A 56165-nucleotide genomic window follows, 5' to 3' on the forward strand; every position below is an offset into this window, starting at 1 on the left:
TACCCTAGCCCGGATAGTCCCACTTTGTTTCCAACTTGATTGCCTATCAGGCAAGTCCTTTTGTCAATAGGGTTTGAGACGCGCTAACCCTGTTGATATAACGAGGATGGCAAGGATATGGTTCTAGCTAGGTTCTCAAGTGGCGAATATGGACTCGAACCGTTTCTATATTTTTACTGATATATCTGAGCATAGTTCCGAAAATCAGCAATTTGACATTGTAGCTAGCTCTATTCATGGCAAGTTCAAATTATCATACTTTTATTCGTTAATACTTAATATATGCAACTGAGGTTATTTGCTGACATATTACCAGGGGTAGCAACAGCTTACGTGATTTCAGTTTTAGCCTTGGCAGTTGCCACCACAAGCAACCAGCCGAGTTATGCTAGAAATAACAAATTCTTTTGCACGCAGGAACGCGGTGTACCAGTTACTAAAGTACGCACCTCACGGGGAAATGAGACATTCATCCGTTGGGTAGTTAAAGATTTTAAAAAATTTCCACCCTCAGAACGTTGTAACATTGTATCCACAAGGCTGCAACGCTATTACGATAATGGTTCACTTTTCATCAGGAGTGAATTTAACTTCAAGAACTATCCAGTTTTGTGCATCGCCAATCGTAAAGGCATACCTTGTACTTCAGATAATGTACTAGTCACCCTCAAGCCAGGAACTGATTTAGGAAGAGTCTACCAGCAGATAATTGCTTTTCGCCGTGGTGTTGCAGGTAAACCTTTGGATTTAAGTGGCAAATGTCGCCCTTATACTGAGTATGACGGTGATTTGTATCTTGATGTTAAGCAATTAGTAGATGACAAGCAGTGTGGTCAATAGACTTTTGCGTTTAACAATCTCAAAATAGAGTCTGTATAATCTTCTTTCTAGTTGGCAGTTCTTTGCGGAGTTTACATTAACATGATCTGGCAATGGCTCAAAAACGGACTTGCGTACACAGTCTGCTTGCTAGTTTGTCTTGCTGGTATTTCCTTAGCATTGCCAAAACAGCAAAGCATTTCTAGTGATGTTACTAAACTTTATCGGACATCAACTCCCCTTTCACCAGAGCAATTACAACAATTGGCAAAGACAATCACTGTCAAAATATCTGCAAAAGAGTTACTTGGTTCAGGAACTTTGCTGCAAAAAAAAGGACAAGTTTATACAGTAATAACTAATGCCCATGTCTTAAGAACAGCTAAACCTCCCTATCAAATTCAAACACCAGATGGGCGTGTCTTTAACGCTTCTGTGTTGCAAATGCCAGAATTTAAGAACGAAGATTTGGCTGTATTGCAGTTTCGTAGCCCAGATGTAGTTTATACAGTTACTAATATTAAAGATGCATCTAGCTTGCAAATTGGCGATGAGGTTTTTGTTGGTGGATTTATATCAAATTTAACTAATCAACATCTGTCTCCCCAAGCAGCAAAAATCTTTAATAATCAGTTTTTCTTTACCTCTGGTAAAGTCACTTTATTGTTAAAAAAAGCTTTAGAGCAAGGCTACCAGATTGGGTATACAAATGATGTTCGTAAAGGGATGAGTGGTGCACCATTATTAAATGTATATGGTGAAGTTGTGGGTATCAATAGCTTACATAAAGACCCACTTTGGGATACTCCAGAAGTTTATCAGGATGGTTCCCAACCGGATAAATCATTACAAGAAATAATTACACGTTCTAGTATGGCTGTACCTATTAGAAAAGAAATATTAGAAAATCGTTGGGAGAAGAAATCATGAGGTTTGCTGGTGGACTTCGGGCAGTATTATTTGGTACAGCAATTGTCATTGTGCAGCTGCAAATTGCCACGGCGTTGAAACCCACAGAAGTTAGTCCGATAGCTCAACAAATTACAGTCCGTATTGATGGAGCAGGTACAGGTTCTGGCGTAATTATTGAACGCCAAGGCAATACTTACACCATTCTCACAAATTGGCATGTGGTGCAATTTGAAGGTAGCTACACAGTCCAAACACCAGATGGTAAACAATACACCTTTAACAGTAGCCAAGTGCAACCATTACTAGGTGTTGATTTGGCGACATTTCAGTTTACTAGTAACCAAAATTATAGTGTTGCAGAAAAAGGAAATTCTGAAAACTTACCATTGGGGGCAACTATTCATGTAGCAGGTTATCCTCAAGACTCATCAAACCTCAGCTTTCTAAGTGGTCAAATTTCTAGTCTTGTAACAAAACCAAAAGATGGTTACGCTTTTACTTATACAGTGAATGCTTTTCCAGATATGAGTGGGGGACCGATACTGGACGAGCAAGGTAAATTAGTAGGAATTCACGGGCGTTCTATAACTCGTCCAGATACTAGTGCTGTTACTGCACTTGGGATTCCCTTGAAAACTTATTTAAGTTTTTCGGTATTTACACAACTTTTGGCAAATATATCGAGTCTAAAACCACAAAATACTCTGATATTTTCTACAAAACCAGCTGCTTCACCACCTGTAAATATACCCTTAAAGTTGACATTAAATCTATTTACTTTAGGGATGACCATGACTGGACATTCCAAAACACTGCTTAAAAACGGCTTCATAGAAGGAAGCGTCTATTCAGTCGCCATAAGCCCAGATGGCAAAACTTTAGCCAGTGGTAGTGGTGACAAAACTATTAAAATATGGAACCTTTCCACTGGGAAAGTAATCAATACCCTCAAAGGTCATTCTTCTTGGATTAAGTCAGTCGCCATCAGCCCAGATGGCAGAACTTTAGCTAGTGGTAGTGGTGACAAAACTATCAAAATATGGAACCTTTCTACAGGGAAATTAATTAATACTCTCAAAGGTCATTCTGATTCGATTAAGTCAGTCGCCATCAGCCCAGATGGCAAAATTTTAGCTAGTGGTAGTGATGACAAAACTATCAAAATATGGAACCTTTCTACAGGAAAATTAATTAATACTCTCAAAGGTCATTCTGATTCGATTGATTCAGTCGCCATCAGCCCAGATGGCAAAATTTTAGCTAGTGGTAGTTGGGAGACAATCAAAATCTGGAACTTCACCACTGGGCAAAAAATTCGTACCCTCAAAAGTTATTCTGGTTCAGTTTTTTCATTAGCCTTTAGCCCAGATAGCAGAACTTTAGCTAGTACTGGAGGATCTTTGTTATCCTTGCCACTGTTGAGCAAAGATTCATCACTGTTCAAGGACGACAATATAATTAAAATCTGGAATATCGCTTCTGGACAAGAAATTGTTACACTCAAAGGTCATTCTGATTGGGTTAGGTCAGTTGCTTTTAGCCCAGATGGCAGAACCTTGGCTAGTGGTAGTGATGACAAAACTATCAAGATTTGGTATGTCCCTACTTGGAAAGAAAATATACTTGATAGCCCTCTCAAAGGTCATTCTGGTTTAGTTTATTCAGTAGTCTTTAGCCGAGATGGCAAAACTTTAGCTAGTAGTAGTAGTGACGCTACTATCAAAATCTGGCGGTTATCTAAGCTATCATTCTAAATATTAGATTTTAAATTTTGCTTTGCTTAACTCTATTACGAAGTGAATTAGTTTATTTCAACAGATATAGGTTGAATAGAAATAATTCCTATCATTTCCAGCAGAGAAACTGTATAAGCGGAAAGCTCTAAAAAATCAAACACCAGGAAAATCAACAAAATCTCAAGTTTTTTGCCCTAACACTAATATTCAAAAGTTAACTGAGAAAGTAACACACTCTATTTCTAATTCCTAATTATTTGCTGTAATTTTAAATGATTCAATCATCGCTTCAACAGGAGGTAAATACTGAGAATATTTTGCCGACTCTGCTGTATAAGTGATAAAGTAAACCTTGCCGTTTCTCACCGTGCCAATTTCCATAACCTGGAGTTTACATTGTCCTTCTTGCCGATAATAAGTTAATTTATAAGCGTTAAAGTTTGATAGCGTTGTCGATGATGTAGTCTCATCATTAATTTGTGTATTTGGATTAATATTTTTAATCTTGCTGATTGCAAAATGTTTAGATTCTTCTACAGATAACAATTGTGGAGATAAGTCATTGATATTAGTCGTTATTTCTAAAATACAAGAGTCAACCTGCTTGTAATTTTCAGGTATAAATTTAATTACCTGACCGCCAAAATCACCGCCTGGTTCCACAAAATCACCACTTGGTTCTATTGGTTTCCAGTCGTCTGGATATTTAATTGCAATGCCATTACGCTCTTCAGAACGTGAAAGAATAGGTGTGGAATTAATGGTATATAAAATTAATAAAACTATAAAAGTAATTACTGCGAATACACCTACAGTTAGTAAAACTTTCCACGGTCGAGATTTAACAGAACCGCTATCTGAAAGATTACTTTGTTGTGGGCTTAACTTTGTCCCCGCCCCTGAGGACGACGGTAGTCAGTTAAATGTCACTGGGGCGTTAAATATAGTGCCTTGGAAAACATTCTTCATCTCATCTGCCAACTTCTGATAGTTAATGACATTTGGCTGTTGCGGCTGAGACTTTAGGTTATCGGCTTGTTGCTGTATCAATTGAATAAAATTAGGATTGGGTTCAGCTTTAGCTGCTGTTGCTACTTGTTGTGCAGCTTGAGCCAGTTCAGGATTAGCTTTGGCAGCAGATTCTACCTCTAGTAAAGCTTTGCCATAATCGAGAGGTTGTTCTGGCATTTGTTCAATAGCAACTACAGTATGGGGAGACTGTTTTTTGAGGGTGACGAGAAACTTGCCAGCCCGATCCCATAAAGCTTCACCTACCTTTTCGCCTGTCTTTTCTAAGGCTTTGATGGCAATTACAGAGCTAAGAGCGATCGCCGCAGTAGTTAAAGGTTCCATATGCTATTTAAATGACTTCAATGAAGTACATACAATAATTCGTAGGGTAGCACAGCTGTGCTACCCTACTAACCTGAACACTCACTACTTACAATTGTTGCGGTGATTTCATTCAACGACTGTTACCGAAGCCCCTTCGTTTGATGGAGGGATACCGGGTAATTCAAGACAGTATCCAGCACCATACACTGTCTTGATATAGCGGGGATGGCGAGGATCTGGTTCTAGCTTGGTTCTCAAGTGGCGAATATGGACTCGAATCGTTTCTATGTCATCATCAGGATCGTAGCCCCAAACTTCTCTGAGGATTTCGCTAGGAGAAACCGTTTGACCGTGGCGTTGCAGCAAGCAGTGAAGTAGCTCAAATTCCAAGTGAGTCAATTTCACTGTCTCATTGAACCATATCGCCTCAAATCTTTCGGGAACCAGGGTTAATGAGCCATAGTTGAGAATCTCACTGTGCTTTGCGGCTTGGGGAATCCGGTCAGTACGCCGCAAAAGTGCCCGCACCCGCGCCAGCAGTTCTTCAACTTCAAAAGGTTTGGTGAGGTAGTCATCTGCGCCAGCATTGAAGCCTTCCACCTTGTCCTGAGTTTGGCTCAAAGCCGTCAACATTAACACGGGAATCTCAGAGGTGCGATCATCTCGGCGCAGGCGTTGGCAAACGGTAAACCCATCTACCCTAGGCAACATCAAATCGAGCATGATCAAGTCTGGTTGTAGCTGGAGAGCCAGCGCTTGACCTTTGATGCCGTCTTCAGCTTGACTAACATCGTAGCCAGCCATTTCCAAGTTGACGGCAACTAGTTCTGAAATTGCTGGGTCATCGTCTATGACAAGAATCCTCGGCATTCTTAAAAAATTATTACTACTTATTAAGGATAATTAACAACCTTTGATAGATACAAAGATTTTTAAATCGATTCTAAAAAAGATTTTAAATCTTACATAAATATTAAGATTAAATGACTGTGAAATCAAGACTCAACTAAACGAAATCTTATAGTCTATGATGTGTTATACTCCTCCCTACAATCCGTCTTGGTTTTTACAAAACGGTGTAATTATGACTGTACACACCGCTTTGTGGGGAAGCCGTTACTGGGAAAGTACTAATCAAAACCCAGAACCGTCTTATCACGAAAAAATATTTATAGGTGGGCAAGGTGTGCCAATTTTTGGCTTGGTTGCCATCCCTGAAAATGCTCATAGCACAATTATTGCTACTTATGGTATTACTGGAGAGTTAAAGACAGAATGGTCTTTGCGAGTGCTAGGACGTAAAGCCTACGCTCAAGGCTACGCTGTAGTGTTATTTGATTGGCGTGCCCACGGTAAAACCGCCGACTTGTCTCCAACTCTGACTTCCGATGGTCTGTATGAGGGAGAAGATTTTATTCGCATCGCCGCCGCTGCTAAGGCAATGGGATGTCCAGGAAAATTTTGGTTTACAGCATTTTCTTTAGGAGGGCAGTTGGTGCTATGGGCGCTGAAAGTCGCTAGTGAAGTGATTAGAGAGCATGAGGATTTAGGACTAGAAGATAGCGACATTGGCGGTGGTATGGTGATTTGTCCCAGTTTGGATTCTGAGCGATCGCTATCTTATCTAGTCACAAAGCCCTTCGGCAGATATTTGGAAACCCAGATTGCCCGGAATTTAAAAAAACTGGCATGGCGAATACATGATGCCCATCCTGGAAGCATTGATCCAGCAGCGATTGAACGGGCAAATAGTATCTGGGGTTTTGACAATGAACTGGTAATTAACCGACTAGGTTTTCCTTCTGTGGAAGCATATTACCAAGCCAGCAGCGCTCTACAAATATTGCCGCAAATATCAAAACCGACTCTGATTATCTACGCTGCTGACGATCCACTTTTTGACCCAGCCATCATACCTGAATTGCAAGATGCCTGCGATCGCAATCCCGTAATAAATTTGTTGCTCACCCGTTACGGTGGCCATGTTGGCTATATGAGTAGCAAAAATTGCCAGCGCCAATTACGAGACCCTGACCCTTGGTGGGCATGGAATCGGGTTTTACAATGGTTGGAGCAACAGCGTAATTCGTAATTTATTTTGGTTTCAGAATGAATATATTGTCGCCAGTCTATAATTACTAATTTTTCATAGAAAAGGTAATAATTAAGATTATAACTTTCAGAGAGAGCTTTTCCAGATACCGTGAAAAGTCAGAATCAAATCGGATTATTATATAATACAAATTGTTAGTTATTCTGTCTATCAACATCTTTTAATTATGTTGATTTCTAATTTTTTTACGCCAAGCAATTAGTGGGCTTTCAAAACAGAAAAACCCTATTGCTGAAAGAAATGTAGAAAATAATAGCATTATCAAAATACATTTTAAGTTCCAGTGTATCCCTAATTTCTCAAACTCAAAAACAACCAAATAATGAGATAAAAATAATCCGTAAGATAGATTTCCTAATAACTCATCTAAATATGTTTTTTTTATTTTTATTAATAAAGGTATAATTATAATTCCTAATATTAATCCTATTAATACTTCTCGATTGTAGGGCAATATCAAACGAGGAAATAAAAAAGTTGCTGCCAATAATAAACATGAAAAAATTAATGTGTACTTTACTGGCTGATTTGTAATAATATTGTTATTCTTGTGTAAAAAACTACCACAAAGAAATATAAATATTGTTCCAAATATTAATCTATAACCAAAATAATCTGTGTTAATAATTCCTAAATAAGCCATCAAGAAAATTATATATGATAATAAAAAAAATACTTTTTGTAATTTATATATTAATAAAAATGGAATTAAAATATAAAAACATCCTTCCAGACCCAGCGACCATGCAGGTGGAATAATCATAAATTTGTCTCCTACCCAAGGAGTCATATAAAATCCCATAGGTATTATCAAAAGATTTTGTAATAATCCAATTTCTGTAGGTTTACTAAGAAAAGGTGAGTTTAATCCAAAGATAGAATAAATAATTAAAACTGCTATTATGTTAAATAAATACTGCGGATAAATTCTCAAAATTCTATCGAGATAGAACCAAACAATTTTTTTAGTATCCAAATAATTTTTAGATATCAAGGCTGTCATTACATATCCACTTATAAGTAAGAATGATATTACTGCTATCACTCCAGGGTTTAAGCTGTTTATAAGTACTCCTGCATGACTTATAGCAACAAAGATTGATAACAAAAAACGATAGATTCCCATTAGACATCTCTAAAAATAAAATTACCTAGTGTTATTTTAGTATAATTAAGTAATAAATTATTTTTAGAACATGAGTAAATTATTTAAATATATGGAAAAATATCCAAAATCCGGCAAGTTTTTGATCTAGCGTGAGGATAAAGATTTTAAACAATTATTAACTCAACGTGATGCACTATATGAGTAAAAAGAATTACATAAAAAACTCCAAATTATAATGTCAACATCAATAAAAACCTAATCAAAGTTAATCTAAAACCAAATTATAAATTATGAACTACAAATTATTATGACTGCTATTCATCATCTCTGGCTACCTACACCAACAAATTTAACTTTGCTACCGAATGAAATTCATATCTGGCGCATAGACCTTGAGCAACCAGAAACACAACTGCAAAATTTAGCAGCAATTCTTTCCAGTGACGAAACAGCTCGTGCTGAACGGTTCTATTTTCAGGAACATCGGCAGCGTTTCATTGCTGGTCGTGGTATTTTGCGAACTATATTAGGTCGCTATTTGGATATCCAGCCGTTACAAGTGCAGTTTAATTATCAACACCGTGGCAAACCAGTATTAGCAGATACATTTGCCGATAGTGGACTGGCGTTTAACTTGTCTCATTCTCAAGGGTTGGGTTTGTGTGCGGTGAATTGTACCCGCCCAATTGGTATAGACCTAGAATATATTCGCCCGATGTCTGATTTAGAGGCTCTTGCCAAACGGTTCTTTTTACCGAGAGAATATGAGATGTTGCGATCGCTATCTCCCAACCAACAGCAAGAGGTATTTTTTCGTTACTGGACTTGTAAGGAAGCTTATTTAAAGGCAACTGGAGACGGACTATCCCAGTTAGAGCAAGTTGAAGTATCGCTGACTCCCACAGAACCAGCCAAGTTACAGATAACTGAAGACTGGAGTCTTTTTGAACTAGTGCCTGCTAACAATTATGTTGCTGCTGTTGCTGTAGAGAATTTTGGCTGGCATTTAAAGTGCTGGCAGTATTGATATTGATTAAGCTCATCTATTGGCTGAAACAAGAGAGATTTTGCGGACAAATGACCAATGACCAATGACAAATGACAAATGACAAATGACAATCTACTTATTTTCCTGCATATTTCTCACGATTTTTGTCACAATTTTTCTAGGTACAAACCTGACGCTTTTTGCAAGTAGTTTATTGATAAAACCAGGAATGACAATGGTTTTGCCTTTCATTAAGGCGTGAAAACCAATTTCGGCTACTGTTTTTGCATCCATCATCTTTTTGCCCTTGAGCAACTTAGAGTCAGCCATTCCCGTTCTTTCATGAAAGCCAGATTCTGTTGAACCTGGGCAAAGAACTGTCACAGTGACACCTGTGCCTTCTAATTCATTAGCGATCGCTTCTGAAAAAGATAAGATATAAGCTTTAGTCGCAAAATAAACTGCCATCAAAGGTCCTGGTTGAAAAGCAGCGGCTGAGGCAACGTTTAATATTTTACCCTCACCTTGCTTTACCATACCCTTCACGAATAGCTTAGTTAAATGGGTGAGACACACCAAATTTACCTGTAGCATTTCCAGTTCAGTAGCTAGGTCAGTTTCATGAAATAATCCATAAATTCCAAATCCGGCATTATTTACCAGCACATCAACATTTATATCGGCTTTTTGCAACTCTGTAAAAATTTCTTCAGGAGCCGTTGATATAGATAGATCCTTAACAATAGATTTGACAAAAATTCCAAATTCTTCTTGGAATTTAACAGCAATTTCTACTAGCTTTGGTTCATTTCTGTCTACTAAGACCAGATTATAATCATGAGCGGCAAAAATACACGCTAATTGGTAGCCAATTCCACCAGCTGACCCAGTAATAAGAGCAGTTTGTCTGCTCTGTCCTTGATGTGTTTTGTTCATGTAAGAATGTTGGTGAATTCAATTTGATGAAGCTGCATTGCATTTACAGTCGTTCTCGTTCTACAATTAAGTGCGCGTAATATTTGACCTGACAAGAAATATATTAAGTTATTCCCCTTGCAAATACTTGTGTGATGCTTTAGATAGATGTACCAGTCCAAACGCAAATTTAGGACTTATGCATCGAATAAATTGGGCATTAAAGAAGTTCGGTTATTTCAAACTATTAGCGTCTGGCTTTTGATTACTCACAAAAGCCAGCAGGTAAAATCAAACTTTTATGCCCGATACTAACCATTCTATCCTCAATTGCTTCTGTCAAGAGTTGAATCCTGAAAATTTACATTATTGGGCATAAAAAAACAGGGCAATTATATTGCCGCTGTTAGTCTATAAGTTGTTGCTGGCATCTAAAAGATTGGCTATTCAGTAGTGCTGAGTTTTAAAAAATCGACTAAATAAAATTATTTTGTAGTGGAGCCAGGGCGTTGTAAAGGTTCCCGACGCTCGATAGCGTAGCGTTAGCAACGTAGGAGCGTCTGACTCGCTCTAAGCGAAGCCATGCCGCAGGCTTTACGCTGCGCTATCCCTTGTCACAACTGGCGTTGTGTTACAGCTTCTGTAACGCACCGAAAATATCTGGGACGGTGCGTTAAGTTACTAACACATCCTACGCAATTTTTGAGTTTCTAAGCGATATTTAAGAAGCCACTTTGAATCAAGTAGGCGGTGTAAGTCATAAACAATTGAGAGTCAATTGGAGGACAAGCAATAGAACTACCTGCTAGTGCACGAAGAGTATCTTGGCAGCTAATATGAGGTCTTCTAGCTTGCAAATACAAATCAGGAATAGTCAATTGCTCATCAGACCAACGCTCTAGTAAAAATGGTCGCAGAGTATACAAAGGATTGTCTACAGAAGACACATTATTGATTAACTCTGATTGCCATTTTTCGTAAGGAATCATCTCAACTGAATAACCAAAAGAGCGTATCCACTCAACTAATATTTTTAAAGAGACAGGTTGAGGATGTTGTAAATTGAAAGCCTTACCTATAGATTCTTTTTGCCGTGATAGATAAACAATGGCTTTACTTACATAGTTCACAGGTGACATATCCAACATATAATCTACATCAGGAAAACTTCCCATTTGTAGACAGCCCTTGGTCATCAGATTGATAAAGTCATGTGTGTTACAAATGCCTGTTTTGCTATCACCTGAAATTAGTGGTGGTCTATGGATAGTTACAGGAAGTCCACGGTCACGAGCAATTTTGACTAACTTTTCAGCTACCCATTTAGTTTGAGAGTAACCAAGATAAATACCTTCCCAATGATTGAATTCATCCTGTTCTTTAACAACCTTGCCAGCATAGGCAGTCGATTCAAAAACAGCCACACTAGAAACATAATGTACAGGCTTGACTTTAATTTGACAAGCCAATCTCAAAACTTCTTGAGTTCCTAAAACATTGGCTGCTTTCAGTGCTGAGTAGGGAAAAACATAATTCAACAAAGCACCGCTATGATAGATAGTATCAATATTGGTAGCTAAAATTTGAAACTGTTCAGAGCCAACACCTAATAACGGCAGAGATAAATCACCGACAATCGGAATAATTCTGGACTTAAATTCTTCCTGCCAAATTGCATACTGTTGCAGATTCTTTTGGAGTTTGCTTTTGCCTTCATCGGCATTAGCAGCACGCACTAAGCAATAGATATCGGCATTAGTTTCTTGTAGCAATTCCCGAATGATAAAAGCTCCTAAAAAGCCTGTTCCTCCAGTTAAAAAGATGTTCTTGGGTTCACCCACAAGCACATTAGATGCAGCACCAGGATGGATGGTAGGGTCAAGAACAGCCTCAGCACCTAAATCTAGAACAGAGGGTGCAGTGTGGGCATTAGAGGTTGTCACTCCTGTATCTTGAATCGGTGAATCTTCTTGCACTTCTTCAGCTAAACGCTGTGAAAGAGCTTCAATATTTGGATAATGCCACAGAAGCAATGGAGAGGGTTGAAATCCGAGCAACTTTTCTAAGTTACTGACTAGAATCATTGCTTGGGCTGAATCCAAACCATAGTTTTCTAAATGTTCTTTGACATCTATTTCATCAGTTGCTACTCCTAGCAACTTAGCTAAGTTAGATACCAAAAATATTTGAATATCGTCTGCTGTGAAAGACTGTTTTATAGTCATTTTTAAATCTCCAACAATGATGTAGAACGAACAGGGTGATATTGACTGTAATAATCGGAAGTTTGCAGTCCTTGAATTTTCAAATTTTGGACGCGATACAAAAAGGCTGCACCAGTCATAATTTGATTAGCAACATCAACTACACCACGATTATTGGGTTCAGACAGATAGGAACCGCGTACCCAGTCATTGAAACCGCCCATTGCCGGGCCACACCAAATTTGATAATCGACTTCTCTACCTTTTTCACCAGAACTAGACCAGCGAGAAGATAATCCTAGATACCAGCGGAAAATCAACGCCATTTTCAGTTTAGGATTATTGACTGCTTTCCCTAGTTTCTCAGGATTCTTTTGGGACAAATAAGCCGCAGTTGCTTCCCATACTTCAGCAATAGTTTTGCGAAAAACTTGTTTTTCTAATTTCTCTCTTTCTGCCAACGGAATCTCTTCAATCGAATTATAAGCGCGGTAGAGTTCAAATAATTTCTGCGCTCGCATGGGGAACATTGTACCCCGTTTGAGAACTTGCAATTTGACTCCCATTTCAAACATATCTGCTGCTGGAGCCATTATCATATCAGCCATTTCTGCTTGGGCTAACAACTTTTTGGTATGTTCACAAGCCCCAGATTCAACGCATGACTGATTAATAGAACCGGTCATTATATAAGCAGCGCCCATCATAAAAGCAGCTAATGTTGATTGTGGTGTTCCAATTCCCCCTGCTACTCCAATTCTAATCGGTGTTTGGTAATGATATTGTGCTTGAATTTCATCCCGCAAGGCAATAATAGAAGGTAACACACAAACCAGAGGACGGTTATCTGTATGACCTCCAGAATCAGCCTCGACGGTAATATCATCAGCCATCGGAACTTTGGCTGCAAGAGTTGCTTGTAACTCAGTAATTAATCCTTTTTCCAGGAGTTCTTTGAGTATTCTGGCTGGTGCTGGTTGCAGAAATTTAGTAGCAACTTCTCGACGAGAAATTTTGGCAATGACTTTATTTTTGATTTCAATTTGATTGGCGTTATTCAACCCCAATCCAGCAACACGGTAATAAACAATGTTGGGGGTCAAGTCGAGAAATGCAGATGCTTCTACTGTTCTCACTTGATATTTGAGGTATAAATCCACAGCCCGACGTTCAATCGCAGGTTCATTAGGGCTGTGAATTAAATTAAATGCATAAGGCCCTTGAGGTAAAGCTTGTTGAATGCGATTTATGGCTGCTTCCAAACGTTCTGGAGTTAAACCACCTGCACCAAAGGAACTCAAAATTTGCTCTTTTCCGAGTGCAATAACCATTTCTTCGGAAGCAATTCCGCCAGCCATTGCGCCAGTAACGTAGGCATATTTCACTCCATGATAGGAGAGAAAATTAGGATCTCCAAATTGTTGAATGCGGATTGGTGCTGCAAATGTTAACAGTTCTACTTGTGCTGTTGTGCCATTATCACCAGGGGATAAATAACCCTCATTAGTGACACCGATTTTTCCGGCAACTTTCACGATGTAGCAGGGTTTATTTAATACCATCAATTTATCTTTGATGGTTTGTTTCTCAAAAGATACAGTTTCTAAAGAGCCTTTCCAAACCTGGTTTTTGTTATAAGACCAGGAAGAGAAATTAAGGCCATTATCGTGTTTACTTAGTACCGTATCTACGGTTGTCACGGCAGTTATCCCTCGGATTACAAGCAATGGATGATAAAAGTGAAGGGTGTAGACTTTTTAAAGGGGTCTACGTTTTTTTAGGAACCGCAGAGGCGCAGAGAGCGCAGAGGAAGGAAGATGCACTTAATAATTAGTAAATGAACTCAAAACGAATTCCTAACATAGAAATCTTCTCTATTTCTCTTCTCTCTGTGTTCTCTGCGCCTCCGTGGTTCGTTTATTTTTCCTATAAATCTCTTATCAGGATTCGTCGTTAAGCAAGTTTTGGGCGCAAGCTAGTTGCAATTGAATGATTTCGCTCATTTGCTGACTATAATCTTGTCTAGCTTGTAAAAAAGCTGTGTGCGCTTTAGTTATTTTTGAATTATTAGCATTGAGCTTTTGATACTGAGTCTTATTTAAATCGAACATACTGATGATGCTACTAATTCTTTTAGTTTTGACGGGTGGGGAAAAAACAGGAATTGGCTGTTGAATTGCGTTTGACTCAGAAGATTGTAATTGTTCTCTCGGTTCAAAAACGTTATCAATGATATTTTTCTGTTTGAGTTCTTCTGGCTGAGTAGGGAATGGCAAGATGCTAGGGGAGTAATTTTTTTCTTGGGTTATTTGGTTGGAAGTATTAAGAGAATCTGTGATTTCAGATTGTTGGAGATTAGGTATGTTTGGATGCTGTTTTTTAAAGCGATCGCTCCTAAGATCCCCAGCGAAATCTTCAACAAGTTTACAATTTTCTTCGCTAAAAATTGTAGCAGCAATTGCTTTTCCACCCAAGGTAACTGTTCTTAATATTGCTTGATTTTGATGAGTTGTTTCTTGAGCTTTGTTGTACAGTGGTGATAAATCTACGTTCACCTGATGACTGAGTAATTTTGCTAATGCTTTGACCATTGCAGCATGATCATCCATTCCTCTACGATTCAGAGAAACTGTGATATGTTCTTTGTTGCCGAGAATTTTATCAATCCATCGCGAACAGACATTACCTGCGCCTGCTTCTAAAAATATTCGGACTCCATCGCCGTAGACACGATTCACTAATTGCGGAAAATCAAGTTCTTGGCACAATCCTTTGGCGATGTTGTGCGCGATCGCATCACTTTCAAGTACAATTGGCTGATAATCGGCGGCAGAATAAAACACAATACCAGGAAGATTCTGTGATGGTAAGCTGTTTACCTTCTTGATTTCCTCTAACTGCGATCGCATCGCTTCACAATGTATCACATGGTCGAAGGGAGCGGGGAAAGAATTACAACCTAAAGTTTGGATGACTCGTTTACAGGCTGAATCATCACCAGCAATTAATACTTCTTCTGGTGTGTTGATTTGAGTTAAGTAGACGCGATTCTCATGTTTCAGGCATTCTCTTACTTGAGATGGAGTAGCCATGAGAACATAGGTATTCCAAAAATTGTTGTTTGGTGAATCTGTTAATCCCCAATATTCACGTACAGCATTTTTCGGGCCAGATAACTTATCGCCAAATAGAGGTGATGAATTTAAGGTATTACTTCCACCCTCCAAATCGCTCCAAACTCCTTGGGCAACCATCATGCTAGTTTCACCCAAGCTATACCCAAAAACACATTGCGGCTTGACTTGAAAATCATCTCTAAAAATTGCTGTCATGTATCTAGCAAAAGCGATTTCACTTTCAAACATTGCCAGTGAATCATCTAACAATTGCTTTTCGAGAGTTTCTAGTTGCCTGGTTGTTAATTTAGGTAAACTTCTGGGATAAACTAGTTTTTCAACATCGGCTGCTCGATTGTAGAGGTTGTTGCTTTTTAAGTCCTCGAATACTTTCGGGAATAAACGGAATACACTACGACCAATACCAATATAAGAATTGACAGCTGCGGGGTAAACATAAGCAACTGCTCCGCTTTTACCCAATGGTTTCGCGGTGAAATAACTTCCTAAAGGCGTTTGCCAATCTGTGCCGTTATCAAAAGCATTATTTATACCTTTGCGGGCAGATTCAATTTCTTTGAGTAAATCTTTTGTGTTACGTCCTGTGATTGATAAGACGTATTTTGGATTAGAATGCTGTTCAAAGGTAGCGAATGTTTTACTGGCGGTAGCTGATAAAGAAGAACTAGTTTCTATGGTATTTTGGAGATTGTTGAGAAGATCGGGGATAGTGGAGCGATCGCTAACTGCGATGGGAAACAGATGAAAAGGCATTTGTTGCAAATATCTGTTGTCCCGCTCTTCTTGGCTGGGTTCCTCCGATAGGATTAAATGGGCGTAACTCCCATCTATACCCATACTATTAATTGCTGCTATTCTGCGTGTACCGCCTTTATCGACAAACCAAGGTCTTGATTCCATTGCCACATAGAAGGGACTACCTTCCCATACTTGCGGTGTTTTGACACCAGACCATTTGGGTGTGGCGGGAATATACCTGTAATAAAGACAGAGAGCGGTTTTGATTAAGCTAGCAATTCCCGATGCTGTATAGGTGTGGCCGATATTGGCTTTGATGCTACCTAATGCACAGTGCAAACCATTGCCCACTTTCGGATAAGCTTGCAGTAAACCTGTGATTTCCGCTTCATCCTCCTGGGGAATGCCACTACCGAAGACTTCCACATAGTTAACCTCTGTGGGTTGAATCTCCGCCATCTGGAAGGCTTGTTTGCAGACATTGCTGATGGCTGAAGCATCAGGTTTGACCTGAGTGTTACCCAAAGTAGAATTACCTTGTGCAAAACTCATGGCATCAATTACTGCATAGATGCGTTCATTGTCTTCCTTTGCAGCTTCGTAGCGTTTGAGGACGACAGCACCCGCGCCTTCACCAACCGTCCAACCGTTGGCTTGTTGGTCAAAACTCAACGTATTGACACCCGTGTTGATTGGTGCAAATTGGTTGCGGAACAAAACATTTTCCACACCACCGGCTAAATCCACTGCACCCACAACGACTGCATCGACTTCTCCAGTTGCGAGTAGCATTTGTGCAACTTCCAACGCTTTCAGGGCAGAATTTTCGCCAGCGCTGACGGTGAATGCAGGGCCAGTGAAATTCCACAAAGCAGAAATCCGACTCGCCATGATGTTGGCGATGTGACTTACATATTCGCCGATTTCTACTGGTTGGTGAATGCTATCTTTGACAATGGTTTCCAGTTGGGAAAGCTGTTCAGCAGGTAGAGAAATTCCTTGGTTGAGTAAGCCATCCTTAACTTGCCAAGATAGATTCCATCTTTGCTGTAGCTGATGCACAGAGAATTCTGTCTCGGCGGCGACAATCACTGCGACATTACCACCCTCCTTTAGTTTCGCATCTTTCACGGCGCGATCGCTAACCTTGAGGAGCAACAATTGTTGTGGATTTAACTTCTCTATTTCATTCGGTGGAATTTTACACGATAAAGTATCGATTTCAAAATCTTTGATGTATGCCCCTACTGGTGCTTTTCCCTCTACTAAACCGTACTCTTTCAGGATACTTTCTTGATTTTCTATACCATGCCATCTTTGAGGCGGTAGAGAAGTAAAATGCTGTGTTCCATCATAAATACTGCGTTCAAAGGCATCTAAACCATTACAGTTACCAAAAAAGGCATCCATGCCGACAATGGCAACTTTCACAGGTGCAAGAGGTGCTGTTAATTCAACTGGTTGTGTTGTAGTTCCTTGTTCTAAAATTAGATGAGAATTAGTGCCACCAAAACCAAAAGCACTAATAGCAGCCCGTTTAATCGGTGCGTTATTATTGGGCCATGCTGTAGCTGTTCTAACAATTTTATCGGCGGAAATTGTACTTTTTTCTGATGTTAAAGGGTCAGAAACATTCATGGTTGGTGGAATTACACCATGAGACATACTCAAAATCACCTTAGTCAAGCCAACCATGCCCGCAGCAGTTAACAAATGACCAGTATTTGCCTTAGCAGAACCCACCAGAGGCGCAGCTTTATTTTGACTAAAGAATGTTTCGATGGAATTGAATTCGGTTGTATCTCCTAGCAATGTGCCGGTGGCGTGACATTCTAGATAATCGATAGTTTTTGGGCTAACTTTTGCCTCGTTATAGGCTCGTTCAAAAGCTAAGACTTGCCCTTTAGGATTCGGACTTAGTAAATGTTTACCTTTGCCATCATTCGAGAGTCCATTACCGCAGATAGTAGCGATAATATTATCACCATCTCTAACGGCATCAGAATATCTCTTCAGCATCACCATCCCAACACCATCGGCGGGAATTAGCCCTCTAGAAGATTTATCTAAGGGGCGACTGATGCCGTTTTCTGCATACCCTTGAACACCAGAAAATAACATCCGCACGAATAGCGAATCTGCACAACTGATGGCTCCAGCTAACATGACATCAGCTTTGTGCGACCATAAGTAATGAGATGCTAGTTTAATAGCATAAAATGATGATGAACAAGCAGCATCCAGACATAAATTAATCTGGGAGAGTGAGAAGGCTTGAGCAACGATTGATGCTGGCAAACCAGATATCATCGCGTTGTATAAAGATGCTTTAGTTGCACTTGGGAGAGTAGCTAAATCAAAGTCTTCATACTGCAAAAGTTTTCTGACAGCAGGGTTAATAGCTTTCTGGTAAATTGGAGATAATAATTGATTAGATAATTTTGTCGGGAATGACAAATTACCTAAAATTACGCCGCATTTTGCCAGGACATTTTGATTACCCCAATAACCACTTTGTACTATTGCTTGTTTAGCGGCATACAATGACCATTTGAAGGTGTTATCTAAACCAGCAACAAATTCTGATGGTAGATTGTATTCGGAAGGATTAAATTCAAAGTTGTGGATGTATCCGCCTTTGAGGGAATAGGTTTTGTCTGGTGTACCTTTAACTGGATTGTGAAATATTGTCGGATCTACTCCGATTTCTTCGACGGTTGCAGAGGATGTTGAATCTTTTTGAGCAATAATATTTTGCCAGAATTCTTCAGGGTTTTTGGCATCGGGGAATAGGCATGATAAAGCGATGATGGCTATTTTTTCCACGATTTATATGCTCCGAGTTTGGGTATTTAGCAAGAGATAATTAAAAGGCAGGATTTACGCTGTTCCCCAAACTTTGAAGTGGCAAGTTATAGCAATCCTAGTTGAATTGTGAAAATTGGTTTTTAACGAACCGCAGAGGCGCAGAGAGCGCAGAGAGAAGAATCAACATAAATTTTCACAGATGATTTAGGATTGCTCTAAATGTGAGTTTTAAACTAGCTTCGGAGTAATTTCATTGACCAAATGATGGCGTGGGCACCGAGCATTCTTGAGTATATTTTTCCTTGGCGGTTGTGTATGATGAAGTTTGCGATCGCACTACTTGGTGTCTTAGATATTACTTCACAAGAAACGTAAAATGTTTCGTTATGTGGTATCATCTCAAACTGTTCAAACTTTTCTACTTTTCCTGGTAAACAACCTTCTTGATGAAAGTGTTGTGTCCAAACCCATAAGGCGTGCATACTCAAGTCAGTGGTGTAAGGATTTACCCATTGGACGGGGAATTGTCCTTGTTGCTGTGCGGTGAGTTCTGGCCAAAGACATTCTGTGGTGATTTTTTCAGGAGTGATGTTTAAAACTCTTTTGATTTCTTGAAAAGCGGGACCGTGAAATAATGTAGCTCCACCATTTTGGTAAAAAGCTTTTCCTATCACAGTGATGATATTATCTTGTTCGAGATTGAGAGATTCATAGATGGGTGCAGATGGGATTTCACGCTGGAGATTGAGTTGAGCGCTAAAATGAAAATGGGTTTTTCCTTCTGGGTTTTTACTCGAAATTTTTGCTTTAAGTTCGATTTTTTCAAGATTAACCTTGGAAACTTCTTCTATTTCTAAAATATGTTCCTTCGCTAATGTTTCATTGAAAGTAATCCCCTTCAAAACTTTGAAATCTTGGTAATAAAACAACCGATAACCTGGATATAATTGTTCACAAGCATTGATAATCCAGGTCATTGCACAAGTTGCTGGTAAAACTGGAGAACCAGCAATAGTATGATCGTGTAAAAATGGATTAGCCTCCAATGTCATTTGGCGACGAATACGATAGGTTCGTAGTTCTGAATCTAACTCTGTAGCCATTGGAACTAGTGGGCTACCAATAACAACTTGTGCGGTTGCATGATTGGTATTATCCATTTCTTTGACAAGCATTTGTGCCCCAACTGTAATGGGAATTATTTCAATTTTCCGCTCTTGAAAAATCTTCTTTAATTCTGCTGTCACCATCCCACTATCCCAAGCGCCCCAGTTGATAGCAACTACATGACATGAGGGATAACTTTGCTTAAATATATGGGCTGATTTGTTCAGAATTTCATTTGCGATCGCATAATCAGATTGTCCAGGATTTCCGTAAAAGCCTGTTACTGAAGAGAACAAAACTAAATGCTGAAGCAAATTAGGATTAACGCAAGCAAGTAGATTTTCTAAGCCTTGAACTTTCGCGGTGTAAACTTTTTCAAAATCCTCTTCTGTTTTCTTTTCAATTAACTTATCGGCTAAGTTTCCAGCACCGTGAATGATGCCGGTAATTGGGCCAAGATGTTGTACAGCAGTGGCAAGTTTTTCTTGTAAAGCTTGCGTATCTGTGACATCGACGCTGATATATTCTGCTTTAGCTCCGGTTTTTTCAATTGCTGCTAGAGTCTTTTTAATTTCGCGGCTGGAGGTAATTTTATTATATATTTTTTGCACATTCATGGGTGTGGGCTTCTCTCCTTGAGAAAGAAGATTTTCCATGATGCATTTTTTCAATGCGGAGTCATCAGAATTTTGAGCAAAATCTGGCTCGGTTTCTAATAGTTCAGAGCGACCGAGGAGGATAAATTTGCAGGGTTGCTGTTGGGCTAATCTGATAGTACACTCAGCCGTAATCCCTTTTGCACCGCCGCTCACGACAAAGACAGATGATGGACTAAGCTGGGCTGTTTGTGTCATAAATCCTCGTGAATACCTGCATAATTTTGGTTTTTTCTTCCTCTGTGTCCTCTGCGGTTTTTTTTAAACGAACCACAGAGACGCAGAGAGCACAGAGAGAAGAGATTTTTAATCGGCGATAATGGTAACTCGTCCTTGTGAGCCGTAGCCAACTTCACTAATATAAAGATTGGGGTCGTGAAGCTCGGCGATGATGTTTTGTACTGACTGTTTAGCATCAAGTCTGGGGCTTAGGTCGATCGCACGGGTGAAAACTTTTGACCATTCCCATCTCAGAGTTTTGGTTAATCCGAACAAACCAGCGCCGATCGCACCAAAGTTAACTTTGTACTCTAAGCCAAAGGCTCCATCAAGATGAGCAACTGTGCAGAAGCAACTACGTCCATGACGCGCGGCTTCGTTGAGAGCGGGTTTGAGGTGTTTCGCCATCAAAAATACGTGCTTGACGATCGCCTTTTCTTGTTCGTTATAAGAAATACTCCCGGTGTGATTTCCTACAAACATTGGGTGTAAATGGATGAAGGCCCCAATCACTCCGCAGTGAGATGCGATCGCTTGCAATTGTTGTTGAAGATGTTCTTCACTCAAGTTTGCTAAGGTAACGCGGGTTACTCCTGTAGGTAAGGGCGCTTGTTGGGCGATCAGCGATTGGGGAAAGCTGATAACTACTACTTTCCAGCCTTTCTCGATTAGGGATTCGGTTAATTTATAAGTGGTGAGGGAACCATCATCGGTGATTAAACCGATGTGTCCCTCTGGTAACGTAAAATCCAAATAATCCGGCTGTGCTAGACTTCTGAGTTTGACGAGATGGCGCTGAATATTATGCTCTAATTCGGGTGGCTGTTGTTGGACAAACTCAGGCTCAGACTTTTTTTTTTCACCTCCAGCTAACTGCTGTAGGTAATCGACTATTTGACCAATGGTGCGGAGGTCTCCGAGTTCTTCAATATTTGGTTTGGGTAAGTTAGGGTACATTTCTTGCATCGCCCCTAAGATTTCCACCCGTTTAATCGAATCAATCCCTAAGTCGGCTTCCATGTCCATTTCCAGTTCCAGCATCTCGACTGGATAACCAGTTTTATCGCTGGTGATGGCTAACAGGGTTTCACCTAAGTCTGCAAATTCATCACTTGTAGCGGGTTCGGGTTCTGGGGTAAATGCGACAACTACACTTGGTTCCGGTGCGGTGACTACCTCAACTACTGGTGCAGCCTCTACTGAAATCTCAGTTGCTTGTTGTACTTCGTGAACTGCAATTTCTACAGTAATACTTTTGGAAGCGTGGGATTGCAGATACTCTACAACTTGACCAATAGTGCGTTTTTCTGACAGTTCTTCTAAATTGGGTTTGGGTAGGTTGGGGTACATCTCTTGTAGCGCCCCTAAAATTTCCACCCGTTTGATGGAATCAATCCCTAAATCAGCCTCCATATCCATGTCCATTTCCAGCATCTCGACTGGATAACCAGTTTTATCGCTGGTGATGGCTAAGAGATTTTTATCCAAATCAACAATATCAATGGTTGCACCAGATACAGGTGCAGCAGTTGTGGGTGATGGTTCTGGGGTGAATGCAACAACTTCGTTGACTGGAGGTGAGCTAATTTTGACTACAACCTCGGCTTGAGGTTCTATAACTGGTACAGGTGGCGCGACTACAGGCTCTACTGTCTCGACAGTGGCGAAGTGGGGAGTGGGAAGTAGAGACGCGGGGGATACAGGAGTTTCAACTACAGGCTCTACAGCAGCCGGGAGAGGTTCTTGGGTAACATTTTTAGCGATAGCCTCAGTTACAGGCAAAGGCTGGCTTTCTACTATCTTGGTATTAGGAGGTACTGGTGCATCAGTAACAGTTGTTTCTGTGGTGAACGGAGTGAAATTGCTGAGTTTCTCTGTTAGTTGGGTTGCTCCCTCACCAGAGATGATTTGAGAATACTCTTGCTGTATGAGTTGGAAAAAGTTTTTGGTATATTCCAACTGCTCTTGAAGATATTGTTCATGGATGCGTAGGGTTTCACCTTGTTGGGAGTGAAACTGCATCATGCTGCGCTCTAAGCTTTCCATGACAACTAGCTTCATTTTGGCAGTTTCGGCTGTTGATTTACTTTCACTCAACAAAGAATTCTGCTGCTGCATCAGTTGGAAAAACGCTTTAGCGTATTCCATTTGATGGTTGAGATAAGTACCGTGAACTTGTAAATTCTCAGCTTGATTTTCCTGGAACTGTGTCAGAAGGTATTCTAAACTTGCTAAAAGTTGTTCGTAATTTGTAAGTTTTTCTGGCGTTGGTTGCATCTTAGATTCCTGGGCTGGCTGTGACAGGGTAACAGGATTCATCTGTTGCTCTGGCTGGGTGATGATATTAGATGTCACACCGTTCATGGCTGGGGTGGATTTTTTATGTCCGTTAGTCTCGATCGCAGCCAGAGGTGGAGTCACACCTGGGCTGCTAAACAAAGGAGCCGCATCAGAATATTCGGGGGTGGGTAATGTGACTTTATGCCCATCCTGCAAAGCTAAAGCGAAGGCATTTTTCGTTTTTTCGGATCTGTAGTTTATCCCGTTTAAACGGACATTTAATGTCTTCTTCGTCTCAATTGGGGGGATAGTTTGGGGAAGTTGGTAAGGATCGAGGTTATTCAAAGCCAAACCAATTACTCGCAACTGCACAACTGCTTCTCGTAAGGAGCGATCGCTATTCTTTTGAGTGCTGGGGTTCAAAGATACGGTAATATGAGGGCGATCGCCAAGGATATCTTTGACTAAGTTGGTCAGAATTCTTCTCGGCCCAAATTCCACAAAGCAAGTACCACCCGCCGCATAGATATTTTCAATTTCCTGTTTAAACAGCACTGAATTAGAAAGGTGCGTTTCCAGGATTTTTTGAATACCTTGGGGTTCCTTGGGATACTGCTTACTGGTAACGTTGCTGTAAACAGGAATTTTCGGACTTTGGAACTTGACTGACTTAGTAGCGATCGCAAAGGATTTCTGAGCAAAGGCGATTAGCGGTGTATGGAAAGCTGCTGAAACAGGTAATAATACAGCTGTATATCCTTTCTCGTGTAAAGCCTCTCTGACTCTCGCTATTTCTCCGGTAGGCCCAGCCAAGACAAATTGAGTTGGAGAATTTTGATTAGCGATCGCAACTTGCGGAAAATGTCTGATTACTGCTTCCACTTTGCTGATGTCTTCTTTGACAGCCAGCATACTACCTGCATCATGATCCGGGTCTTCGGGAGCCGCCATTGCTTGACCCCTAGCTTTCACTAAGAACAGGTAATCTTCGGTACTCAAAACTCCCGCAGCCCATAGCGCTGTGAGTTCACCAAAACTATGTCCCGCCACAAAATCTGACTTGAACCCAGCTTGTTGCAGGATGCTGTACATCCCTGCACTCAACACCCCGATGGCTGGTTGAGCGTATTCTGTGCGTTGTAAGGCAGCAATTTGGACATTTTTTTCCGTCTCTGTAAACACAGGATGAGGAAAAACGATTTCTGACAACGGCTGCAAATTATCTTTGAGCAACAGGCTATCCATATAACCATGAAGACGGCGCATCAAAGGGAAATTCATCACCAGTTCCCGCCCCATCTCCAAGTATTGCGAACCTTGACCAGAAAATAGAGAGACAACTTTTCCACCTAATTCCATACCAGAGGAACGGTAATAAATCCCTTGGGGATGCTCCCAAGATGCTGCTGTTCCTTTGTGTTTCAGCCAGTCAATGCTAGTTTGCAGCAACTTGCAAGCTTCTTCAAGATTCTCAGCTACAAACCCAAATCTGGCAGCAGAGAGGGGAATCTGTTGTGATTTGCACTCATTGACTAATTGCGCGTAGTGTGTAAGCGCATCTGGCGATACTCCTGCGGAGTCACTTCGTGAACGCAACTTACCTAAAATCTCTTCCGATTTGCTCAACAATTGCTCTACCGTCGGAGCAAACAACAGCACTTCACTAGCACCAGTGTGTAAGCGGTAAGCGTCGTTTTGGTCGGCTTCATATTCTTCCAAAACAACGTGATAGTTAGTACCACCAAAGCCAAAAGAACTTACACCTGCGCGTCTGGGTGCTTCCCCTTCTGGACGAATCCAAGGTCTGGTTTCGGTATTCAAATAAAAGGATGAATTTTTAATGTTGAGTTTGGGGTTTGGCTCGGTAATGTTAATTGTCGGCGGTAATACTTTGTGATGTAGCGCCAAAGCAGTTTTAATCAAACTCGCCGCACCCGCAGCCGCTTTTGTGTGTCCAATTTGCGATTTCACACTACCTAAAGCGATGTGCTGCTTTTTGTCATCATGCACATCAAAGAAGTCTTTTAAAGAACCGAATTCTGTCGGATCTCCAGCCATTGTACCAGTACCATGTGCTTCCATCAAACCAACAGTAGCGGGAGAGAAGCCGGCATCTTCATAAGCACGTTCTAAGGCTTTAACTTGACCTTCTTTGCGAGGAGCATAAATGCTCTTATAACGCCCATCGCTGGAAGTACCAATACCTTTAATTACGGCATAAATTTTATCGTTGTCGCGTTCAGCGTCTTCTAAACGTTTGAGGACAATCATCCCGATACCTTCACCTAGCATCATCCCATCAGATTTAGCATCGAAAGGTTTGACATTTTCACTAGGAGAAACAGCTGGTGTTTTGCTGAAGGATATGAAAGCCATGATGGTGTTATCGGTATCAACTCCACCAGTCAGCATCATATCAGAACGATGCTCAATTAGCTCACTAATCGCCATTTTTAAAGCACCAAAGGAACTAGCGCAAGCAGCATCAACTACGCAATTCATCCCGCCAAAATTTAGGCGATTGGCAATTCGTCCAGCGACTACGTTAGCTAACATTCCAGGGAAAGCGTTTTCATCCCATTTCACATAAGCGCTTTTGATTTTATCAACGATTTTTTGGGTATCTTCGTCAGATAAACCACTGCTTTTGAGTGCTTTTTCCCAAATTGGATATTCCAACCTTGCAGAAAGTGGCATTCCTAATTGCTTGGCCATAGCCACGCCTAAGATGACACCAACCATCTCGCGGTTAAACTCACGTTTTTCGCCATAGCCTGCATCTTCCATCGCCTCTTTCGCAACCAATAAACTTAATAGTTGCGATACATCTGTGACTTCCAAAATGCTGGGTGGTATGCCGAATTCCATCGGGTTAAAATCAACCTCTGGAAGAAATCCACCTCTTTTACAGTAGGTTTTATCTTCCGTAGTTCTGGGATTCGGATCGTAATAATCTTCAACACTCCAGTGGGTAGAAGGAACATCAGTAATACAGTCAATTTTGTTTACTATATTTTGCCAGTATTCCCGCAAATTCCTGGCTTGAGGCAATAGAGAAGCCATCCCAACAATGGCGATAGGATTATGTTGTAATTGTCTGTTAATTCTGGAGATTGACACTGATTTATCTGATTTGTCTGATTTCATGTTTTTTTCCTCTATAGACTTCATTACAGCCTTTTCACAATTATTGATAAGGCTCTCTAACTCCGCTAAGGCAGTATCAATTGAATAAGCAGACATAGGGCATAGTTAGTACTGTGGATTGTGTAGCTACAGTAATTTCTGTTGCCTACTAAATAATGAAAATCTCTCATCTTGTAAAGCAGCTAGCTATCCTATCTGTGCTAAATGCTTTTCTCCAAATCGACACCACACGACACATACTGCCCTGACAAAGCCTTAAATTTATAGGCGATTTTGGCACACTGCGATCGCGAAAAAATGTTATCCAACGCTAGACTCTTGAAATTGTGGCAATAGGTCAAAAACGTTGTTAAAACTGGTAAAATAGTCTTGGAGTGTAATAGCTGCTTGACCAGTGAATTCAATCCATTTGTAATAGTAGAGATTTTGAGTAATGGTATCCTACTGGAGCGATGGAAACTGAGGAGTAGCTAAGGGAACAGAAACGCTTTTTTCACCCGAAACCCTTTGATTATCTAGCCTAACCACAGCAACATAGCTATTGTTAATGACAACATTCTGTATCTGGCTCAATGTCATAGCCAATTTCAACGTTCGGGATAATGTATTTTATGCTAATCGAACCAGCAAAGTTGACAACTTCGTTACACAAAAGACACCACCTTTAATCCGATTTTATGCAAGTTGAAAAAGTGATAGAACGAGCAGAAAGTGATGGGAAAGCAGTTATTTTTAGTTATTTATAATTTCAAAATTTCAATTAAATAACTAGTTTGTTTAACCACTTTAAAGCATTGAATTAATAAAAATACTAACATACTTTACAGAAACTAAATCATTTCTTTAAAGTTAATTTATAAATAAACATCCCCAATTACTGATGTTAATTTGAATAAAATTAGGCAGGAAAGTATAATTTGTAACTCTATAAAGGTGTCGGATATTTTGCGATCTATGCATTAACCATAAATTTGTGCTGAATTAAGTTAACAATGCAAATCTGTTGTCTAGTAAGTAACAATTCAATGAATACATAGATAAACAGAACAACCATAAGTATGTTTTCTCAGAGAAGCATCATAATTGAGTCAAAGTTTTGGGTTATTTTTCAATATAAGTTAAGTTAAAAAGCAAAGTGGTTATTTATAAAGCAAATGTTAATTTTTAGTATGTTGCGTGATAAACATAATCACGATCGCATTAGTAGGATTTTCATCTGGCGTGTAGGCGCAGCCCGCCACAGGCATCGCAATAGAGTCAATCACTATAGAACCCAAAAGTCAAGATATAGGACTCATATTTGATTTTTGAAAAAAACTCAGTACACCTTTATTCCTTCTTAAGAGTCCCCAGTCCCCAGTTCCCAGTCCCTACAAGTAATTCACACCCATCAAATCGGATTGCTATTAACATCCCTCAATTTATTTTCTAGTGAGACATCTGCTGATGAGGATTCATCTGTGTTCCAGGTTGCATCTGCTCCATCTGTGTTGGATTGAGTTGCATCAAGCTCATATTAACTTTCCCAAAACCGATCAGTCCCATTGCCACTGCTCCGGCACTGAATAACCCCATTGAAACAAATCCAATGGAAACCACACCCATTGGTACTAATCCAATGGAAATTAATCCGTGGGGAATAGCACCAATAGAAATTAATCCATGAGGAGAGACACCAATGGAGAATAAAGCATTATGCGGTGCGATACCGATGGATAGCAGCTTTAATTTCTTTTGCTTATTCTGTACGTCAGTCATACAACCTAAATTCAAACTAGAGGAATTTTAGGATGCTAAACAATTTTATTCGTATGTGTCAAAAGACAAACCGTCATACTTTACCCAAAAAACCTTAAAAATCGGGGTTTTCAATCTTTTCAAAACGGAAGTGATAAAAGCAACAGAATATAGTTAGTAACGAATAAAATTATTCAGTCTCTAATCTTACTGTCATGAAATATTTTAGTGAGAGAATCAAGACTTATCCCAATTAAACCAGTTGACAAAAATAAATTTTTACGCCATACTTAATAACAAGTTTATTCAATTTTTGATTTCATTTTTATAGCGCTTCGTTGTTCTTAAAAGTTAAGTTTTCTGACTAGCGCTATTGTATTTTACGCTACGGGATTAGATGACAAAATAGGATATAACTTAGGAAGCTTTGAAGTAATACGCCATTAATTTTCACGCCACAATAGTAAGTTTGGGCGGTAAAAGCGTACAACAATTCATATAAAACCAATTTAGACCCATCCATTTGATTTAAGGTAGAAAGCCTAGATAAAAAGCTTTCTTGGTAATTTGCGGATGAGTCTATTGTAATCGACTAAATATAACCAGGCTAACTCCTAAAAAAGCAGAATTGGAATGAAAATATGGCAGTAAATAAAGAAAGTCGATTATTCACAAAACCCGTAGGCCGATCGCAAGTAATTTTAGCAGCTTCTCTAACTTTAGCGGCCGGATTAATAGCTTTCTATAGTTTAGTACCATCTTGGTCTAAACCTAAAGTTGTGACACCGCAAGCGTTTCCTCCAAAAGCTGCGACTCCTGCGAAACTTGCTGTAACTGCCTTGGGACGTTTGGAGCCAGAAGGCGAAGTTACTTCTTTGACTGCTCCCGCTTCTAATAATGGGGTACGAGTAGACAGACTGTTGGTGAAAGAAGGAGATACGGTTAAAGCAGGGCAATTATTGGCGTATCTCGAAAATTATGGTCGTTCTAGAACAGCTTTACAACAGGCTTTAGATCAACTGCAAGTTGCCAAAGCTAAACTAGCGCAGGTGAAATCTGGAGCTAAAACGGGAGATGTCGATGCTCAAAAGGCAGCGATCGCCCGTTTAGAGCCACAATATAAAGGAGACGTTGCAACGCAAGAGGCGGCAATAGCTCGCATCCAGGCGGAAGTAGACAACGCTCAAGCTGAGAACGATCGCTATCAGCAATTATATAAAAAAGGTGCGATCGCGGCTTCTGTAGCAGATACCAAAGCTTTACAACTAAAGACTACACAACAGCAGTTAACAGAAGCCCAAGCCACCCTCAAGCGGACTCAAGACACATTCCAAGAACAACGCAAGCAAGCACAAGCACAACTCACCAGTATTAGCGAAGTGCGTAGCGTAGATGTTCAGGTAGCACAAACCGAAGTTAACAGTGCAACAACTTCTGTTCAACAAGCAAAAGCCGACTTGGATTTAAGTTATATTAAATCTCCCATAAATGGCAAAATTTTAAAAATCCATGCCAAAACCGGAGAAGTCATCAGCACCAGCAAAGGATTTGCTGAGATAGGTAAAACATCTCAAATGTATGTGATTGCAGAGGTGTATCAAACCGATGTTCAAAAAGTGCGTGTAAGACAAAAAGCCACAATTACCAGCACTGCATTTACTGGAACAATAAAAGGAACTGTAAAAGAGATTGGTTGGCAAGTTGACAAGCAAAACATCTTTAGCCTAAACCCTGGTTCAGATACAGACCGCAGAATAGTTGAAGTTAAAATCTCCATCGATAATCCCGCAGATAGTGAAAAGGTCGCTCGTTTAACTAACTTACAAGTGGATGTCGCCATTCATATTTAGTCATAGGGCAGATGTCATTCACAAATAACAAATAACAAATGACAAATAATAAATAAATCCATGATTTTCAAAATTCCTTTAGCATGGCTACAGCTAGCCCAGCAAAAAGTTCGTTTATTAGTAGCTGTAGCCGGTATTGGTTTTATTGTGTTGCTAATGTTTGTGCAACTTGGTTTTCAAGATGCCCTCTATTCCAGTGCAACCGCAGTCCATCAGAATCTCAAAGGAGATTTATTTTTAGTTAGTTCGCAATATAAATCTTTGACCTCAAATCAAAGTTTTTCGCGGACTCGTTTATACCAATCTCTGGGGTTTGATGGTGTAGAGTCAGTTAGCCCCATGTATTTACAATTTGCCAAACTGAAAAATCCAGCAACTAGTGAGAAATATTCAATATATGTTATTGGTTTCGATCCAGGTAGACCTGTGATGAACATCCCAGAAGTTGAGAAAAATTTAGATAAACTCAAAACTCCCGATGTTGTGCTTTTTGACCGGGGTTCTCGCCCAGAGTTTGGCCCAATAGCTGAAAAATTTAATGCGGGAGATACTGCACAGACAATTGAAATATTTCCCTTCAATTCATTAATTGGTTATAGAGTAAGAATTGGTGGCTTATTCACGTTAGGGCCTTCATTTGGGGTAGATGGTAATTTACTTGTTAGTGACTCAACTTTCTTGAGGATAAATCCTAATACTCGTCCAGCAGATATGATAGATATTGGTTTGATTTCCCTCAAACCTGGTACTAATGCAGAAATAGTACTGAAAAGTTTACAAGCAAGTTTGCCTAATGATGTCCAAGTTTTTACTCGTCAAGGCTTCATTGATTTTGAAAAAAAATATTGGGCTGTCAGAACACCCATTGGTTTTATTCTTAACTTGATGTTAACAATGGCTGCGGTTGTTGGTGTAGTTATTGTTTATCAAATTCTTTACAGCAATATTGCTACACAGTTCGTTGCTTACGCCACTTTAAAAGCCATAGGTTATGCCAATAGCTATTTATTAAATGTGGTATTTCAGCAAGCTTTGATTTTGGCAATCTTAGGTTATATCCCAGGATTTATTACTTCTGTCTTGTTATATAGTTTTGCAGCGGAAGCAACTAAGCTGCCAATAATTATGACCACTAATAATGCGGTAATTGTTTTAACTTCAACAGTTTTAATGTGCATAACATCAGGAGCGCTTGCTATCAATAAACTCCGCTCCGCAGATCCAGGAGATATTTTCTAAATGATTACTAGCAGTATAATCAATTTATTTTGCCACTATATAGATTGATAGCTAAGTATTAGTGCAGCTCTTTACAGAAAATTTCTTCTTATACCAATTTTAGATTTGAGATTAAAAGTATTTACCAAAACTCCAATTTGGTGTTACTTCAAGTCTTTTATCTAAAAAGTCAAATTCACCTATTTAACAATAATTTCGATTTTATGAACCTCAAAGACAAAACTATCCTAATTACTGGTATTAATGAATTTGTCGGTTTGCGTACAGCCGAGTTAGCCATAGCGCAAGGGATGAAGGTTCGCGGACTACAAAGTTCTACAGCACAGAACAAACAATTACAGAATTTAGGTGTAGAGGTAATTATTGGTAGTATCACCGATTCTATTATTGCTCAAAAGGCTTGTCAGGGAGTAGATATCGTTTTACATACAGAGCAAATTGCCGAAGAAGCTGGTGCAATTAACCATTTTCGTGATGTGAATGTTGGCGGTACTGTCAATATGGCTAAAGCTGCTAAACAGGCTGATGTCAAAACATTTGTGCATCTATCCAGTGTAATGGTTTATGGTTTCAATTATCCTGATGGTGTTACAGAATCTGGACCACTTTCTGGCGAAAATAATCCCTACTGTCAAACGAAAATAGAAGCTGAAACAGCACTTTTAGAACTGAATAATCTCTCAGATTTTGGCATCATTATTATTCGAGCCGGAGATGTTTACGGACCAGGAAGTATTCCCTGGATAGTCAGACCAATTCTGATGATGCGACAAAAATTATTTGCTTGCGCCAATGATGCTAAAGGAGTAATCAATCATGTATATATAGATAACCTGATTGATGGCATCTTTCTCGCAATAGAAAAAGAAATCTACGGTGAAATATTTAATATCACCGATGGACAAGAAACTTCGTGGAAAGAGTATTTTATGCGTTTAGCAGCAATGGAAGGTTTACAAGCACCCCTTTCATTATCAAAAGATGAAATCAAATTGTTCCTAAAGCTACGCGTTCAAGGACAAAAACTTTTTCGGAAAAAAGTTGATATTCTACCAGAGTCTATAGATTTTATGACTCGTCCTTACGCTTGTTCCATTGCCAAAGCCCAAAATCTGTTAAATTACAAACCAGCAGTTGACCTAGAATTAGGTATGCAGCAAACACATGAATGGCTACAAAAAACAGATATTCAAAGCTTGATGAAATAGTTCTTTGGGAGTAGGAAGTTATAAAAATTAGAATAGTAGGTTGGATTGAGTGACAGTGAAATCTAACAAAACCTTGATAATGTTGGGTTTCGTTCCTCAAACGCCACTTGCTTCTTTCAAGGGGAGACGCTGCGCGTAGCTTGCTTCCCCGGAGGGGTACAAGCCGGGAAACCCGTCCAACGCAGTGGCTCCCCAACCTACTAAATTCTGACTTTTTACGTTGCGTCTACCTAATTCCTATTAAGCAGAAAATAATCCACAGATTTTCCGAATACTTGTTTTCTATGAGTAGCAATCAACCACGATTGAGCATCGGATTACCTGTATACAATGGGGAAAAATTTATCAAAGAAGCCATAGATTCACTTTTGGCTCAAACCTTTGAAGATTTTGAACTAATTATTTCAGATAATGCATCTACAGATAAAACTGAGGAAATTTGTAGAGCTTATGCCGAGCAAGACCAGCGTATTTGTTACTACCGCAATGACAATAACATCGGTTGTGCTGGTAACTTTGATCGCGTTTTGAAACTGTCTTCGGGTGAGTATTTTAAATGGGCAGCCTATGACGATCTACATTCTCCAGATTTTATCAAGAAGTGTGTTGACGTACTTGACCAAGATCCTACCATAATCTTGTGTCACTCCCAGGCATATTTCATTGATGAACAGGGGAATTTTATCCAAAATTACGATATTAAAGTCAAGGCAGATGCACTAAAACCACACGAGCGTTTTCACGAATTGCTGACCAAGCACTTATGTTATCAATGTTACGGGGTAATTCGTGCTAGTGCTTTGAAAAAGATACCGCCTATGGGTGGTTATGGTAATGCAGATGGAATTCTCTTGTTAAGACTTGGTATTCTCGGTAGGTTTTATGAAATTCCTGAATACCTATTTTTTTTCAGAAGTCATCCGCAACAATCAATGAGTATGTTTTTTCCCAATTATTTGTTGTTAACAAATACAAATCAAAAAGCATTCTTGAGTATGCTGCCTGATTTTTATGCATATACAGTGTGGTTTGATTCAGCAAAGAAAGGAAAAATTTTATTGCCACATTGGAGAATGATTTGGGAGTATATACTCTCCATCTGGTGTTGTCCCCTGAGTTTATATGAGCGGCTGTGTTGTCATATAAGTCTATATCAGCAGTTAAAAGGGACAGAATATCTTTTGCTGAAAGATTTGCTAAATGTGCTGCAAGTACTTTGGAAACGTTGGCAACCAGCATCAATTAAAGAACAGCAAATCACGCTTTGAACGAATTAGTTCAGAAATAAAAGCTGACTAACGCAGCTTTCTATCAACCCCAAAATCACCTATTCTGACACAAAATCTATGCTGAAACTATCTCAACTATCTCATGTTTTGCTTGCTACTTTAGTAAGCATCAGCTTTGCTAAAACAGCGAACGCAGAGCCAACTGCAACACTTAACGTTGTAGTAAATGGAATACATCACAAAAAAGGTGAGATTTGCTTCCGAGTTTATGCAAATGAAAAAGGATTTCCAATGAGTAGTACTAGTGAAGCTCAAAGTGGCTGCGCTAAGATTAATGGCAGTTCTGTAAAAAAAGAATTCTCCGGTTTGAAACCTGGAACTTATGCTGTCGCTGTGGTTGACGATCAAAATGGCGATCGCAAACTCAATAAAGACTTTTTCGGTATTCCCAAAGAAGGTTTTGGAATTTCTAAAAATCCAACTGTGTCCATACAAACAGGTACACCAAAGTTTCGTGATGCCAGTTTTGTTGTAAACAAAAATACAACAGTTAATATCATCATGAAATATTCGCTTGATTCGTAAAGGTGACTGGGGATTGGGGACTGGGGACTGGGGACTGGGGACTGGGGACTGGCTCTCTAGAAGATATTTCTGATTCACAATCTCCAATCGCTAATTCCTAATCCCCAATCCCCAATCCCCAATCGCTAATTCCTAATTCCTAATCCCTAATCCCCAATCGCTAAATTCCTAATCCCTAATCCCCAATCGCTAATTCCTAATCCCTAATCCCAATCCCCAATCCCCAATCCCCAGTCCCCAATCCCTTATCATACCGGAGACTAAAAATTTAATGGAAGATTTGGCAATATTTCTGTCTAAGTCTTTGATGGGTTGGCTGGTTATTCAGGTGTGTTTCACGCTTGTCTTTATATGGTATCTGCGCTCGTCTAAAAAAAACTTATTACCAGATGACCAGTTGCCCAAAACAGCAGTAATTCTTTGCTTACGCGGAGCCGATCCGTTTTTGCCGAGATGTTTGCGATCGCTCCTAAATCAAAACTATCCACAGTATGATTTAAAATTAATTGTTGATAGTCACGAAGATCCCGCTTGGAAAATTGCTAGTGAAACCATCACTGAGCAAGAAGCAACTAATGTTCAAATCAGCCCTTTGAGAATAGTACGCAACAGTTGTAGTCTCAAATGCAGTTCTTTAATCCAAGCTATCCGTGAGTTGGACGATTCTTATAAGGTGGTTGCTTTAGTAGATGCTGATACTATAGTTCATTTGAATTGGCTGCGAGAATTAGTCAGTCCTCTAGGCGATGCGAAAGTCGGCGCAACAACCGGCAATCGTTGGTACGTACCAACTGGTAAGTATTGGGGTTCTTTAGTGCGGTACGTCGGCAATGTATCCACAGTAGTGCAAATGTTTATCTTCCAGATTCCTTGGGGTGGAACTTTGGCTGTGAAAACAGAAGTACTTCGCCAAACAGAACTGCTAGATAAGTGGGGACAAGCTTTAGGCGAAGATTTTATGATGCACGATATCCTCAAAAAACATGATTTTCAGGTAAAGTTTGTGCCTTCGCTGCTAATAGTCAATCGTGAAGAGACTGATTTATTCAACTTAATAGACTATCTCAAGCGCCTTATCCTTTATTCTCGACTGTATCATCCCCGCTGGTTGGCTCTGGTTAGTGAAGCTGTTTCTAGCATTTTGTTTCCGACTCTACTAAGCGTGTTAGTTCTAGAGTCGTTGTTAGAGGCAAAATGGGAAGTTGCGGCTCTGTTGTTAGTCTGCTATGGAGTCTACACTGTCGGATTACTCTTGCTAATGCTGGTGTTGGAATTGGAGATCCAGCGAATGGTTCGCTCTAATAACCAAGCGATCGCCAAATTATCAGCTGCTACAATCATTAAAATGTTGATTGGAATTCCGCTGACACAGTGGGTTTATGGGTTAGCGATGCTATCATCCCTGTGGACATCAACAGTCACCTGGCGCGGTGTCAGCTATCGCATTAAAGGGCCTTGGAATGTCCGCTTAGTGGAATATCGCCCTTATCAATGGTTGGATCAGCCTATTAATAACAAAGTTTCTCTTTGAATTAAATCGCTAAATATCAACTAGGGCATGAAAGTTATTACACCAAACATTCCCTAGTCTTCAAATTGTATTATCTTATATTTAGTAGAACTATGTTAGCTATAACCCTTGTCAAAAGATACGTTTTTACTTGTTGAATACCAAAATGGATTTGCATTAATGGCAAGGGTTTAGGCAAATGTATTAAGGGGAATTTTGACTTAGCATTTTGGATGTTTTGATAGTTTCAATCCAGGTTTATAAACATCCGCTTCAAAATCGACAATTTCGGCTATTTGACAATGCGTAAATCCTTAGTATAACTGTATTAACGGGAATTTCTAAGCCAAATAATCAGGATGTTCATCAAACATTTGCTGCGTAAATCCTAAGTTAACAACCAGCAATTTTGTGAAATATTCCCCTTTATTATGACTAAGCAAAAACTTCGCATTGCACTGTTTACAGGGTTGTACGCTCCTTTCTTGACTGGTGTTTCCGTTGCAGTTCACCAACGAGTTCGTTGGTTGCTAGAACAGGGACATGAGGTTTTTTTAATCCATCCCCAAATCAACGATCGCTACCCCAAAAATGTTGGCGATCGCCCCATGCCAGGTTTAGAGGAAATTCAATCTTTCCCCAATTTTTCTGCTTACGCATTCCCTACAGAACCACTGATATTCTACAAGTCTCTTCCTCAACCGTTGAACTATCGACATTGGAGCGATACCAAGTTGCTGGAGAAATTCAAGCCCGATATTATCGTGGTTGAAGAAGCAGCCCAAATGAGAGGTTTATACTCATTTTTCTTGCAAGGTTATGGTCGCCCTATCGGCACTCAATACGCAAAACGAACAGGCACACCAATAATATCACTCTTCCATACAGATATCGTTGCGTATATCAAATATTACTTCGGAGATCGGTTCTTCAGTTTGGTTCGTCCCATTATTCCTGTTTTAGTCAAGCAATTTACTGAGTTTTATGATTTCAATTACTTCTCTTCTAAAGAACAACTGACTAAATACGAAGAACTCAAATGCCAACGTGCTGAATACGTCGCTTATCAAGGTATCGATTGCGAAAAATTTCATCCGCGAAACATCTGTTACGATCCAATTCCCAATGATAACCGACCAACTCTTTTGTTTGTCGGACGCATTACCCCCGAAAAGAATGTCAACCAATTACTTGATATCTTTCCAGTCATAGCTGCCAAAATTCCTGATGTCCATCTGGTGATTGTTGGTAGTGGCCCGTTAGATAAAGAGATCCGCGAGCGTGCTAAAAAGTTTGGATCGGGTATTACTGTATGGGGTGAGTCTCACGGTACAGAACTTCTGGGTTGGTTTGCTAGAGCAGATATTTTTGTCAATCCCTCCGTCACCGAGAACTTCTGCACGACAAATAACGAAGCGCTAGCGTCTGGAACCCCTCTGGTTGCTGTTGTTGCACCGTCAACCTCAGAACAGGTATTTCCTGGTCGTAACGGTTTCCTTGCCCAACCTAACAATCCTACAGATTTCGCCCAAAAGGTAATTGCGATTCTGGAAAATCCCGGTTTGAAAGCAGATATGACTAGACACGCTCGCCCTTCCATACTTGACTTTGATTGGTCAGCGTGTATGCAGAAATTTGAACACAAACTTTACCAAATCGTTGAAGGAGCGCAGAAGGTGAAAGTAGGTACAACCAGTATAAGACCACAGCGATAAGAAATAAATATGGCGATCGCTAGTATTTACAGTACTAGCGATCGCTAATTAGTGGCTTTAACAAGGCTGTTAGTTAAAGGGTGCGTAGGCATAGCCCGTCGTAGACATCGCATTAAAATAAAACCAGAGCTCAACAGTTAAGATAATAATGGAAGTTTTTCAACTTACGACAATTGTTGATGCATCAGGGCATTTGCATCTTGACATCCCAACACAGCTAGCGCCTGGGGAGGTGAATGTCGTGGTTGTTCTGAATCCAGTTGCATCAAATAGCACACAAAAATCTGATTATGATTTTTCCGATCTTGCGGGTAAATTAGTCTGGGAGGGAGATGCATTAGCGATGCAAAAGGTGTTACGGGATGAGTGGTAGTCGCTATTTGTTGGATACAAATGCGATCGTAGCACTGCTACAAGGGAATTTACAGCTGCTGCAACTGTTGCAAAATGCTGATTGGATAGGAATTTCGATTATTAGTAAAATTGAATTTCTAGCATTTTCTGGGTTAAGTCAGGGAGATCGCCAACTCTTTGAGCAATTTATCCAACGAATTGAAGTTGTTAGTTTAATGGCTGATGATACGGTGTTAATTGAGCAAATTATCCAACTTCGCCAGCAATATCGGCTGAGACTACCCGATGCAATCATCGCAGCGATGGCGCTTCAGACAACTGCGAATCTAGTAACAGCGGATCGGGAATTTGCAAAAGTATCAACATTAGCAGTTATTGGCTGGTAGCGATCGCTCTTTTATCTTCTTCACCACCTTAGCTAACGTTAACGTAAGCTAAAACAGAGGTGGGGTGCTTTTATTATCCTCTTGCATTTTTATATTTGCATCGCTGTGCTATTTAAACGTAACCTGCTGCAATGCGATTGTTTCAGCTTACAATGCGATTGTTTCGGCTTACAATGCCATTGCATCGACTTACAATGCGATTGTTTCAGCTTACAATGCCATTGCATCGACTTACAATGCGATTGTTTCAACTTACAATGCCATTGCATCGACTTACAAAAATTAATCCACTCTATAAAGTTGCGCGATAAAATTTACAATTGGGTCAAGCTAGTTTTAGCATCCTGCCACCCGTGCAAGATTGGCATAGTAAACAATCCCCACGCCAAACCTGTAATTAACCCAAAAGGCGTAACCAGATAGTTATTAAAACTCCACAAACCAAAAATCTGTGCTGCCAATTCCAAAGGATAAGCCATCATCAGCACACTAGCTAAAGCCACACCACTCCAGCCATACTGACTTAACCAGTAAAATCCTTTACCACCAGTTATCCCATACAGCAGGCGAGTAATCAGCAAACCCGTCACAGTGCCATAGCAGCGCATACACACAGCCATAATAAACGGTGGTGCTAAATCTAACCCCATATCTGGTTGCGGACAAACATGATTACCCATGAAATAAATGATGTCCGCAATTCCAGGAAGCAAAGACACTCCAGACGCAGCCAAAAAGGGAGCGATAGGCGGCCCAAAAACCATACCCACCAGCATGAAATCAGCAATCAAACTGATCCAATTAACCTGCAACTCTTCACTCAAAGCTACTCTTACCATCTCCCTCTCTCTGCGTCCTCTGCGCCTCTGCGGTTTATTTTCTTAACCTACCTTATTTACATAAGGACTTGTTAACTTATCCAACTGCTGAATCAACAGACTGAGAAACAAACCCACATCTGTCACCACACCTACCGATTCTACAGAACCGCGATCGCTCAGTTTAGTCACCACAGCTGGATTAATATCTACACATACCATTTTCACACCAGCCGGGGTCATATTTCCCACCCCAATAGAGTGCAGCATCGATGACAGCATCAAAATCATCTCTGCACCTTCTAAATGTTTGGCATATTGCTCCTGTGCTTGAATCAAATCCATTTGGGTATCAGGTAAAGGTCCGTCATCCCGAATCGAACCCGCAAGCACAAAAGGTATATTATTGTGGACACACTCATACATCACGCCACTTTTAATTGCTCCCGCCTCCACAGCTTTGGGAATGCTGCCATAACGGCGGATACTATTAATTACCTTCAGGTGATGGCGGTGTCCACCATGCACGGCAACACCCCGCTTCATATCTACACCCAAAGAAGTGCCCATGATATTTTGCTCGATGTCATGAACTGCGATCGCATTCCCAGCCAGCAACGCCTGTACATATCCTTCCCGAACCAGTTGCGCCAAGTGTTCGCCGCCACCAGTGTGAATCACCACAGGCCCAGCCGTGACAACTACCTTACCACCAGCATCGCGGATTTTACGTAATTCCCAAGCCACTTGCTCAACGACTAATTCCACACGCCGTTCGCTGGAAACTCCTGCCGACATAAAGCTGAATTCTTGGGTGCTGCGGAGTTCCCGCGATTCAGTTTTGCGAATGGTGCGGATACCTAACACATCTACAATTACCTGTTCGCCAACTTTTAAATCCCGTAGTATTTTACACCGAGCAACTAAACCTGTGGGAGTTTGAGTAATGGCGATCGCGCCATCCATCCGTTGATTTTCTACCTTCACCCACTGACCATTAATTCGCACTTCCGTGGGATAAATTGTACTGACGTAGAAATCATCGGGCGCAACGCCATCTTGAATTACAGGCTCTAGTTTGGCATCTCGCTCATCATGGGGTAAATCTACAGCACCCAATTCAATCAACCGGGAAATAATTTCTTCCATCACCTCATGGGACGGTGCTGATACCCTTACCTCGGCGGCTGAGGTACTTTGGCGCTGTTCTCCCAAGTTGAAATTCAGGACTTTGAAACTTCCCCCAGCATCTATAATCAAATCCAAAGCGCGGTTAATTAAGCCAGCATCTAACAAGTGTCCTTCCATGCGAACGACGCGGCTTTCTACCGAGACAGTGGCATGAATTTCATCTCTAACTGGTTCTGTAACCCGCAGAGTTAAGCATTTAGCCGCCCCACCAGCTTTGAGAAATTCCGTAAGTGGCGTTTCCAAAACTTGGAAACCTGCATCCCCAAGCCGGGTTTTCAAAGCATCACTCGCCTTGTTCATGATGACGATGCTATCAACATTCACCGTATTACAAGCAAAGTTAAGTGCATCGGCTTCTTCAATTGCGATCCGCTTTTCTGGTGCGACTCGCATTTCAATTAAGCGGTTGGAGTAAGAATCAAAAGCGCCGGGATAGTATAGCAAATAGCCATTTGCTAAGGGACAAAAACAGGTATCTAGGTGATAGAAACGTTCGTCTATTAATCGTAGAGATAGCACCTCAATATCCAGCCATTTAGCTAGATAAGGGTGAGAATCTAATTCCGAGCGGAAACCGTATCCCGCCCATAACCAGCGTCCTTCCCGATCTAGCAGTGCGTCTCCTGCTCCCTCAAAGGGCAAATCTTTGGGAAGTTCATTGACTGTATAACCATTTGCCTCAAACCATTGCTTGAAGAAAGGCTCCTCTCCCTGACGTTCTTTGTGCAAAAAGCGACTGAGGACGACGTTCTCGCCCAGAACTAAGCCAGCATTGGCAGTAAAAACCAAATCAGGCCAGCCTTTTTCAGGTGGTACTAAATCTACAATGGCGTGTTCTTTGAGGATTTGATGTAGTCCCTGCCACTGTTCCACGGCGCGATCGCGCGATGATTTGTGAATATTCCCTTCCATCCAAGGATTAATCACATAGTCCACGTCGTAGTGGTCAGGAGGGCACATTAAAAAGCGAATCCGGGAAGTCATAAAAATCTTACAAGCGTTTTGTATGCTACAAGCTTACTTTGAATACAGACTTTTGTTTTTATACAGGTAAAATCTGCTACTAAAGCTTCTATCTTTTGATAGTTGAAGACTTTACAAAGGCTTCAACTATCAATTCTATGGTAATAATACCAATTCAAAATTCAAAATTAAGAAAGCCTAATTTAATCTGGGTTTCCAAGAAAGTGGGGCAAGTAAAAACACCATTATAAAGTAGCAAATATTAGTAGCGATCGCCCCGTGATGTGAAAGAAGCAATCGTTCCAGGCTGGATTTGCCTAGACAGTGATGAAGTTTCTGGGAGTCAAGCTTGAGGTATTGACTTTCATGGGCATTAGTACCGAAATCTTTATCAAATGTTCTCAAATCCACAGTTTATAGTATGCTAATAACAAGCAACTAACCATCATAATCCGTAGGTTTAGTCAAGCGAACGCTCATTTTCCCAGCGTTCGCTTTTAACTTTTCACCAACACCCGTGGCTTCTTGGTAGCAAAAGCCCCCGCAAGTCTTAGTGCAGCAGTGGGGTTTGGGTCAAAAGAAGCAGGGGAGCAGGGAGCGGGGAGCAAGGGGGAGAAGCTGGGACGAAGCTTGTACCCCGCCCCAGCCGAGCGCCCTTCCAGGGCGGGGCTTTGTACCCATGCTTTGCTTCGCTCCGTGCAGAGTGTTGGACTTGCTCCCCCTGCCCCCTGCCTCCTGCCTCCTGCTTCCCTCAAGCAGTCACTATATAAGACGAATTGATCGCTGCTACACGACCAGCATCTACCAAAGCTTGATACACTATCGCCGCTACCTCAGCGCGTGTAGCATCGCGGGTAGGATTGAGTTGTTTCAGGTTTGGGTAATTAACGATAATTTCCTTGTCTATAGCTTTTACTACCTCATCCTTGGCATATTCAGGAATCTTAGCTTGGTCATCGAAAACTTTGATAGTTGCCGTACCATCAGTAGATAACCCCAGTCCATTCACTAAAGAGACAATCACTTGCACGCGCTGGATATTTTTGTTGGGACTAAAGGTATTGTCGGGAAAACCAGAAAGAAATAAACCTTGATATGCCTGCTGAATTACCTTGGATGCCCAGAAATCTGCTGGTACATCTTTGAATTTGATCGCCGGACGGCTTGGTGGTGGATTGAAAGCTTTTACCAGTATTGCCGCGTATTGTGCCCGTGTCATCGTCGCATCGGGTTTAAAAGTGCGATCGGGAAAACCATTAACTATTCCCAATTTGACTAATTCCCGAATAAACCCACCTGCCCAATGATTCGCAATATCGGTTAATTCAATAGTTGGTGTTGGAGTTGGAGTTGGGGTTGGTGTTGGCGTTGGAGTTGGCGTTGGTGTTGGCGTTGGTGTTGGCGTTGGAGTTGGCGTTGGTGTTGGCGTTGGTGTTGGCGTTGGAGTTGGGGTTGGTGTTGGCGTTGGAGTTGGGGTTGGCGTTGGGGTTGGTGTTGGGGTTGGTGTTGGAACCGAACTATCTGCAAACTCTATGTTTCCGGTAACTTTAGACGCATCTATTTTATTTCCTAGAGAAATCAGCTTGTTGGAACTGACATTTTGCAAATCAAATTTACCGTTATTGCGTAGAGTATTGCCCCCTGGATTATTGGTACTGCCGATATCCGGTAGAGCAGTTCCAATCACTGTAATCCCATCATCAGTATTATTTTCACTGACATTATTACGTAATACGGGACGGGCACTACCAGAGATGACAATCCCAGAACGGTTTTCATAAATTCTGTTATCTCGAAGGATGGGTGATGCAGTATCACTAATGGCAATGCCAAAACCTGTTTTGAAGTAGGTATTATTTTCAATTTGACCTTTAGAATTTTTAGCGATCGCAATTCCATTAGCTGCATTCTCACTGAACACATTACCTAGAATCACTGGGTTAGCATCGCCAGTGGCAAATACTCCCTCCCGCTTATTCTTGATAAAGGTGCTATTAGCAACAGTAGGGGCAGTTGATTCAATCCAGACACCACTACCACGGCTAGCCAAATTTGTTACAGTCACTCCCCGCAGTTCAGCTTTATCTAGCAGCACAAAAGTGACATTCTGACCAGCAAAAGTACGGCTCAGATAGCTACCACTTCCTTCAATCAAAATGCCATTGCCTTTATTGGTTTCATTACCCACAACTGTTACGCTAGATGGAATCGTTAACGGAAAGACTTCACCGCTAGCAGCATTGTAATTACCATCTGCCAGTTGAATCTTGGTATTAACAGTAGCTACCTTGAGGGCTTGTGTAATAGTTTTGAAGGGGGCTTGTTGAGTACCTGGGTTGGTATTGCTGCCTGATACTGGATTTACGTAAAAAGTTTGAGCCATATTTATACTTTCATAAAATACATAGCTATCCTAGCGCTAACCATGAAAGTAAGTAGTATTTGATGCATTAAGTAACTTTGGAGATCGAGACTGAACCTTGGGGTTAAAGGTTCTTTCAAGTCACAAACCCCAACGGTGTCGTGATTCAACTCGTCCAGTGAATCGCCGAAAACATAGGAGAAACAGTATGAACTATGTCCCGCCACCTGCGATAAAGATAAACCTCCGCCCTGCTAGCTTTGCTGATTTGGATTTATTGCGCCACTGGGATGAGCAACCTCATGTGGTTGACTCCGATCCTAACGATGACTGGGGCTGGGAAGTAGAACTTGACCGCGCTCCCGAATGGAGAGAGCAATTGATTGCTGAAATTGATGGTCGTCCCATCGGATTTATTCAGATTATCGATCCAGCACATGAGGATAGCCATTACTGGGGTAATGTTACGGCGAATCTTCGTGCCATTGATATCTGGATTGGGGAAGAAACTGATTTGGGTAAAGGTTATGGAACACAAATGATGCGGCTTGCACTTGCTCGATGTTTTGCCGATCTGCAAGTGACGGCTATACTTATTGATCCGCTAGCCAGTAATACCCGCGTTCACCGCTTCTATGAACGTCTTGGCTTCAAATTTATCGAGTATCGACGGTTTGGTGACGATGAGTGCTTTGTTTATTGCCTGAGTCGAGCAGATTGGCATGGTGAAAGTGAAATTAGCTGAATCACCAGAAATTTTTTGATTACTTACCCCAGAAATGTTAGCAGATGCAGGTGATATTATGTCCGGTTAATCACTTATGATTACCGCATCTGTGCAAAAATCCCAAAAGCCTCTTTCCCCCTGCCCCCTGCTCCCAGCAAGAACTGCGGTCTAAATGATAAGTCTTTACCCGGACATGATATGATATGCTCCCAGTGTAACCGCCCATAGTAAGTGATGGGCTACGCCCGACCGTAGGTCATCTATTCTGTTGGTTCGCGTATCATTGAAGCACTTAGCGAAAGTGAAATTTCCCAGCTACTTGATGAATTATTTGTGGTTTTATCCGAGGAACAATTCAATCAACGACTGCCCGAATTCAATCAACGACTGCCCGAATTCAATCAACAACCGCCCGAATTCAATCAACGACCGCCCGAATTCAATCAACGACTGCCCGAATTCAATCAACGACCGCCCGAATTCAATCAACAACCGCCCGAATTCAATCAACGACCGCCCGAATTCAATCAACGACCGCCCGAATTCAATCAACGACTGTCTGAATTTAATATATAGGAATCCTATCTGAATTCTGAACAGGATTTCAGATGAAACCCTTGTCAAACGGGCTTTTTAGTTTCAGTATTTTTTCAAGACTCAAATCGGAGTCCTATAGGAACTTAGCAAACTTGCTTTTATTAGACACAAAAGCGATCGCTTACATAATTTATTTTTTCTGGTCGTTTATTTTTTTGGTAGTCGCATAAGTCCTAAAAAAGGAAAAAGCAAGCAGAAGAGTTTCTTCTGTGCCTCTTTTCACTTATTTCCTATTTAGGACTTACGCAAAACTACACATTGTAGGGGGAATTCATGAATTGCCCCTACCTGAAAATAAGGGTTTCGGTTATTGTTTGCGTAAGTCCTCCTATTAATAGGGCCACTTCCAGTCCCGAATTTCCGGCATATCGTCGCCGTACTTCTCAATGTAGTGCTTATGTTCGATCAGCTTATCTTGCAGATGCTGCTTAACATAAGCTGCCCTATATCCCAATTTTGGTACGCGCTCAATTACGTCCATCACTAAATGGAAGCGATCGAGTTCGTTAAGAACAACCATATCAAAGGGGGTGGTGGTAGTTCCTTCTTCTTTGTAGCCACGCACATGGAGCTGATCGTGGTTAGTGTGGCGATAGGTTAAGCGATGAATCAACCAGGGATAGCCATGAAAGGCAAAGATAATGTGTTTATCGGTGGTGAAAATCGTGTCAAAGTCTCTTTCGCTCAAACCGTGGGGATGTTCGCTTTTTGGCTGTAGTGTCATCAAATCGACTACGTTTATTACCCGCACTTTTAAGTTAGGGAAGTGCTGGCGCAGAATGTCCACAGCCGCCAAGGTTTCTAAGGTGGGAATATCCCCAGCACAAGCCATTACTACATCTGGATCGCCGTCTTGATCGTTGCTTGCCCATTCCCAAATGCCGATGCCTTTGGTGCAGTGCTTGATAGCAGTATCCATGTCAAGGTATTGCAATGCTGGTTGCTTTCCAGCAACGATGACGTTGACATAGTTGCGGCTTCTGAGACAGTGGTCAGTTACTGATAGCAAAGTGTTGGCATCAGGCGGCAAATACACGCGAACGATTTCTGCTTTTTTGTTAACTACATGGTCGATAAAACCGGGATCTTGGTGGGAGAACCCGTTATGGTCTTGCCGCCAAACGTGGGAGGTGAGGAGATAATTGAGGGAAGCAATTGGTTTACGCCAGGGAATATGTCTGGTCGTTTTCAACCATTTGGCGTGCTGATTGAACATCGAGTCAATGATGTGGATGAAAGCTTCGTAGCAAGAGAAAAAACCGTGGCGTCCTGTGAGGAGGTAGCCTTCTAACCATCCTTGACAACAAGTTTCGCTAAGAATTTCCATCACCCGACCGTCGGGGGAAAGGTGGTCATCTTCCGGGAGAATCTGGGCTACCCAATCCCGGTCTGTGACTTCTAACACAGAGCTTAAGCGATTCGATACTGTTTCGTCTGGGCCGAGGATGCGGAAGTTGCGCCTTTCTTGGTTAAGTTGCATGATATCCCGGAGGAAAGTTCCGGCAACTTGGGTAGCTTCAGCGATCGCTTGCCCTGGTTTTAGAACATCTACAGCATAGTCTCGAAAGTCCGGCATCTTCAGGTCACACAGTAAGATACCGCCGTTAGCGTGGGGATTGTCACCCATACGTCGATGACCTTTAGGAGCCAGTTCTCTTAATTCAGGAATCAGCTTACCATTGCTGTCGAAGAGTTCTTCTGGTTTGTAACTCTTCATCCAATCTTCTAGGAGTTTCAGGTGTTCTGGCTGTTTAGCTATGTTGCCAAAGGGGACTTGGTGCGATCGCCAATAACCTTCGGTTTTTTTGCCATCCACTTCCTTGGGCCCTGTCCAACCTTTGGGGGTTCTCATGACAATCATCGGCCACTGAGGACGTTCGGTGAAACCATGTACGCGGGCTTCCCTTTGGATACTTTGAATTTCGGCGATCGCTATATCTAAAGTCGCCGCCATCTGCTGGTGGACATCTGCCGGATCGTCACCTTCTACAAAATATGGCTTGTAACCGTAGCCTACAAATAGACTTTCTAATTCCTCACAGCTAATCCGTGCCAATACAGTTGGATTAGCAATTTTATATCCATTCAAGTGCAGGATCGGCAGTACAGCCCCATCATGCACGGGGTTCAGAAACTTGTTGGAATGCCAGCTAGTCGCTAAAGCACCTGTTTCAGCTTCGCCGTCACCAACAACAGCAGCAACAATTAAGTCGGGATTATCAAAAGCAGCACCAAAAGCGTGGACGAGGGCATAACCTAATTCTCCGCCTTCGTGGATCGAACCAGGAGTTTCCGGTGCAACATGGCTGGGAATACCACCAGGGAAAGAGAACTGTTTAAAGAGTTTCTGAATTCCTTCAGCATCCTGGGAGATGTTGTGATAATACTCGGTGTAAGTCCCTTCTAGATAGGTGTTGGCTACCAGTCCAGGGCCTCCATGACCAGGCCCAGCAATATATATTGTGTTGAGGTCATATTTTTTGATGACCCGATTCAGGTGAACATAGATAAAGTTTAGCCCTGGTGTAGTTCCCCAGTGACCCAAAAGCCTGGGTTTGACGTGTTCCAGCTTTAGCGGTTCTCTCAGTAGCGGATTGTCGAGTAAATATATCTGCCCAACCGAAAGATAGTTAGCTGCACGCCAGTAGGCGTTTATTTTATGTAATTCTTCATCTGTTAAAGGCTTTGTTTGTGGAGTCGCTGCTAATGTCATTATCGACACTCCATTCCAAAAGGATTGTGACAAATTCATCCGTATGCAAGCTTAGTGCTTTTCAAGATGGCAGTCATCTTCCTCATGACAAATTTTTCTATTCTTTGTGACTAAATTTCTGTCTCATAGCATGGAAAGCGATCGCTACCTCCGCTATTGATTAATATTATAAATCTGTATTTTCCTCATCATAATTATTTAGTTCTAAAGTATACTCTAATGCTACTTTTAGCATTAATAGATAATTATGAGAAAGAGTTCCTAATTTTCGGATTAATCGCTCTTTATCGATAACAACAATTTGATAAGAAAGCACCACAGAATCTTGTGTTAAGCCGCCTTCACCTGAAGGTATGATAATTGTACCTGGTATATTAGCGCGTCGCAGATTAGTGGTTAAAGGAACTACTACTGATGTTGTTGTAAACTGAGCTACTCTATCTCGCTGAACAATAATAACGGGTCGGATACCTGCTTGCTCTGAACCTCGACTCGGATTCAAATCAGCCAAATAAACATCTCCTCGCATCAAACTGCGTCCTCTTGCTGAAGCTGGGAGAAATAATCATTTAAAACCGATTCTGCAAAAGCTAAATCTTCATCAGCAAACTCAGTTTTCAATGCAGCAGCCTCCGCATCAGAAATAGCATCCCAATACTGAGTTAGTTTTTTTTTCTGGAGAGAGATAGCAAAATCTAATACTTCTTCTTGAGAAGACAAAGGCAATAGGGACAATATTTCTAGCAGTTGCCGATGAATAGTTGCTGTTGGTTTTTCTGGCATTGCTACATTTCCTAGATTAATAAATGGAGTGTGTACTCTAATTTTCTGATGCTTTAAGCTTTGCTTCTCCTTGAAGTATGCAGTCAAGGGAAACTAGCTAGAGGCAGATCGTAGAACGAACTAATTATTAATTTCCAACAAACCAGGCGGTGGCGTAATTTCAATGCGATTAGATTTCAAGTCTACTACTGGTGCGATCGCTTGTACAAATGGAATCAAAACAGTCTTTTGCTTTTTGTCATTTGTCATTTGTCCTTTGTCCTTTGTCATTTGTCCTTTGTCAGTAGCAAAAGATTGGTGCAACTTGACTTCTAACAAATCATTGCCGGCGGGGATGATATCTACTACCGTACCAACGAGTTCGCCAGATGCTTGCATGAAGACTTCCAAACCAATCAAATCGAGGACATGATATTCATCTTCGCCTAATTGAGGGCGATCGCTTGCTGGTACCATTAACTTACAACCGCGCAAAGCCTCTGCCCGATCGCAATTTTCCACACCAGCTAATTTGATTACATACAAGTTTTTATTACTGATATAACGTCCTGTTAATAATTCGATTGGTTGCGGTTCTGTGTCACCTGAACACAACAACCAACGTTTTCCCGGCACTTCAAATCTTTCAGGAAAGTCTGATACAGGATAAACCCTTAATTCTCCAGACAATCCTTGAGGGGCAACAATCTTACCAATTTCTAGCCAATTATCTGATTTGTCATTTGTCATTTGTCATTTGTCATTTGTCATTTGTCATTTGTCATTTGTCATTTGTCATTGGGCATGGGTATTGGTTCATCTTCCTCATCTTCCACCCTGCGGGAAGCTAAAGCTACATCTCCCCAGTCTTTTTCTTCTCTACGAGACGCTGCGCGAACAATTTTGAATTTTGAATTTTGAATTTTGAATTGATTTCTCCCCACTACCTCTAGTAGGCACTCACAGCCGCACGCTGATAAGCTTCTTCAGCGACTTTTGCTAAACGTTGCATGGCAGTGACAATCTCCTCATCGCTGCCTGTAAGGCTGATGCGGAAGCATTGGTGCTTGTGCGCCCACTCTTCCTCTAAACCGGGGAAGAAGCTACTTCCTGGGACAATAATCACACCTACTTGCTTAACTAGCTGGTAAAATTCCCAGTCACTGATGGGTAGATCCTGTAACCACAACCAAGCAAAAATTGCTCCTTCACCGCGATGGAGGAACCAAGGTAAATCCTTGGGCATCGCTTGTTCTAAGCTGGTTTCTAAAACGGTAAACTTATTTTGGTAAAAGGGACGGATGACAGTGTGAGAAATTTCCACTAAAGCGCCAGAGTTGATTGCATAAGCTGCGATCGCTTGGCCGTAACGTGAAGAATGGAGACTCATATTTGCCTGAAAACACTCCAGCAGTTCAATCCACTTTTCATCCCCAATAGCTATACCAATCCTTTCTCCTGGTAATCCGGCTTTCGATAAACTCATGCAGTGGAGAATATTATCACCAAACACTGGTGTCATTTCGGTAAAATTTAATGCTGGGAAGGGAGGCGCATAAGCTGAGTCAATTAACACGGGTAGATTGTAAGGCGCAGCTAGGGCGGCAATCTTTTTCACCTCATCATCGCTGAGGACGTTACCAGTAGGATTACAGGGGCGAGAGAAGAGGATACAACCAGTATTTTCTGTAATCGACAGTTGGCTGAAGTCAGGACGATATTTAAATCGGTGGGCGGCTGCATCAATATCAAGAGTCGGTTTGTGGGCGATTAGGGCTTTTGGAACTAAGGAGATACCACCGTAACCTGTGTAGTCAGGGCTGAGGGGCAAAACGATTTGTTTTAACTCGCCGCTAGGGGTGTAGCCACCGAAGGTATTGGCAGCGTAGAAGTAGAGGGTTTGACTACCGGGGGTAATGAGGATATTGCGCTCGCTTAAGTTTAACCCGTAGCGTTTGTTGAAGTCATTGGCGATCGCTTCAACAAATGGTGCATAGCCCTGACTTGAGCCATAACGGCAAACTACCTCGCCATATTCTGGACTAGCCAAAAGTTGTGCAGTACAATCCCGCCATAATTGCTCTACCTCTGGCAAAATCAACGGATTACCAGCACTCAAATTAATAAAATGCTGCCCTGCACCCGCTCGTAATGTTTCGATAATATCCTTCATGATTGCTCTGACGCCAGTCAGGTTGGACATTTGAGCGCCAATTTGAGTTAGGGCAGGGTTCATAAGCTGTGACAAAATATATTAATTGAGGGTTGGACAAATTATTTGGGGGTTGCTGCTGACATCCAGTTTACATCGTTGTCAAAACAGCTGTTGCCGCCTTTAACCAATCTAGCTAGAGAATGATATTTTAACAAAGTAATATTTATCGTTATAGTGGCGATCGTGCTTAGTAAATATGATGAAGTAATACAAAAGTTTATCATGCGTTCAATATTTATGAGATTGAACAAGGGAATAGGGTACAGGTTACAGGGTACAGATTATTCCCTATCACCTATCACCTGTCACCTTTCCCCTAATCCCAATGACAAATGACAAATGACAAAACAGGAGCGCTGAATATTGGAAGTTAAAGCAGCAGTAGCTTACAGCGCAGGTAAGCCGTTGACGATTGAAACCGTTCAACTATCGGGGCCAAAAGCCGGCGAAGTGTTAGTTGAAGTGAAAGCAAGCGGGGTTTGTCATACCGATGCTTTTACCTTATCGGGTGACGATCCCGAAGGTTTGTTTCCGGCTATTTTGGGACATGAAGGTGCTGGTGTGGTGGTGGAAGTAGGCGCTGGTGTCACCAGTCTCAAACCAGGAGATTGCGTAATTCCCCTATACACTCCCGAATGCCGCCAGTGCGAATATTGTTTGAGCTTCAAAACTAATCTCTGTCAAGCCATTCGCTTAACTCAAGGACGCGGTGTTATGCCCGATGGCACCAGTCGCTTTAGTCTCGATGGGCAGATGATTCATCATTATATGGGTACATCCACTTTTGCTAACTATACGGTACTGCCGGAAATCGCTTTGGCAAAAATTCGGGAAGATGCCCCCTTTGATAAGGTTTGTTACATTGGCTGCGGTGTGACTACTGGTATTGGTGCAGTCATCAATACTGCTAAGGTGGAACCTGGAGCAAATGTTGTGGTTTTTGGTTTGGGTGGTATAGGCTTAAATGTCATCCAAGCAGCGCAGATGGTAGGGGCGAATATGATTGTTGGAGTAGATATTAATCCCAACAAACGCGCCTTGGCACAAAAGTTTGGCATGACGCACTTTGTTAATCCCCAGGAAGTAGAGGGTGATTTAGTTCCCTATCTGGTTGATTTAACAAAAGGCGGTGCTGATTACAGCTTTGAATGTATTGGTAATGTAAAATTGATGCGTCAAGCATTAGAATGCTGCCATAAAGGTTGGGGTGTTAGCGTGATTATTGGTGTTGCTGGTGCTGGACAGGAAATCAGTACTCGTCCTTTTCAATTAGTAACTGGGCGCGTTTGGAAAGGTTCAGCATTCGGTGGCGCTAGAGGACGTACAGATGTACCAAAAATTGTTGATTGGTATATGGAAGGTAAGATAAATATTGATGATTTGATTACCCATGTAATGCCCATTGAGCGAATTAATGATGCTTTTGAGTTGATGCATAAAGGTGAATCAATTCGCACTGTGGTGACTTTTTAGCTGTTAGATGCAAAGCTTTTTCTCAAAATACAATTAACTGTAAGAGCGCACAGATGTAACGCGTATCAACTTCAGCCAAAACACCAGAGAAAATCCTTGTTTCCAGCCTCTTGCTGGAAATGTTATATTTTCCGACATCTCCGCTCACAAGCGACAGCATCGCTAACGCTGCCGCTGCTCCCAACACCTGCTCGTCAGTCACTTCCAAATATTTCTGCAACTGCTCTAGGTTACGATGCCCCGAAATTTCCTGAATTACCCGCAATGGGGGGCTAGAGGAAATAAGTCGTGTAAAACTTTGATTGGACTTTAGAAGCAAGTAAAGTCTAAAGAGGGAAAGAGTATAGCTGTTATTCAAAGGACAAAACAAAATGGCAGACTCTACAGATGTCTTGCTAAAACTTAGTGAGCAAAGATGGGCTGAGGTTAAACAAGCAGAGGATCAGAGGTCAGCCCTTAGCAATATAATTCTTCTTATTGCCTCTGCTATAGTAGGAATTTTCACTCAAAAAGGACTTGACAGAAATAATTTACCGTTATCTCTACTTCTGATTTTCTTAGGCATCTATGGAGCTATAGGCTCTCGGAAATATCGAGAGCGTATTCACTATAGTCTTTCTATTTTAAAGCTCTATCGTAATAGGCTCAATGAACTACATCCTGACGCACAGATTGAAGAACGCAGAATTCAAGCAAAAGAATTTCACGAAAAACTTCACCCGTTAATGACAAAATTTTATCCCAATCATCTTTGGGTGACGCTTCATATATCAATCGCCATCGCTGGCACTATTCTTACAATTTCTATTTTGAGATTGTGATGAACAAGCCTATATTCTTCAGTCACGGTTTAGACAACAACCGTGATCAGACCCTACTTGGCTCAATGCCAAGTAGCACATCTTCCCCAACTGGTGACAGCATAGCCAAGCTTGCAGCACAAGCTGCTAAAGAAAAGGAGTAAATAAGTCACTAAAGAAAATAGCGTTTATACTAGCAGTGGAAATGTATTTGCTGACTTAGATTTACCTAATTCTGAAGAAAGATTAGTGAAAGCTGAACTAGCACGCAAAATCAGTGAAGCAATCACTTTCCGTAAATTAACACAAGTCCAAGCTGCCGAACTTTTAGGAATTGATCAACCAAAAATTTCAGCATTGGTGAGAGGCAGACTTTCAGGCTTTTCAATTGATAGATTATTCCAATTTTTGAATGATTTAGATAATGATGTGGAGATTGTCATCAAACGAAAACCTGAAGACCGCAAGCAAGCTCGGACAACTGTTATTTGCTAAGTAATAGATAAAAACTCGTGACAGCAAATCTTAAGATACCTCTTTAGTTGATTCTAAAGGGGTATCTTTAAAAGTTAGCAATAATTTAACTTTGCATCGTTAGCCCCGACAATCGGCATTTCCACCCAAAGTCTGGGAAGGAGAAACCAGAAAAGTTTGACACCAATGCACATCTATGATCCTTTATTATAATTAGGGAAAGTTCACGCTTGTTTTGAACCCACTATGCAGATACCACAAACCGGACAACCTGCGGTAAACTTGATGCCAAACCTCTACGAAAATGACTTTTACACTTGGACTCAACAACAGGCTAAGCTTCTGCGTCATCACCAATGGAATCAGCTTGACCTGCCCAATTTAATTGAGGAAATTGAATCTTTGGGAAGAAAGGAACGCCAAGAATTAAGAAATCGTCTGAGTGTGTTAATTGGACATTTACTCAAATGGGAATATCAACCAAAGCAACGCAGCCGTAGTTGGTTAGCAACAATTAGAGTACAACGACGAGAAATTCTCAATTTGTTGAGCGAGAATCCTAGCCTGAAACCTTACATTGAAGAAGCACTCCAGGAATCATATCAAAATGGTAGGGATTTAGCGTCAGGAGAAACAAATCTGCCACTCTCAACTTTTCCCAACCAATGTTTATATCCTTTTGAGGAAATTTTGAGCGATCGCTTTTATCCGGGTGAGCCTACTACGGATGATTTAATGGATTGACACTCCTCAGTCAAAAATCACAAGTAGCAAAATTTGTCAACTTGATAATATTTCATCAAAGTATCGATCGATTTCTGCTATCAGTATTTCAAAGTCTACAGGCTTGGTCAAGTGGCATTTGAAACCAGCCTGAAGCGCAAGCTGCCGATCCTCTGGGCTACCGTAGCCGGTAAGCGCAATCAGAATTGAGCGAGTAGATTTGGAGTCTTTAGTTAGTTCCTGTGCAACGGCGAACCCATCCATTTCGGGAAGTCCGATGTCACAAATAATTACATGAGGCTCAAGTTTCTTTGCAGTTTCTACCCCTAAAATTCCATTATTGGCAATGGAAACTTCATGCCCAAAATGCTCAAGTACTGCTTGTAATGATACGGCTGAATCGTCATTATCTTCAATGACTAAAATCTTCAACGATTTTTTAGCCGCCTCTGTAATCTCTAGGTCGTTGTCCAAGGCTGTAATCTCTTCGCATATAGGGAGAGTGACTTTGAATTCTGCTCCCAGATTAATCCCTCTACTTGAGGCTTCAACACTACCACCATGAAGTTCCACAAGACTTTTTACTACTGAAAGTCCTAAACCTAGCCCGCCCCGCGAACGATCTAAACTGCGATCGGCCTGGGTAAACGGCTCGAAAAGTTCTGGTAATATTGTCGGGTCTATCCCTATGCCTAAGTCTCTTACAGATAAGACCGCTACACTACCTGAGCCATTCTCACCTGGAATAACTGAGAGATCCACCCAGATCGTCCCATCTGGCTTTGAAAACTTTAAGGCATTATCAAGAAGATTCCCAAAGACTTGGAAGAAGCGAGTGGAGTCAACATAAGCCCACACGGGCGTGTTTGGCAGGTCTTGTACTACGTTAATATTCCATTTCTTTATTGCTTGTGCATGGTCGTTGAGACTTTGGCAAACCAATTCCACCAAATTAACCTTCTCAAGGTTTAATGAAACCTTCCCATAAGTGATGGATGATACGTCAAGTAACTCATCGATCAATTTCGAGAGGTGCTTAATCTGGTGTTGCATCCTTAAAACTGTTTCCCCAACTATGCCAGTCTCGCCTAGCTTTAACTTGAGTAGCTGAACGCTGTTGGAAATGGGGGCAACGGGATTCCTCAGTTCGTGAGCTAGCATCGCAATAAATTTGTCTTTCAGGGCGTTTTGGTTCGTCAGTTTCTGGAAAAGTTGAACATTAGCGATCGCAACTGCCGTTGTGTCAGTCAAAATCTCAAGCATTCCGATCTCTTGGGGCGTGGCTAGGTGTCGTGTACTCCAGTAGGCTCCGATCGCACCCAGTGGATCGGAAACCCGAATGGGAACCATCACTAAACTTTTGACAAAAGTCACTTTGTATGCCTCAAGAGGAATTCGTGCATCCTGGTAAATATCCTCAATTACGGCTGCTTTTTTATTGAGCATTGCCCAACCGGAGATGCAAGACTTGAGCGGAAAACGCATACCTTTCCAAAGTGGCCCAATGGCGTTTTCATCTACATAGTGGCAACATTCACCATCCCGCAATACAAAAGTTACTCCATCAGCATTTGTGAGATCGCGAGCAGCCAAACGCACAATCTCAATAATTTCCTCAATAGTCCGTACACAAGCTAAATCCTTCACGACCGAAAGCAGTCTGTTGTAAGACGAAATACTATAGCTCTGATCTAAATTCTGTTCTTGAGAGATGGAGGTTTGTAATATATTTTTCATAAAAACTCCGAACAAAAGGGATGTCTATATAAAAACTCACGTAAAGCGGGTAGGTTCAGCAGACACCTACTCTCAATCGTAATCTTAACTTTGATCTTGAGATTACAATCTGTTAGCGCATTTTAGCTTCTCATGTTATGGTATAAATATTTTTGATATTTACAAGTAAATATTCTTAATTTATTCATGTTTGCTAATGCAACTTCTGGTGTTTAATCTACTGGGGTTACGTAGCAGCTTAAACTCGTTATCAAGAAAGGCAGAGAGGAGGAGGGAACAAGGGTTTAAGACGCTCTTATTCAGGAGGGGTCTGAATCCCCAACTGAGGTAAAACCTTCTGCCCTCAGTAGGTTGGGTTGAACGGAGTGAAACCCAACAATTACAAGACTTTGAGGTGTTGGGTTTCGTCCCTCAACTCAACCTACATTTGTATCATATTTTTTGTGAAATGGTATGAGGTAAAACCTTCTGCCCTCAGCATAGCTCCCTTCTTCAATTAGGCGTAGCATTTGCAAGAGAATCGACGATGCGTCACCAAACAATCCTTCATAGACATCATTGATCGCAGGCAAATT

The 56165-nt window shown here is 41.1% G+C and carries 42 protein-coding genes and 2 pseudogenes; 19 read left to right on the forward strand and 25 right to left on the reverse strand.

Translation table 11 applies throughout. The features are described from left to right. Positions 1-282 precede the first annotated feature (282 nt). The 3 genes from V7K41_RS32270 (at position 283) to V7K41_RS32280 (ending at position 3485) form a co-directional block, all read left to right on the forward strand. Positions 283-840, forward strand: a complete 558-nt coding sequence (locus V7K41_RS32270) for a COP23 domain-containing protein (protein ID WP_334854574.1) — start codon at positions 283-285, stop codon at positions 838-840. 81 nt (positions 841-921) lie between these two features. Next, positions 922-1749 (forward strand): S1 family peptidase, encoded by an 828-nt coding sequence (locus V7K41_RS32275; protein WP_334854575.1) that lies wholly within the window; start codon positions 922-924, stop codon positions 1747-1749. Further along, positions 1746-3485 carry a trypsin-like peptidase domain-containing protein gene (locus V7K41_RS32280; RefSeq protein WP_334854576.1) on the forward strand — a complete coding sequence of 580 codons (1740 nt, stop codon included), beginning with the start codon at positions 1746-1748 and terminating at the stop codon, positions 3483-3485. The genes V7K41_RS32275 and V7K41_RS32280 overlap by 4 nt, the downstream gene beginning before the upstream one ends. Before the next feature lie 231 nt (positions 3486-3716). Here the strand turns inward: V7K41_RS32280 and V7K41_RS32285 are convergent, their stop codons facing one another. The 3 genes from V7K41_RS32285 to V7K41_RS32295 form a co-directional block, all read right to left on the reverse strand. Next, positions 3717-4262, reverse strand: coding sequence for a PsbP-related protein (locus V7K41_RS32285; RefSeq protein ID WP_334854614.1), 546 nt, complete (start codon positions 4260-4262; stop codon positions 3717-3719). Between the two features lie 120 nt (positions 4263-4382). Beyond that, complete coding sequence (locus tag V7K41_RS32290; protein ID WP_334854577.1) at positions 4383-4820, reverse strand: hypothetical protein; 438 nt, start codon at positions 4818-4820, stop codon at positions 4383-4385. A gap of 108 nt (positions 4821-4928) precedes the next feature. Further along, complete coding sequence (locus V7K41_RS32295) at positions 4929-5672, reverse strand: response regulator transcription factor (RefSeq protein ID WP_104905330.1); 744 nt, start codon at positions 5670-5672, stop codon at positions 4929-4931. Between the two features lie 157 nt (positions 5673-5829). Between V7K41_RS32295 and V7K41_RS32300 the strand changes: the two genes are divergently transcribed. Continuing rightward, positions 5830-6894, forward strand: coding sequence for a YheT family hydrolase (locus V7K41_RS32300; RefSeq protein ID WP_334854578.1), 1065 nt, complete (start codon positions 5830-5832; stop codon positions 6892-6894). Positions 6895-7075: 181 nt separating this feature from the next. On the opposite strand, the gene V7K41_RS32305 is transcribed toward V7K41_RS32300, so the two are convergent. Then, positions 7076-8041, reverse strand: a complete 966-nt coding sequence (locus tag V7K41_RS32305; RefSeq protein WP_334854579.1) for an acyltransferase family protein — start codon at positions 8039-8041, stop codon at positions 7076-7078. A 289-nt stretch (positions 8042-8330) separates the two neighbouring features. Here V7K41_RS32305 and hetI point away from each other — a divergent pair, with 289 nt between their 5' ends. Beyond that, positions 8331-9050, forward strand: coding sequence for a 4'-phosphopantetheinyl transferase HetI (gene hetI, locus V7K41_RS32310; protein WP_334854580.1), 720 nt, complete (start codon positions 8331-8333; stop codon positions 9048-9050). A gap of 93 nt (positions 9051-9143) precedes the next feature. On the opposite strand, the gene V7K41_RS32315 is transcribed toward hetI, so the two are convergent. From V7K41_RS32315 to V7K41_RS32350, 8 genes and pseudogenes are all read right to left on the reverse strand, one after another. Further along, complete coding sequence (locus V7K41_RS32315; RefSeq protein WP_334854581.1) at positions 9144-9947, reverse strand: SDR family NAD(P)-dependent oxidoreductase; 804 nt, start codon at positions 9945-9947, stop codon at positions 9144-9146. Positions 9948-10636: 689 nt separating this feature from the next. Beyond that, positions 10637-12151: a thioester reductase domain-containing protein gene (locus tag V7K41_RS32320; protein ID WP_334854582.1), complete on the reverse strand. Its 1515-nt coding sequence runs from the start codon at positions 12149-12151 to the stop codon at positions 10637-10639. Between the two features lie 2 nt (positions 12152-12153). Beyond that, positions 12154-13830, reverse strand: a complete 1677-nt coding sequence (locus V7K41_RS32325; RefSeq protein ID WP_334854583.1) for a PfaD family polyunsaturated fatty acid/polyketide biosynthesis protein — start codon at positions 13828-13830, stop codon at positions 12154-12156. Between the two features lie 240 nt (positions 13831-14070). Beyond that, the gene (locus V7K41_RS32330; RefSeq protein WP_334854584.1) at positions 14071-18831 is read right to left on the reverse strand and encodes a PfaB family protein; all 4761 of its coding nucleotides are present in this window, start codon (positions 18829-18831) and stop codon (positions 14071-14073) included. Between the two features lie 215 nt (positions 18832-19046). Further along, positions 19047-20774: an SDR family NAD(P)-dependent oxidoreductase gene (locus V7K41_RS32335; protein ID WP_334854585.1), complete on the reverse strand. Its 1728-nt coding sequence runs from the start codon at positions 20772-20774 to the stop codon at positions 19047-19049. 108 nt (positions 20775-20882) lie between these two features. Continuing rightward, positions 20883-26318 (reverse strand): beta-ketoacyl synthase N-terminal-like domain-containing protein, encoded by a 5436-nt coding sequence (locus V7K41_RS32340; protein WP_334854586.1) that lies wholly within the window; start codon positions 26316-26318, stop codon positions 20883-20885. A 204-nt stretch (positions 26319-26522) separates the two neighbouring features. Further along, a pseudogene (locus tag V7K41_RS32345) lies at positions 26523-26801 on the reverse strand (hypothetical protein). An 849-nt stretch (positions 26802-27650) separates the two neighbouring features. Beyond that, complete coding sequence (locus V7K41_RS32350; RefSeq protein WP_334854587.1) at positions 27651-27980, reverse strand: hypothetical protein; 330 nt, start codon at positions 27978-27980, stop codon at positions 27651-27653. 620 nt (positions 27981-28600) lie between these two features. Here V7K41_RS32350 and V7K41_RS32355 point away from each other — a divergent pair. The 9 genes from V7K41_RS32355 to V7K41_RS32395 all read left to right on the forward strand — a co-directional run bounded on the left by V7K41_RS32355 (position 28601) and on the right by V7K41_RS32395 (position 38035). Continuing rightward, complete coding sequence (locus tag V7K41_RS32355) at positions 28601-29809, forward strand: ABC exporter membrane fusion protein (protein ID WP_334854588.1); 1209 nt, start codon at positions 28601-28603, stop codon at positions 29807-29809. 60 nt (positions 29810-29869) lie between these two features. Beyond that, a complete protein-coding gene (gene devC, locus V7K41_RS32360; protein WP_334854589.1) occupies positions 29870-31048 on the forward strand; it encodes an ABC transporter permease DevC in 1179 nt (392 codons plus the stop codon). A gap of 203 nt (positions 31049-31251) precedes the next feature. Then, entirely contained in the window at positions 31252-32256 is a 1005-nt protein-coding gene (locus V7K41_RS32365; RefSeq protein WP_334854590.1) for an NAD-dependent epimerase/dehydratase family protein, read from the forward strand. A gap of 284 nt (positions 32257-32540) precedes the next feature. Beyond that, positions 32541-33524: a glycosyltransferase family 2 protein gene (locus V7K41_RS32370; protein ID WP_334854591.1), complete on the forward strand. Its 984-nt coding sequence runs from the start codon at positions 32541-32543 to the stop codon at positions 33522-33524. 78 nt (positions 33525-33602) lie between these two features. After that, positions 33603-34070 (forward strand): DUF2141 domain-containing protein, encoded by a 468-nt coding sequence (locus V7K41_RS32375; RefSeq protein WP_334854592.1) that lies wholly within the window; start codon positions 33603-33605, stop codon positions 34068-34070. A gap of 271 nt (positions 34071-34341) precedes the next feature. Beyond that, the gene (locus V7K41_RS32380; RefSeq protein ID WP_334854593.1) at positions 34342-35601 is read left to right on the forward strand and encodes a glycosyltransferase; all 1260 of its coding nucleotides are present in this window, start codon (positions 34342-34344) and stop codon (positions 35599-35601) included. 410 nt (positions 35602-36011) lie between these two features. After that, the gene (locus tag V7K41_RS32385; protein ID WP_334854594.1) at positions 36012-37295 is read left to right on the forward strand and encodes a glycosyltransferase; all 1284 of its coding nucleotides are present in this window, start codon (positions 36012-36014) and stop codon (positions 37293-37295) included. A 148-nt stretch (positions 37296-37443) separates the two neighbouring features. Continuing rightward, complete coding sequence (locus V7K41_RS32390; protein ID WP_334854595.1) at positions 37444-37668, forward strand: hypothetical protein; 225 nt, start codon at positions 37444-37446, stop codon at positions 37666-37668. Beyond that, positions 37658-38035: a PIN domain-containing protein gene (locus V7K41_RS32395; protein WP_334854596.1), complete on the forward strand. Its 378-nt coding sequence runs from the start codon at positions 37658-37660 to the stop codon at positions 38033-38035. Before V7K41_RS32390 ends, V7K41_RS32395 begins: the two co-directional genes overlap by 11 nt. 314 nt (positions 38036-38349) lie before the next feature. Here V7K41_RS32395 and V7K41_RS32400 read toward each other — a convergent pair whose 3' ends face one another. The 4 genes from V7K41_RS32400 to V7K41_RS32415 form a co-directional block, all read right to left on the reverse strand. Next, positions 38350-38874, reverse strand: coding sequence for a DUF2085 domain-containing protein (locus V7K41_RS32400; protein ID WP_334854597.1), 525 nt, complete (start codon positions 38872-38874; stop codon positions 38350-38352). A gap of 42 nt (positions 38875-38916) precedes the next feature. Further along, entirely contained in the window at positions 38917-41028 is a 2112-nt protein-coding gene (argZ, locus tag V7K41_RS32405) for a bifunctional arginine dihydrolase/ornithine cyclodeaminase (RefSeq protein ID WP_334854598.1), read from the reverse strand. 177 nt (positions 41029-41205) lie between these two features. Then, positions 41206-41418 (reverse strand): hypothetical protein, encoded by a 213-nt coding sequence (locus V7K41_RS32410; protein ID WP_334854599.1) that lies wholly within the window; start codon positions 41416-41418, stop codon positions 41206-41208. Between the two features lie 340 nt (positions 41419-41758). After that, on the reverse strand, positions 41759-43390 hold the full coding sequence (locus V7K41_RS32415; RefSeq protein WP_334854600.1) for a DUF1565 domain-containing protein: 1632 nt from the start codon (positions 43388-43390) through the stop codon (positions 41759-41761). A gap of 187 nt (positions 43391-43577) precedes the next feature. On the opposite strand from V7K41_RS32415, the gene V7K41_RS32420 reads away from it, so the two are divergent. Continuing rightward, positions 43578-44114, forward strand: a complete 537-nt coding sequence (locus V7K41_RS32420; protein ID WP_334854601.1) for a GNAT family N-acetyltransferase — start codon at positions 43578-43580, stop codon at positions 44112-44114. A 321-nt stretch (positions 44115-44435) separates the two neighbouring features. Here the strand turns inward: V7K41_RS32420 and V7K41_RS32425 are convergent, their stop codons facing one another. The 7 genes from V7K41_RS32425 to V7K41_RS32455 all read right to left on the reverse strand — a co-directional run bounded on the left by V7K41_RS32425 (position 44436) and on the right by V7K41_RS32455 (position 50404). Then, entirely contained in the window at positions 44436-44648 is a 213-nt protein-coding gene (locus V7K41_RS32425) for a hypothetical protein (RefSeq protein ID WP_334854602.1), read from the reverse strand. Positions 44649-45024: 376 nt separating this feature from the next. Next, positions 45025-47406 (reverse strand): phosphoketolase family protein, encoded by a 2382-nt coding sequence (locus V7K41_RS32430; RefSeq protein ID WP_334854603.1) that lies wholly within the window; start codon positions 47404-47406, stop codon positions 45025-45027. Between the two features lie 166 nt (positions 47407-47572). Then, entirely contained in the window at positions 47573-47935 is a 363-nt protein-coding gene (locus tag V7K41_RS32435) for a type II toxin-antitoxin system PemK/MazF family toxin (RefSeq protein ID WP_334854604.1), read from the reverse strand. Further along, positions 47935-48189 (reverse strand): hypothetical protein, encoded by a 255-nt coding sequence (locus V7K41_RS32440; RefSeq protein WP_334854605.1) that lies wholly within the window; start codon positions 48187-48189, stop codon positions 47935-47937. The genes V7K41_RS32435 and V7K41_RS32440 overlap by 1 nt, the downstream gene beginning before the upstream one ends. 120 nt (positions 48190-48309) lie before the next feature. After that, positions 48310-48918 carry a ribosome maturation factor RimM gene (gene rimM / locus V7K41_RS32445; RefSeq protein WP_334854606.1) on the reverse strand — a complete coding sequence of 203 codons (609 nt, stop codon included), beginning with the start codon at positions 48916-48918 and terminating at the stop codon, positions 48310-48312. Positions 48919-48956: 38 nt separating this feature from the next. Next, on the reverse strand, positions 48957-49112 hold the full coding sequence (locus tag V7K41_RS32450; RefSeq protein WP_334854607.1) for a hypothetical protein: 156 nt from the start codon (positions 49110-49112) through the stop codon (positions 48957-48959). A 5-nt stretch (positions 49113-49117) separates the two neighbouring features. Then, positions 49118-50404 (reverse strand): valine--pyruvate transaminase, encoded by a 1287-nt coding sequence (locus V7K41_RS32455; RefSeq protein WP_334854608.1) that lies wholly within the window; start codon positions 50402-50404, stop codon positions 49118-49120. A gap of 342 nt (positions 50405-50746) precedes the next feature. Here V7K41_RS32455 and V7K41_RS32460 point away from each other — a divergent pair, with 342 nt between their 5' ends. Beyond that, complete coding sequence (locus V7K41_RS32460) at positions 50747-51856, forward strand: S-(hydroxymethyl)glutathione dehydrogenase/class III alcohol dehydrogenase (RefSeq protein WP_334854609.1); 1110 nt, start codon at positions 50747-50749, stop codon at positions 51854-51856. Positions 51857-51878: 22 nt separating this feature from the next. Here the strand turns inward: V7K41_RS32460 and V7K41_RS32465 are convergent, their stop codons facing one another. Beyond that, positions 51879-52175 carry a hypothetical protein gene (locus tag V7K41_RS32465; RefSeq protein WP_334854610.1) on the reverse strand — a complete coding sequence of 99 codons (297 nt, stop codon included), beginning with the start codon at positions 52173-52175 and terminating at the stop codon, positions 51879-51881. 52 nt (positions 52176-52227) lie between these two features. Here V7K41_RS32465 and V7K41_RS32470 point away from each other — a divergent pair, with 52 nt between their 5' ends. From V7K41_RS32470 to V7K41_RS32480, 3 genes and pseudogenes are all read left to right on the forward strand, one after another. Next, entirely contained in the window at positions 52228-52677 is a 450-nt protein-coding gene (locus V7K41_RS32470) for a hypothetical protein (RefSeq protein WP_334854611.1), read from the forward strand. A gap of 147 nt (positions 52678-52824) precedes the next feature. Further along, a pseudogene (locus V7K41_RS32475) lies at positions 52825-53151 on the forward strand (helix-turn-helix domain-containing protein); the annotation flags it as partial. Positions 53152-53376: 225 nt separating this feature from the next. Beyond that, entirely contained in the window at positions 53377-53874 is a 498-nt protein-coding gene (locus V7K41_RS32480; protein WP_334854612.1) for a DUF29 domain-containing protein, read from the forward strand. A 36-nt stretch (positions 53875-53910) separates the two neighbouring features. Here V7K41_RS32480 and V7K41_RS32485 read toward each other — a convergent pair whose 3' ends face one another. Then, positions 53911-55590, reverse strand: a complete 1680-nt coding sequence (locus tag V7K41_RS32485) for a hybrid sensor histidine kinase/response regulator (protein ID WP_334854613.1) — start codon at positions 55588-55590, stop codon at positions 53911-53913. Between the last annotated feature and the right edge of the window lie 575 nt (positions 55591-56165).

The organism is Nostoc sp., assembly GCF_036917415.1.
Lineage (GTDB): Bacteria > Cyanobacteriota > Cyanobacteriia > Cyanobacteriales > Nostocaceae > Nostoc.

Coding starts and splice junctions, on each gene's coding strand:
- V7K41_RS32270 (WP_334854574.1), top strand. CDS start 283: ATGCAACTGAGGTTATTTGCTGACATATTACCAGGGGTAGCAACAGCT.
- V7K41_RS32275 (WP_334854575.1), top strand. CDS start 922: ATGATCTGGCAATGGCTCAAAAACGGACTTGCGTACACAGTCTGCTTG.
- V7K41_RS32280 (WP_334854576.1), top strand. CDS start 1,746: ATGAGGTTTGCTGGTGGACTTCGGGCAGTATTATTTGGTACAGCAATT.
- V7K41_RS32290 (WP_334854577.1), bottom strand. CDS start 4,820: ATGGAACCTTTAACTACTGCGGCGATCGCTCTTAGCTCTGTAATTGCC.
- V7K41_RS32295 (WP_104905330.1), bottom strand. CDS start 5,672: ATGCCGAGGATTCTTGTCATAGACGATGACCCAGCAATTTCAGAACTA.
- V7K41_RS32300 (WP_334854578.1), top strand. CDS start 5,830: ATGATGTGTTATACTCCTCCCTACAATCCGTCTTGGTTTTTACAAAAC.
- V7K41_RS32305 (WP_334854579.1), bottom strand. CDS start 8,041: ATGGGAATCTATCGTTTTTTGTTATCAATCTTTGTTGCTATAAGTCAT.
- hetI (WP_334854580.1), top strand. CDS start 8,331: ATGACTGCTATTCATCATCTCTGGCTACCTACACCAACAAATTTAACT.
- V7K41_RS32315 (WP_334854581.1), bottom strand. CDS start 9,947: ATGAACAAAACACATCAAGGACAGAGCAGACAAACTGCTCTTATTACT.
- V7K41_RS32320 (WP_334854582.1), bottom strand. CDS start 12,151: ATGACTATAAAACAGTCTTTCACAGCAGACGATATTCAAATATTTTTG.
- V7K41_RS32335 (WP_334854585.1), bottom strand. CDS start 20,774: ATGACACAAACAGCCCAGCTTAGTCCATCATCTGTCTTTGTCGTGAGC.
- V7K41_RS32340 (WP_334854586.1), bottom strand. CDS start 26,318: ATGTCTGCTTATTCAATTGATACTGCCTTAGCGGAGTTAGAGAGCCTT.
- V7K41_RS32350 (WP_334854587.1), bottom strand. CDS start 27,980: ATGACTGACGTACAGAATAAGCAAAAGAAATTAAAGCTGCTATCCATC.
- V7K41_RS32355 (WP_334854588.1), top strand. CDS start 28,601: ATGGCAGTAAATAAAGAAAGTCGATTATTCACAAAACCCGTAGGCCGA.
- devC (WP_334854589.1), top strand. CDS start 29,870: ATGATTTTCAAAATTCCTTTAGCATGGCTACAGCTAGCCCAGCAAAAA.
- V7K41_RS32365 (WP_334854590.1), top strand. CDS start 31,252: ATGAACCTCAAAGACAAAACTATCCTAATTACTGGTATTAATGAATTT.
- V7K41_RS32370 (WP_334854591.1), top strand. CDS start 32,541: ATGAGTAGCAATCAACCACGATTGAGCATCGGATTACCTGTATACAAT.
- V7K41_RS32375 (WP_334854592.1), top strand. CDS start 33,603: ATGCTGAAACTATCTCAACTATCTCATGTTTTGCTTGCTACTTTAGTA.
- V7K41_RS32380 (WP_334854593.1), top strand. CDS start 34,342: ATGGAAGATTTGGCAATATTTCTGTCTAAGTCTTTGATGGGTTGGCTG.
- V7K41_RS32385 (WP_334854594.1), top strand. CDS start 36,012: ATGACTAAGCAAAAACTTCGCATTGCACTGTTTACAGGGTTGTACGCT.
- V7K41_RS32390 (WP_334854595.1), top strand. CDS start 37,444: ATGGAAGTTTTTCAACTTACGACAATTGTTGATGCATCAGGGCATTTG.
- V7K41_RS32395 (WP_334854596.1), top strand. CDS start 37,658: ATGAGTGGTAGTCGCTATTTGTTGGATACAAATGCGATCGTAGCACTG.
- V7K41_RS32400 (WP_334854597.1), bottom strand. CDS start 38,874: ATGGTAAGAGTAGCTTTGAGTGAAGAGTTGCAGGTTAATTGGATCAGT.
- argZ (WP_334854598.1), bottom strand. CDS start 41,028: ATGACTTCCCGGATTCGCTTTTTAATGTGCCCTCCTGACCACTACGAC.
- V7K41_RS32415 (WP_334854600.1), bottom strand. CDS start 43,390: ATGGCTCAAACTTTTTACGTAAATCCAGTATCAGGCAGCAATACCAAC.
- V7K41_RS32420 (WP_334854601.1), top strand. CDS start 43,578: ATGAACTATGTCCCGCCACCTGCGATAAAGATAAACCTCCGCCCTGCT.
- V7K41_RS32430 (WP_334854603.1), bottom strand. CDS start 47,406: ATGACATTAGCAGCGACTCCACAAACAAAGCCTTTAACAGATGAAGAA.
- V7K41_RS32435 (WP_334854604.1), bottom strand. CDS start 47,935: ATGCGAGGAGATGTTTATTTGGCTGATTTGAATCCGAGTCGAGGTTCA.
- V7K41_RS32440 (WP_334854605.1), bottom strand. CDS start 48,189: ATGCCAGAAAAACCAACAGCAACTATTCATCGGCAACTGCTAGAAATA.
- rimM (WP_334854606.1), bottom strand. CDS start 48,918: ATGACAAATGACAAATCAGATAATTGGCTAGAAATTGGTAAGATTGTT.
- V7K41_RS32455 (WP_334854608.1), bottom strand. CDS start 50,404: ATGAACCCTGCCCTAACTCAAATTGGCGCTCAAATGTCCAACCTGACT.
- V7K41_RS32470 (WP_334854611.1), top strand. CDS start 52,228: ATGGCAGACTCTACAGATGTCTTGCTAAAACTTAGTGAGCAAAGATGG.
- V7K41_RS32480 (WP_334854612.1), top strand. CDS start 53,377: ATGCAGATACCACAAACCGGACAACCTGCGGTAAACTTGATGCCAAAC.
- V7K41_RS32485 (WP_334854613.1), bottom strand. CDS start 55,590: ATGAAAAATATATTACAAACCTCCATCTCTCAAGAACAGAATTTAGAT.